This window comes from Psychrosphaera aquimarina (assembly GCF_032461525.1).
Taxonomy (GTDB): Bacteria; Pseudomonadota; Gammaproteobacteria; order Enterobacterales; family Alteromonadaceae; genus Psychrosphaera; species Psychrosphaera aquimarina.
In genome coordinates, this window is sequence record NZ_JAWCUA010000010.1 from 807,401 (window position 1) to 865,071 (window position 57,671).

Sequence of the window (57,671 nt, forward strand, 5' to 3'; positions counted from 1 at the left end):
AATTGCTGGTGGGGCCGATACACTTAGCCTTTGGAACAAAAATGGCCGTTATTACCACTCCCATTGTTACTTTGAAGGGCACACTGATTTTGTTTGTCCTCGCGGTACAGCGTTAATAGAAAATTCCAAATTTTATAATCAAAAACGTTCAGCCACTATTTGGCATGACGGCGAGTTAAACTCGGATTATAAGCTTGTGGTCAGCGAAAGTGAGTTTGACGGTATCAAAGGATTCTGGCTTGCACGACATCATTATGATGCACAGTTTTATTTATTAAACTCCAGCTTTTCTAACAACATGGCAGATAAACCAATATTTAGAAAACGCTACAATAATAAAGCGGTAGAGCGTCCTAATTTGTATGGTCAGCGATATTTTTTTGAAGGTAACCGTTCTGAAAATCAATTTTCTTGGCTTGAAGATAACTTTAAAACCTCGGATGTTATTCCAAAACAATATCCAGATTTAGCCGCTTGGGTATTTGATAATACTTGGCAACCAAATCAAGACTTAAGTCGTTTATCTCAGTTTTTAATAGATAGCTTAAATGGACAGAAATTTGAACCATTTAATATAAATGCGGCTAAAACCAAGATGTAAAATCAGATTAGAAATAACTCACTACTGAGCTAAGTATTTGAATTTAGCTCAGCCTACATATAACACAATAGATCACAGGTACAGATATATGAAATCATTCCGTTCGTTAATGGGTGAACAGGTTTTATTGCCGATTATTCAAGCAGACACTGCAGAACAAGGCGTTCAAATTGCAAAAGCAATGCGTGATGGTGGTATTCATTTAGTAGAAGTTGTTTTAAGAACTCAGGCGTCATTAGAAGCGCTTGTTGCGATTAAAAGTGAATTCCCAGACATGATAGTTGGTGCGGGTACTATTATTGACGTTCAGTCGTTAGATGACGCGATTAATGCTGGTGCCGACTTTATCGTGACGCCAGCACTAACACCTACCTTAGGGCAAAAATTGAGTACTTGTGGCGTGCCGGTATTACCTGGTGTCGCAAACACAGGGGATATATTATTGGCCCGTGAATTCGGCTTTAAAGAATTGAAACTGTTTCCTGCTTCCTTATCAGGTGGCGCTAAGTTTATTTCGGCTATGTCAGGATTATTTTCAGATGCTATTTTTTGTCCGACTGGTGGTGTGAATCAAGAAAATAAAGATGAGTATTTATCATTAAATAACTGTTTTGCGGTAGGTGGTACTTGGGTCGCATCGCCACAATGGATTGCCGACAATCAATGGTCAAAAGTGACTCAAGCTTGTTTGCAAGTAACAGCTTAAGCTTTGATTTTATTGGTAAAGTAATAATATAAATAAAACCAGTCGATTGACTGGTTTTATTATTTTACTGATTATTACCCTTTCTGTCTTGCCGCTTTAGAGTTAAGACAAAATGGAATCAAATAACTCGATACTAACGGTTTCGCCAGCTTGATGTCCTTGATTGTCTTGGGCAAGGATTATGTAACAATTTGCCCTGCTAATTGAAGACAGTATGCCTGAACCTTGTGCCGAAAGTGGAGTCACTTGAAGGTCGCCTTTTGGGTTAACTGCCATGATCCCACGTTGAAAATCCATGCGTCCTGCTTTTTTCTTTATGCTGTGAGTGGTGACGGCATTAAGCTTAATGCTTGGGATTTGATTTCCACCAGACATATATCTTAAAGCGGGAACGGCTAATTGATGAAAGGTGACGACAGCAGAAACTGGGTTACCTGGTAATCCAAAAAATACGCTGTTAGGTAGAGTGCCAAAAGCAAAAGGTTTGCCCGGCTTTATTGCTACTTTCCAAAATCCAATATCGCCAATATCATTTAAAATATCTTTAGTGTAGTCCGCATCACCCACAGACACACCACCACTGGTGATCACCACATCGGCTAACTCATCGGCTTTAAAAAAGGCATCCGCAATCTCTTTACGGTCATCTTCAATAATACCAAGCGATATTACATCCACATTCAATCGTTGTAACATGGCCACTAATACTTGGCTGTTACTTTCGTAAATGTCACCTTGTTGTAATGTTTCACCGGGCATTTTAAGTTCATCTCCGGTAGAAAAAACAGCTACTTTTAACTTTCTATATACATTAACGGTTGTTAAGCCTAATGAGGATAATAAACCAATATCAATGGCATTAAGTTTGTGACCTGCATTAAATAACGTATGCCCTTGTAAAATATCTTCACCAGCAATACGAATATTAGAATGCAGTTTTGCGGGATGCAATAAGGTGATTAGTACATCAGAATTGGCATCAACATTTTCCTGCATCACCACAGAATTGGCACTTTGCGGAACTACTGCACCTGTCATAATACGAATGCATTCTCCGTTATTTAATTCACCTTTAAATGGTGTGCCTGCCAATGAGGTGCCCACTAACTTAAATTGGGTGAATGGGGGAGAAGTTACGTTTTTATCACTTAATGCATCATCGCGGATGGCGTAACCGTCCATGGCCGAATTATTAAATGCTGGCACATTCAAGGGAGAGGTTATCACTTTAGCTAATATACGATTATCCGCATTTTGGATAAGTATACTTTCGGTTTCCGTGATTTTTTTTATGTTACTTAACAATGTACTTTTGGCTAATTCAAAAGGCATCAAGTTAGGCACATTGTAACAAGTTGTCATAATTTTCCTTATTTAACGACATAGTCGTTTGCACTAATTAGTTCTTTTCAATCATATCTTAATATGTCTTAGGGTTTTACCTTAAGACTCACTTTTATTTACTAACTATATTTTGACGCAGACCTTTAACAACTTCACTTTTACATCGAAAACCTTGTGGCAGAAGGGATTGAGGAATTGGCGCGAAAATTGCGATTACTAGGGCGTTTAATGGTTATTCTTGAGTATCTTAAAGGATTCTGGTGTGAAATTTTCTTTTTTAAAATATTGACGTTTGTCTTATGCAGTGTGTTCTCCTTCAAAGGGGTAGGACAGGTATCATCGTCACATTTAGAGGTTCGTACATATTCTGAAGTTGAGTTAGAAACTGGTTTTTACTTGCTGCCAGACATCATACTATCGGATGAATATTTTGATTTCAGTTCGGTTAACCTTTTCATTTCGACCGGAGTTAAAGTAGATCAAATAACTTTATACAACTCAGAGCTTATTTCTATTGATGCTGCTACTAACAGTATTTTATTTGAAAATAAAATAATTGGCGTTTTCTCAGGTGAATTAACTGTAGAGTCGGACGATTTTAAAATTCAGTTTAATGCTTCAGCCAATAAATTGTCTATTCAAGCAACGTTAAGATCTATTTTCATTTTTAATCAAAATCCACAACCAGGCACTCGTAATTTACTCATCAAATTACAAAACGCCGAAAATGACGTGACAAAAATTGTAAATAACTATTTTTACCAAAGCCCACAAGAACTAGTGGTTTTTGATGATGAAAATATGAAAGAAGAAACAACAGTTGCTCTTGTTGATATAGATGATGATACAGATTTTGATTTGATTGTAGGCGATAAAAACGGAGTACTTACATTTTATCGCAACACTGGCGATAGTAATAATCCTTTATTTGTGCTGGATACCGAGAATAGTCCACTCACATCGGTAAGTACGCTAAATTTAACCTATTCATTTCCAGCCTTTACTGATATCGATGGAGATGGTGATTTTGATTTTTTCCTAGGTGAAAATAAAGGGATTGTTACTTTTTATGAAAATATAGGGTCAAAATCGGCTCCTGAGTTTGTATTAAATGATGAGGCTAACCCGTTTAAAGAACGAATTAATTATACAGTTAAACCTAACTTTCTAGATATTAATTCTGATGGTTTAATCGATGCATTATTTGGCCGACTCAATGGCGGGCTCAGTTATTATGAGAATATAGGGACCAAATTTGAACCTAGTTTTGTTCTAAAAGGATATGGCGACAATATTTTTCAAGATGTAAGAGAGCATTCCCGAGCAGCTCCTTTTCTTTATGATTTTAATTATGATGGTTTTGTCGATTTGCTTTTAGGCGAAACGGATGGTTCGTTAAATTTGTATTTGAACCTACCTGTAAATGACTTGCGCAGTTACATAAAACAAAGTGATGAAGAAAATCAATTTAGTATAATTAACGTGGGTGAACATGTAACCCCAATATTTGTTGATATTAATAACGACGGGTTTCCTGATTTAATAAGTGGAAATAAAGCTGGTGAAGTTAAGGTTTTATATGATGACTCTAAATTTTCGTTTGAAATTTCCCCAGTAAACGATGCTCCAATTATCGATGTTATTTCAACTCAAGACGTTGATGAGAATACAAGATTTGTAACTTCGTTATCCATCACGGATGAAGAAGGAGATGATTGGCAGGTAGAATTATTCGGTGATGATGCGCTCCAGTTTGAGGTTCTAGAAAATAATGACTTGAACTTTATTGCAAATCCAAATTTTGAATTATCAACAGATCAAAACGCAGACAACATTTATTCATTATCCATTCAAGTAACGGATGTTGCTGGCGCCAGTAATATATTAGATTTAACGATTACCGTTTTAGACATAAATGAAGCTCCAACCATTAAGGGAGATGAGCAGATAACGGTGACTGAAAACCGATCTGAATTAGCTTTATTTGAAATCGAGAACCCAGAGACCGAATCGTTAATTATAGAGCTGTTGGGTGACGATGGTGCACAGTTTAATTTGAATGATAAGGGGGTGTTATCTTTTATTAGCCCAGCTGATTTTGAATTACCGTTAGACAAAAATAAGGATAACAACTACCAATTAACTATCGTAGTGACTGACGAAGTTGATCAATCTGCTCAAATTGACCTTGAAGTCACGGTAGACAATGAAATTGAAAATATATCAGCTAAATACACAAGTGTTGATCCATTTGAAGAAGATGACATTTCGGATGGTTTATCCGCTAAATTATTTTCCAATATAATGTTAAATGATTTTGGGGAAGATTTTGCCGATCAAAAGTTAACGATCTCCGGCTTACTGGATGGGGATAACATACAATTAGTCGCCAGTGATAGTAGTGAATTTATTGTTTATGAAAATGAAGTTATATATCAAGGCAATTTAATTGCAACCATCGACAATGAAAATAATGGTGTTAACGGTTCTAGTTTTAGCATGACGTTTACTGAGTTTGCAACAGCAGACATAATCCACTCAATATTCCAGAGTTTAATGTTTAGTAGTGATTTAGCAAACCCTCAATCTCAACGTGTGATTACATTCAACTTTACCCACCCACGTGTCGGTAATATATCGATAGTGAACTATAACGGGTTTGAATTAATGCCTAACTTAAATCCGTTTAATGGAATGAGTTTTGGAAAATCAGTTAAACCTAGTTTTGCAGACGTAGACAATGATGGCGATTTAGACAGTTTTGTTACACAGTTCGCCAAACAACTTCAATCTTATAACAATGTTACCAATGACATCGATATAGCATTTGTAGAAGATAACCAGGCAGTCGATGCATTTAGTGAAGTAATGACACGATATGAACGTGCTTTAACATTTTCTAAGTTAAATTATGACAATAAAGTTGATGTATTAGCTGGAGAAAACGACGGAACGTTAGATTTCTTTCTAAACGTAGGAACCACGGAACAACCACAGTTTGCAGAATTAATGAATGCAAATAATCCATTCTACTTATTAGATGTGGGTGATAATTCGACTCCTGTATTTGTTGATATAGATGGTGATTCAGACTCAGATGTGTTTGTTGGTAGCTTGAGTGGAAATGTTTATTATTTTGAAAATAGTGGTGATGGATACACTTTTAAGTTTGAAGTAAACATTGATGATGTTTCTTCACATATACTCGAGGATATAAAATCGAGTAAGTCTAGTGTTCCTAGTTTTGTCGACTTTGATCAAGATGGCGACTTTGATTTAGTGCTAGGCAATGCATCTGGAACGCTGCAATATTACCAAAATATAGGTAATTATTTATCGCCGATGTTTGTCGAATTAATTGGCGAAGATAATCCGTTTAACAATGTATCAGTATCAAGTTATTCAGCCCCTACGTTTATTGATTTAGATATGGATGGCGACTCAGATATTTTGATTGGAAGTGATGATGGAAGTATTAGCTACTTCAAAAACAATTCAGGTATTTTATTAGAAGTACTAGGTGAAAATGATACCCCACAAATAAATGCGCAACCCTTATATACGGTGATAGAAAATCACTTTGAAATCGGACAAGTATCTTTTTTAGACGCCGATGGAGATACGGTAAACCTCAAGGTTGAAGGCGTTGATGCCCATTGGATCAATATTGACGATAATGGCGTAATGTCGTTCAGCCACTTAATGATCCATGATAATCCAATGGATTTTGATGGGGACAATATATACCAATTTGACGTTATAGTGGAAGACCCTCAAGGTGCACAAAGCTCTGTAACTACCAGCGTTCAAATAATAGAATCGGCCCCTGTAGACTTTAGCCAAACCAATACGTTTTTAGTGTCAGAAAATAGTACATATGTTGCAATAGTAAAACTACGTGATGAAAATGATAATGCGTATAGATTTACATTAACGGGCGAAGATAAGGATGTTTTTGAAATTAATGCATTAGGACAATTAGTGTTTAACGCCAATCCTAATTATGAAAACCCAATGGATAAAAATCTTGATAATCAATATGAATTAGACGTAATAACCACAGATACTGATGGAAATTCGACCATTAATCCTATCAATATTAAGGTTGTAGAAGTCAACGAAGCACCAGAGTTAACTTTGTTTTCCAATGTAAGTGTTTCTGAAAATAGCGTTGAAGTGATACAAGCTCAAGTTCAAGACCCAGAAAATGAAAATGTGACATATAGCTTGTCGGGTCAAGATTCAGCATTATTTACAATTGATACTCAAGGTTATATTAAGTTTGTTGTTGCACCAAACTTTGAAAAACCGTCGGATAAAGATGTTAATAATCAATATGACATCGCGGTTATCGCTACGGATGAAAGGGGGGCGAATAGCACGAGTAATACTGCAATAGTGGTTAACAATGTGGTGGAGATGAATTACCTAGGGCCAACGTCAATATCCATAGTTGAAAATACGACTTTTGTGCAAGTTATTGACGTGGATTATTTAGATAAAACTGAATTGAGTTATCAATTATTAGGTGATGATCATGTTCATTTTAACATTGATGATTATGGCCAATTATCATTTAAACATGACATAAACTTTGAGTCGCCAATAGACGACGATTTAAATAATAACTATCAAGTAATGGTAAAAGTATCCGACATTAAAGGCGAATCAATAGAGGTTGAATTAAGCGTATCGGTTATCGATGTAAATGAAGCTCCAGCCATTTTATCGGCGAATAGAGTTGAAGTAGATGAAAACACACAATTATCTTATTTATTAGAAATTTTTGATCCTGAGAATGATGAGCTGACGGTCATCTTAAGTGGTGATGATAAACCGCATTTTCAATTAATTGATGGTTATCTAGAATTAAACCAAATTCCAAATTTTGAATCGCCAAATGATTATAACCTTGACGGTGAGTATTCACTTACTGTTAGCATTAATGATGGTGAGTATCAGACAAATATTGATTTAATTGTTGTGGTTGTAAATCAGCAAGAACAAGCGGAAGTAACGGGATTAACAAACATTTCGCTTGGAAAACAAAGTGTCACTAATGGCAATATGTCAGCCATTTTACCGAATGTATCGTTGATCGATCCTGATAATAATTACCAAGATCATCAAATTATTATCAGCGGATTATTATCTGAAGACTCAATTACATTAATTGATAACGAAGAACTTGAATTAAGCTTTAATGAAGATACTGGAGATGTGTACTTCAAAGGGATGGTTATCGCTCAAATTGATCCAAATAATTCTGGTATTGCGGGCTCTAACTTTTTGATTAGCTTTAATGAACTGGCTAACAATGATGCCGTCGAAGCAGTGTTAACCTCACTCAGTTATGGCAATAACAGTGAGCAGCCAACAGAATCTCGAACTTTATCTATCATTATTAAAGATGAAACTGGTAATCAGTTGAATTTATATAATGCGGTTGATTTTTTAACCCTAGAAAATAATGCAGCACCATTATTTAATATTGATGTTGGTGAAAATGCATACCCAAGTTTTGCGGATATCGACAATGATAATGACTTAGATTTATTGATTGGAACGGCTAGTGGAGAGCTAAAGTTATTCATTAATGACGGTAATTCGTTAACGCCTGATTTCATTCAATTGGCAAGCAGCAATACCTTGCTTATTGAGTTTGCTAGCAGCTTCCATTCTTCTCCAAGTTTTGTCGATATTGACAATGATGGTGATCAAGATTTATTTATTGGTGACAGTGATGGATTTATTCGATTAATAAGAAATACCAGTACGGGCTCTTCACTTAGCTACCAACAATCGGCTGCCAGTGAAAATCCATTTAGCGGTATTGATGCGGGGAGTTTAGCTAAAATATCATTTGTTGATATTGATGGAGACCGTGATCTCGACGCATTTATAAGCAACAGTCTTGGAAATATACGATTTTTCTTAAACAGTGGCACGGCTTCTAATCCTTCATTTTCAGAAAAATTAATGAATGAAAATCCTCTTTATACAATTAAAGGTTATTTTTCGGTTGTCACTACATTTATCGATATTGATAAAGACGATGATTACGACTTAGTCCTAGGCAATACTGCGGGTAGTCTTGTTTTGTATGAAAATACAGGAAGTGCAAACGCTGCGTTATTTGAAATCAGTACAGCTGAAAACAATCCATTTTTAGACTTTGCGGTAAAAGGTGCATCTGTGCCTGTATTTGTCGACATCGATGGTGATTCAGATTTAGATCTATTTGTTGGTGATATAAATGGTCAAATCGCATTTTCAAAAAATGTCGCAGGCATAACCTTGACCATAGACAACAGTGATTATGTGAATTTAGCACCTGTTATAACATTAGATTCAATTAAAACAGTTAATGCTGGTGATTTTGTCATTCTAGAAGCTAACGTTGAAGATGACGATGCGGCAAACCTGTCTTATAAATGGTATCAAAATAGCGGTGACCCTATTGATATGTTAAATAATGATAGTTATAAATTTACGTTTACCGCACCTATGGTTGAAGCAGAAAAGCAACTTGAATTCGAATTAATTGTCCATGACGGTGAGTTGTCCAGTAGCAGTATAATTTTAGTCACGGTAAAAGCACAAGTTGATGGTGAAGTAATCGTAAACCGAGCGCCTATCATTGAAATGATAAGTGACATGTCAGTAACAAGCGGCAGTGAAGTAACGTTACAAGCGATAATATCTGATGCTGATGGTGATGATTTAATTTATAGCTGGACACAAACGACAGGAATAACAGTAGAAATGTTTAATACAAATACTTTAACACCAACAATAAAGATTCCAGAAGTAGATGAACAAACTGGAATAACGGTGATGTTTGAAGTGTCTGACGGTGAAGCGATCAGCGAAAAATCAATTACTATTTTGATTGAAAAACAAGATGTTATTGAAAAAAATGACGCCGGTGGGGTCATACATTGGTATATATTTTCAGTTATGATCCTGCTGATACTTTCACGACGTAAGTATCAGCGTAAATCGAGTTGTTAAACCAATTAAATCAAAGGTAATATTTTTAATTCAAAGTCGTCTATCTTGATTACGGACGGCCCTTTTTCTTCACTAATTACGGCATTGTCAGTCATGAAAAAGGAGACTTTTGGGTAAAGTTTTGTATTTACCTTCACAAAAACGTTATCCATATACTCACGCCGTTTCTTAATTAATTCAGCTCGGTAACCAGTATATCTTTCTATTTTGGACTGTAACATTGTGAGTTGAGGTTCTAATTCGAGTTTTTTATTAGGATCCATTGTACTGTTATAACTGACTTCTAAATTCTCACGTCGAGTTACCATTTCTTGTATCCAATCAGCCAACTCAATTTCTTTATTAATGAAAATATCGTAAGTTCGATTCATACTTATATCAGTGGCAACGTTAGATTCAGTTCCAATCGTGCCAGCCTCTAATGTTTTACAAAGTAAAAAACGTCCACCAGTGATTTGTCCTTTTGGTTTTTTACCTTGGCCAACCTTAAGGCTGTTGGCTGTTATTATGCAGTGACTGACCTGGCGTTTAACATTTACCAGTGTTTTAGCGGTAATTTCGCATTGGTTCGCGAAGTCTAGGTTAATTTGTCCGCCCGATTGCAGAATACAGGTGTAATGCTGACCATTTGTTTTATCTTCTTCTATACGGCCAGATGCACCAGATAAAATTGTTAATTCGCCACCACACTTTATAACCGCTGATTCTACAAACCCTCCAATAACAACATCACCGGTGGCGGTCAGTTTCATATCTGGAGAAACATCTCCTTGAATAACCACGCTTCCTTTAAATTTAACATGTCCTTTTTGTGGATCTAACTCAGGCAACATAAAAACATCATCAATAACCAGTTCTTTACCGTCAAAACGGACAAGACCCTCTTTATTAGCAAGCAGGAGGTTTGGATTGTCAGGGCTAACCTTTACACTAGGGTTTAGTGGTAGCTTTATATCTTTACCTGGAATAGCTGGTATTGACTCGCCAAATACATTCATTCCTTCAGTGCCACTTGTATATGGGATCTTTTCTAATACAGGTTGATCTTTAGTAACTGTGTCAATATTCCCTAAGTCTTTTAAGTCTACACTCCCGTCGGCTTGTTCTTTAGGGTTGCGGAAAGACTCTGAGAATAGTTCAACTAGGGGTGTTAAGTATGCATTATTTCCATTAACTTCATGAAGGCCTTTGGCGATCTCATGAGTAACTAAGGTACCAGGCTCTGCCTCTTTACAGAGTGTTAATAGTTCTTTTATTAAAGAAGATTTTAAACCGTAACGAACTCCAGAATTGATACAGGTTTTTTTATCACAGCCAAATCTATATGGATCCCACCAATAGGCGTGGTGACTTGTGCTTCAACTGACATTTTTTCTTTATCAATTGAAATGCTGATCATCGCATCGGCCGCTTTTGCTGCAATTGTTTCTATTGGCTTAGGAGGTAACTTGTTTTTCTTAATATCAGCCAATTTGATATTGGCTGATTTGACAAACTTGGCGATGTTATCAATCTGCACTTCTAAATTTGAGTATTCAGAATGTTGAAGTTGTTTAGTTATAACTGATGCATCTAACGGTTCCGATTCTTGATTTAGAATCGTAGAAAGGGTTAGTTGTTTTTTACTAAATTTATATTCAAAGTTTTGCACTTAACACCTTAATATAAAGACCTAGTTTATTTACCACTATGTAAACATAAATCTTCTGAGCTTAGAATGCAAAGTGCTTATTAACTTCAAAGGTACTTATTTTATAATTAGTTTGGGGGATTTGACTCAACTTGTTGTTTTAGGTGCTCTACCCACATAGCGGTTGCTCCACATATTGCGACCGGCATGACTAATAAATTTAAAATAGGCACCATAGTAAAAATTGAGATCATTGAACCAAAGCCAAAACAAGCGGATTTGTTTTGTCTAAGAACATGACGCATGTAGTCAAAACTATATTTATTATTATCAAATGCATAGTCGCAATATTGCACCGCTAGCACCCAAGCGATGAATAAAAACCAAATAATTTGACCCAGTCCAGGTAAGATTAAACCAACCAAAAAGTAGCCGATAAAACGAGGAATAAAATAAACTAATTTTTTCCACTCTCGTAATAACGTGTGTGGAATGGCCTTAATTATTGCAACAAAGTTATCTTTATCAGGCGTTTGCCCACTCAAGTGTTGTTCGACACGTTCCGCTAGTACCCCATTAAAAGGCGCTGCTAACCAATTGGCAGCGGTCGTAAAAAATAAACTGAAAAGAAACAGCAATATCAGAAGTGCAATGGGATAAATTAGAGTGCCTAACCAAGTTAACCAACTGGGTAAATAACTTATTAACCAGTCAATGTGCAAACCAAGTTCAGTTAAAAGGTAGCCAATCGCAAAACTAAAAAGGATAAAATTTACAATAAGAGGAACTAAAACAAATCGTTTTAACCCTTTGGTCTGAATAAGAGAAAATCCAGATAAGAAAAATTTAACGCCGTCTGTAAATGTCATATTATAAAACCTAAGAGAATTTGCCGTAGTATAAGGCAGCTGTATGCCTATGCAATAATTAGAATGTTACAAATTACAACATTTTCTGTTACAGTCGAGACAAATAAATTGGATTTTTTGCATCTTAGTTTAGAATGTAAAAAATGATAATAACCTATTAATTTTTCTATATTTTTCTCATGCGCCTAAAACTAATAAAACTTGCTGGATTTAAATCATTTGTGGATGTCACTACCGTGCCATTTCCTGATCAAATGACGGCTATTGTTGGGCCAAATGGTTGCGGAAAATCAAATGTTATCGATGCGGTAAGGTGGGTACTGGGCGAAAGTTCAGCGAAAAACCTACGTGGTGACGCCATGACGGATGTCATCTTCAATGGGTCGACAAATAGAAAGCCAGTATCAATGGCCAGTGTAGAACTAGTTTTTGATAATTCACAAGGGAAGTTACAAGGCAGTTTTGCTAGCCGTAATGAAATATCGGTAAAACGACAAGTGACTAAAGATGCGGTATCTAGTTACTTTTTGAATGGCAGTAAATGTCGTCGACGCGATATTACCGATATATTTTTGGGTACAGGCTTAGGACCTAGAAGTTATGCCATTATCGAACAAGGCATGATCTCACGATTAATCGAGTCTAAACCACAAGAGTTACGTGTTTTTATTGAAGAAGCCGCGGGTATTTCAAAATATAAAGAAAGACGTAGAGAAACAGAAACTCGCATAAAACACACAAGAGAGAACTTATTACGTTTGGAAGATGTAAGACAAGAACTCTCTGTACAAATTGAAAAACTGCAACGACAAGCCGCTACAGCGAAACGATTTAAACAATTAAAAGCGAAAGAAAGGCAGTATAAAGCCGAATTGTATGCACTTAAATGGCACAAGTATAACGAGCAGCTAAATTTATATGAAAGAGAGCGCCTTGCAAAAGAGACGGAGCTCGAGTCCTTTATAGCCCAGCAAAGAGGTGGTGAATTAGGGATGTTGCAGTTTAAGCAGCAACATCAAGACCTGTCGGATGAGGTACAAAAAAATCAACAAGCTATGTATCAAGTGGGCAATCAAATTACCCGCGTAGAACAGCAGATTGTATTTACTCAAGAAAAGTTGATAGCTCAAAAAGACGAATTAAAACAACTTCAAGAAAACATTGAACAATCAGAATCCCATTTAGCTTTCGAGCAAGAACGTTCAGAAGAGTTGACTGAGCAATTGGCTGAATTTGAGCCTGAAATGGAATTAGTTAATGAACAAATTGAACAAGCAACCGACGCTTTGTTACAAACTGAAGAGGAATATGAAAAGTGGCAAGCCGGTTGGCAACAACAACAGCGTTTGTCGGCAAACTCTAGTCAGTCAAGTCAAGTCATTCAAACTAAAATTCAAGCTATACAACAGCATATTTCAGGTATTAAACAACGTTTGTTAACGATTAACTCAGACATCAAACAGTCTAATTTAACAGATTTAGAGAATGAGATTGAGCGAGTATCTCAGCAAATAGAATTAAAAGAGATTCAAGTTACGGAGCTAGTTGATAAAGAATTAACGCTGGTCGCTACGTTTGAAAGCGCAGATAGTAACTATCAACAATTGGTTAGCGAACATCAAGATGCTACTCAATTGTGTAATAATTTATCAATACAGCTGCAAAGTTTACGTCAATGGCAAAAAGAATATGAGCAAGGTTTAGATAATCTTGATAATACCGATCTTACCGCTCAAGGGATTGAACTGGTTGGCGACTTATTAACTCAGCTAACGGTTGAACCACAATGGCAAACCGCCATTGAAACCTTATTGAGTCATCATGGGCAAAGTGCGGTTACTACTAAATTACCACAGTTAACGACAGGACATTTTGTTTGTAAATCACATAAACCCGTCATTAAAGGATCTGCCGCAGAATTGATAATGTCTGGGACTTATCCTGATTGGTTAAATACTGTTGCGGTAGCCAATACGGAATCAGATGTTCAAGCGTTGTTAAATAACACTGGATGGAATAGTGTTATTACTAAATCGGGTATTTGGGTTGGTGCAAACTGGCAAAGTGCAGGCTCCATAGAAAAATCTGCTGACAGTAATGTATTACAACGGTTATCAGAAATTGATACGTTACAAATTCAATTAACGAATGCTGAACGAACACAGGCGCAAAAGTCTGAAAGTCTAGCGCTCGCTTTATCGACAAAACAGCAATCATTGGCTGAATTAAATGAAGTCAAACAGCAAGTAATAAACGCAAAAGATAATGTGGTTAGTTTAACGACCGAGTCTAAGTTGGTTGAACAACGATTTGAACAAACACTATCAACATTAGAGAAGTTAAAAGCGGATGCTGAACAACATGAGATCTCGATTGAATTAGAGCAAGAGAAGTTATTAGAGTTAGAGTTACAGTTAGAAGTAAATCAAGATCAAGAAACCGAGCTAAAAGCCCAGTTAGACAGTTTAGAGCAAGAAAAACAGCATAAAGTTAATCAGTTAAATAATGCTAAACAAACGCTTGAAGTGTTAAAGAATCAATCTCACCAATATGCCCTAAAATCCCAAACACTAAGTTCACAATATGAAGCCGTGAATCAAAATATTCTTAGGGCAACTCAACATCTACAGCAAATGCAAACTAAGTTACAGCAATTAATGGACGTGTTGGGTGAGGATAATAACCCAGTGGACGACTTAAAAGCTGAGCTTGAAGAATATTTACAATTGAAAATTGAAAGTGAAGAAAGACTAACTGATAAGCAAAATGAACTGGCATTAGTGGCTGAGAAAATTGCAGATTTAGAACAAGGACAGTCTGGCGTTTTAAAGAAACTAGATTTAATGCGAAGTGATATTGAAACGATTAAATTAGACAGCGAAGGTGCTCGAATAAGAGCACAAAATATGCTGGAAACGCTTAATGGACTTGAACAACCTCTCAAACCAATTTTGGAATCAATGCCTGCAGAGGCCAATGAGACTGAATGGGAAACTGAACTTGAAAAAACAACCCAAGCTATTTCTCGTTTAGGGGCTATTAACCTTGCTGCAATTGAAGAGTTTGATGTGCAATCAGAAAGAAAAGGTTATTTAGATGAGCAGCATAATGATTTAATAAGTGCTTTAGAAACTTTGGAAAGTGCGATTCGTAAAATAGATCGAGAGTCCAGAGCTAGGTTTAAAGAGACCTACGATAAGGTTAATGATGGGTTACAATACTTATTTCCAAAGGTCTTTGGGGGCGGCTCTGCCTATTTAGATTTAACCGCAGATGATATGCTTGAAGCCGGTGTTAGCATTATGGCTCGACCTCCTGGTAAGAAAAACTCTACAATTCATTTGTTAAGTGGTGGAGAAAAAGCGCTAACCGCTTTATCATTAGTCTTTTCAATATTCAGACTAAATCCAGCACCATTTTGTATGTTAGATGAAGTGGATGCGCCATTGGATGATGCCAATGTTGGGCGTTTTTGTAAGTTAGTTAAAGAAATGTCTGATACGGTTCAGTTTATTTTTATTAGTCACAATAAAGTAGCGATGGAAATGGCTACTCATTTAACAGGTGTGACAATGCAGGAACCTGGTGTTTCTCGTTTAGTCGCTGTAGATATTCAAGAAGCCGTTAAAATGGCTGATGCGTTATAAGAAAGGTAAGTAGTAACAATGGCTGAAGAACTAAGATTAGCGCTAATTTTATTGGGTACGCTAGCAATAGGAAGTGTTATTTTACATGGGATCTGGACGGTTCGTAGAACCGTTAGCGAAGAACGTAAAAATGCAAAGATTGAAGCTCAGGAAGCGGAACCTGAAATCGCACCTGAAGAACAAGAAATGCAAAAGTTAAAACTAAAACAAATGGAAATGAATTTTAGTGATCTACAACTAACTGAAAACAATCCTACATCGGCTGATAGCATCCCAGTTAAAAAAATGAATTTGGATTCTATATATCATAAAGACGATCAACCGAATATTTCTGCTGACGTGACAGAAAGTTCTGACCAAAGTACGCTGCAGCAAGGATTTAATGTTGATGTTGTAAATACAGAAGATAAATTTAGCAATCAATTTGAAATTGACGATGATGAAGATTATGAACAGTCCATCATGTTAACGGATGTTTTGGATGACGACGATGTTCAAAAAGAGCCGAGTTTTCAAGCAGAAAAAAATGCTACTGATAAGGTCGAGCCTCAAAGTCAATCTGAGCCGGAAGAAAATGAAAAACAAGAAGTCTTTATACTCTATATCGATAAGTCGGATGGTACGCCAATAGACGGAGCTAAGTTGTTACCTCTGCTACTTACCTTAGGTTTTAAATATGGAGAAATGGACTTATTTCACCGCCATCAAGATAATACCGGACGTGGTGATATTTTGTTTAGTTTAGCCAATATGTTTAATCCTGGTACTTTTGATATTGACAATATGGAACAGTTTACCACTAGAGGGTTAACGATTTTCATGACTTTACCAAATAACGCCGCACCATTACCTACCTTTAATATGATGCATAATGCCGCTAAAAAAATAGCTGACGAGTTCTCTGCAATGGTATTGGATGATCAAAGAAGACCTCTGGATGTGGCTATCGTTAGAAGTTATGTTGAGCGTATACGTCGCTTTTAATCTCACTTCTTAGATTTAGCTCTAGGCCATCAATCAGATCAGCTACATAATATTAGTTGACGGAGTAAGTGGCTAAAACTTTAATTTGAGTATTTGAGACGTTTAAGCTTTTAAGCCGCGACCGATAGAGGAGTTAGTATTTTTCTGACCGTGAGCGTTGTAGGTTGTATTTTTAGAGCCACCAATTAATAACTGTTTTACTTGCTCAATGGCTATTTGGTTTTGTGTGGCGGTTAGGTAAATCACTTCATTTAAATGCTGACATTGTAATAAGAGGTCTTTAATTTCAGACTTTAAAGTAGAAAGTAACGGTGTAGTTTTAATAACTTCTACATATTTCTCTTTGTTTAACTGGCTATCAGCACTTGTGATTGCTTCTAACTGAAGCTCTTTCTTTTTCGATATATCTAAAATGAGATTACCGTCTCGATTTTTTACCGCTTCTAACTCTTCATCTAAAATTGACAGCATTTGCTGTAAACGCAACTTTTGAGTTGTGAATTGTTTAGTAACTTGAGGCAATAAATCGTTAACGTCAGACATTTTTACAGCTCGAATTCAAACGCCGCTAGTTTTGATGCTAGTCGATCATAATTGATAGAGTATTGACCATCTGAAAGTGCTTTTTTTATGTCATCAACCTTTTTGCGATCAAATGCTTCAGTGTCGCCAATGCGCTTTTGTAATTCTTTCAGTTGATTAGCTTGTGGTGTTAATGCCACAGAATCTTTATTAACCGATTTTACAGTATCAGGTTGGCTGTTTTGTTTCGTCGCATCTAGTTTTGTTTGTTCGAGTTGCTGACTTTTTTGTTGGTAAATTGCATTGTTACTGCTATTCACCCCACTGTTTTTTATATTGTTTACCATAACTACACCCATAGTTTATTTTATCTCACCAACTATATCGACCTTGGCTCCATAAACTTTAACACTTTTTTATAAATTTACGTAGATTTCTCTTAAGTCTCCAACAATTCCTTTGACGATTCGACTCGATGAATTATTTTTGACTTTTATAGACTCACCTTTAGCGCCATTTTCAATAGCAGTACCTGAGGTTTTAATCATCATTCCGCCGTTTTTAGCTATGATGGAAACGTCATCGCCTTTACAAACTAAACAGACATCGTTTTGGCCAATCTGATACCCACGTTGTATGTTTTTTAAGGCTCGACCGCCTACAATAGAACTTATATCATTAGAGCTTCTATCTTTAACTCTACGCGCTTCAACTAGTTCCACTTCTACCATATCTATATCGACCGTATTACCTTTAGCAATAGTCTGATTTGTTACTAATGTTTCAATCATTTCAGCCACAGAAACTTGAACGTATACTTTCCAAGAATTTTTTTCAGTCGCACATTTTACTTTTACCGGAAACTGACGTGTAAATGTCCGGGATTTTGCTACATAAAATGATAAATCTTGATCACATTCCCTTATTGTTATTCGACTATCAAGAGGGTGAGCCACTACTCGTAAATTTTTACTTTCATCTGGGTTAAACTCTTGTTCTACGTACGAAATAACGTCTTTAAGTAATTCATCATGTGTTAAAGTATTATTTAAACTCGCCGATACATTCATGGACATTAATAGTGTGATGAAGAGTAGATAGTAATTTTTCGTTATAATTTTCAACATATTTGTCACCTTTTTACTATGCTTTATCATAAACTTAAGTTCGCGTTTTGTTTTGATCTTTAGTAATGTCAAAATGCTGGCGAAAAGTCAGATTTTATTAGATAGTTATCATCAATTTATTAGGTGGTAGCAAGTATCATTCCTAGTTTTAACGGAGAACTTCTATGGCGGGTATTCTAGACTCGGTAAATCAAAGAACCCAGCTGGTTGGTCAAAATAGACTCGAATTGCTGTTGTTTAAATTAAACGGTCGTCAACGATATGGAATTAACGTATTTAAAGTTCGTGAAGTTTTACAATGCCCTCCGTTAACCGCTATGCCTAGATTAAATCAATATGTTAAAGGGATTGCACATATTCGTGGTCAGACTATATCGGTGATTGATATGGGATTAGCTACTGGCGGACGACCGATAAAAAAAGTGGATGATTGTTTCATAATAATTACCGAATATAATCGTACGATTCAGGGATTTTTAGTTGATTCAGTAGAAAGAATCGTGAATCTGAACTGGGAATCTGTAATGCCACCTCCTAGCGGCTCTGGCAGAACGAATTATTTAACAGCGGTAACGGAAATCGATAACGAACTTGTTGAAATTCTTGATGTTGAAAAAATATTAGAAGAAATAGCGCCTTCAAATACACGAGTAAGTGAAGGTGTTGTATCAGATCAAGAAATTATTAAAGATCTTGGTGACCGAATCATATTAATTGCAGACGACTCTTCAGTTGCTCGAAACCAAGTTAAAAGAGCACTGGAAGGCGTTGGTGTACCAATCGTCGCTAAGAAGAATGGCAAAGAAGCATTAGATTATTTAATTGAATTATCGGAGCAATGTGAACATTCAATTACTGAAAAAATTGGTTTAATGGTCTCCGATGTAGAAATGCCAGAAATGGATGGATACACACTTACGGCAGAAGTTAAATCAAGACCTAAATTAGCTGGGTTACATGTGATCCTTCATACTTCTTTAAGTGGTGTCTTTAATCATGCTATGGTTGAAAAAGTGGGTGCTGATGATTTTATAGCTAAATTTAACCCTGATGAATTAGCTGGCGCTGTGCAAAAATGGCTTCATAAAGATTAACTTAACTAGACTGGTAAAGAGTATCTATAGTGAGTAATAAAACCTTAGGTGATAGCGATTACGGCATTTTTTGTAATTTTTTAGAAAAACAATGTGGGATCGTATTAGGGGATAGTAAACAGTATTTAGTTAAAAGCCGCTTATCTCCCTTAATGGCTAGATTTAAAATAGAATCCATTACAGATCTAGTTAATAAAACTATGCAACAATCAGAACGTCAATTACGCGCAGCAGTAATTGACGCAATGACAACCAATGAGACCTTGTGGTTCCGTGATACATATCCATATGAGTTACTTAAAAATAGGTTGTTACCAGAAATCGATAAAGGCAAACCACTAAAAATATGGTCCGCTGCGAGTTCATCTGGACAAGAGCCATATTCGATTGCGATGACAATACAAGAGTATAAAAACCAGCCTAGTGTAAATAGTCGTAGCATGTTCTCTATTGTTGGAACGGATATTTCTAATACCATGTTAGATATTTGTAAAAATGGAGAGTATGACGCCTTAGCTTTATCAAGAGGTTTGTCTACAGAGCGTAAAGCTCAATTTTTTAAAGACTCAGGCAATGGCATGATGCAAATTAACCCGGATATCAAAAGAATGGTTAATTTTAGACATTTAAATTTATTAGACAATTATCACTTGTTAGGTAAGTTTGATGTAATTTTTTGTCGCAATGTATTGATATACTTTTCAGCAGAAATTAAGTCACAAATTATCAACAAGTTTGCGGAGCAATTAAATCCAAATGGATATCTTATATTAGGTGCCTCTGAATCTATGTCTGGATTGAGCGATGCTTTTAATATGATAAGGTGCAGTCCAGGTATTATTTATCAAAAAAAATAACCATGACATAATAGGTACCATTATTGCCGTCAAACAAGTGGCAATTCCTTTATAAATTCTAATCCCTATAGATAAATGTGTACTGAATAATTCTCAGTACACATGAAAAAACTGAGTTATCCCCCCTAAAAATAACGAAAAACTTAAAAAATAAAACATTCCGATATTTCTGGCCTTCATTTTGCATTTTGATTTTACAACAATCGAGTGTGGAGGTTATATGGCAATTAGTTTAGATAAAGCGTTTGGTATTCATCAACATGCATTATTAGTTCGTTCTGAACGAGCAGAAGTTTTATCAAGTAATATTGCTAATGCCGATACGCCTGGATATAAGGCTAAAGACATCGACTTTGCCAGTGCATTAGCTAATGCAAAAAACAGTCAAAGCTATCGTATGTCTAAAACCCACAGCAAACATTTTGATTTGTCCGTTGAGATTGATACTAGTCAGAAATATAGAAACCCAAACCAGCCGGATACCGGTGATGGTAATACGGTTGATGTTCAAGTGGAGCGTAATATGTTTATGCAAAACTCAATGGAGTATCAGACTAGCTTACAGTTTTTAAACGGAAAAATTAAAGGCTTGAATAAAGCACTTACCGGAGGAAGTTAATAATGAGTTTGTATAATGTCTTTGATGTATCAGCATCAGGTATGAGTGCCCAGTCAATACGACTAAATACCACTGCAAGTAACATCGCTAATGCTAATTCAGTATCTAGCAGCATTGATCAAACTTATCGTGCTCGCCATCCTGTATTTGCAGCTGAAATGAATAAAGCAATGTCTTCACAGTCTCAAGGTGTCAATGTATTAGGCATAGTAGAGAGTGATGCTCCTTTAAATATTGAACATAACCCTAATCATCCTATGGCGGACAAAGACGGATATGTTTATAAACCTAACGTTAATGTTGTTGAGGAAATGGCAAATATGATCTCGGCAACACGTTCATATCAAACCAATGTTCAAATTGCAGATGCTGCAAAGCAAATGTTAAGTAAAACGCTTACATTAGGCCAAAGATAAGGTAACCCTCCATGATTACAAATGATGTATCTAATCCAGCACTGGATCAACTTAAGTGGCAAGAAGAACAGATTGGTACGAATGAAGTTAATGGCCAAATGGGACAAGCAGATTTCTTTGCACTGTTGACATCACAATTAGCAATGCAAGACCCTCTAAATCCAACGACTAATGAAGATATGATCTCACAAATGACCCAGTTTACTATGTCTGAAGGGATCAGTGATTTAGGTGATAAATTTGATCAATTCTCAGCATCTATGACGTCTAATCAAGCGTTAGAAGCCTCCTCTTTAGTCGGACGTAATGTTCTGGTCAATAGTTCACTGTCGTACTCTGATGGAACTGGGATTAGTGGACAGGTTCCAATTCCGTCAGCAGCTCAAACCGTTAACATGCGAGTCTTTGATGAGTCAGGTAATTTGGTTAAATCAGAATACTTAGGCGATAGAAGTGCAGGCATGATGGACTTTGAATGGGACGGCAGTGATGAGGATGGCAATCCTTTGCCTCCTGGCCAGTATAAAGTTGAATTTAATGGTTTTGTAGCCGGTGAATCTGAAGGGTTAACGGTTTTAACATACGGAAACGTAAGCTCAGTAACACTTGGTCAAAATGGCACGGGACTTGAATTGAACCTACAAGGTTTAGGTGCAATCACATTATCAGATGTATTGGCCGTTGGTGATTAAACAGTCTCGCTGTTTCATTGTTAGATAATTTAGTTTTAATGTGATGATAAGTCACAACATTGGATAGGAGATTCCTATGTCTTTTAATATAGCGTTAAGTGGTTTGAAAGCTGCTCAGAAAGATCTGGACGTAACGGCTAATAATATATCAAACGTCAATACGTTTGGTTTTAAAGAGTCACGTGCGGAGTTTGCCGATGTATTTTCATCTTCAATTTTTTCAAATTCAAAAACGGCAAACGGTGAAGGTGTTTTAATCAACGACGTCGCTCAACAATTTACTCAGGGTAGTTTATTGTTCACATCAAATGCATTAGACATGGCGATTTCAGGCGGTGGTTTTTTTGGTATGACCAACGACTTACTTAGTCGAGATATGACCTATACTCGTTCAGGTGCGTTTAAGTTAGACTCTGAAAACTATATTGTTAACTCCAACGGCAATTATCTACAGGGATTCCCTGTAAATGATGACGGATCAGTTCGTTCTGTCAGTTTAAGTACGACAACACCTGTACAAATTCCAGATACGGCTGGTGCGCCATCGCAAACGGCTAATATCGATATGGAATTTAATTTAAACAGTAGTGATTTGCCGTTGAACCCTTTGCAATTTGATCCCGCAGATACAGATACCTATAACTTTTCTACTTCTACCGTTATTTATGATTCATTAGGTAATAGTCGTATAGCCTCTATCTATTTTGTAAAAACGACAGATCCTACTACCGTTCAAGGTATTGCTGATGCGTCAGCGGTAAACTCAGGCACAGACGGGTTTGTTGGTGGGTTAGCTGCAATCCCTTTAGCTGAGCAAAATAATGCAAACAGTTGGGTTATGTTTTCTAGTGTTACCGATGAGCTAGGTAATACTTTGCCTGTTGATTTAGAAGACAATACAATTCTAAGCGGCGGTACGGGTGTCGCTTTTGAAAGTACATCAGGCCAGCGTGGTATGTTAATGCAGTTTGATGCGGCTGGTTCTGCCGTAAGCAGTACATTCCCAGTGCCTGTTACAGAACGTTTAGGAGCATCAACTTCACCGACATCAATAGCGCCAGCGCCAGTTGCCCCGTATTTAGGTGCTGGAGCCATTACTAATGGTGCAGATCCAGATCAATTATTTAGCATAAATATGTCTAACTTAAGCCAGTTTTCTTCAGGTTATGAAGTAACAGCGTTAAGTCAAGACGGTAAAACGGTTGGTCGTCTAACGGGTGTAACTATTGGTACAGATGGATTGATAGAAGCAAAATACTCAAATGGCGATTCAACTCCAATTACCAAAATCATGTTAGCTCGTTTTGCTAATGAACAAGGCATGACTCAGGTTGGTAATACATCTTGGACAGAAAGCCAAGCTTCAGGGCAAGCATTAGCTGGTGAAGCTGACTCAGGAACATTTGGTCAAATTCGTTCTGGTACTTTAGAGCAATCAAATACTAACTTAACAACTGAGTTAGTTGACTTGATCACCGCTCAGCGTAACTACCAAGCAAACTCACGTGCATTAGAGGTGAATTCGACAATCACCCAAACTATCTTACAAATACGATAGTTTTTTATTCACTATCTTTATTTAAGCCAGTCATAGACTGGCTTTTTTATTGGGCTTTAAAAATGACTCTAAATGGTCTCATGGCATAGGTAGGATGAGACGTAACTTAGTGAAATAGTTTTGTTAATTTGTTAGAATCCGCCGCCTTTCTAACCGGAATACTGTATTTCGGTTTCCACATTATAAATATCGTGCTAAATAAATTGGAGTTGTCATGTTTAATCTGATCACTAAAAGTGATTCAAATGTAAAAAATGACGTGTTATCGGGGATCACTGTTGCATTAGCATTAGTCCCTGAAGCCGTAGCCTTTGCTTTTGTAGCTGGTGTAGACCCTATGATTGGTCTTTACGCTGCTTTCATGATGGGGCTTATTACGTCTGCAATTGGCGGACGACCAGGAATGATCTCTGGTGCGACAGGTGCAACTGCCGTTGTTATGGTGGCATTAGTAGCTCAATACGGCATTCAATATCTATTTGCCGCTGTGATTTTGGCGGGCTTAATTCAAATTATGTTTGGAGTATTTAAGCTAGGCAAGTTCATTAGGCTCGTGCCTTACCCTGTAATGTTGGGGTTTGTTAATGGTCTTGCTATCGTTATATTCCTCGCACAAATGGGACAATTTAAAGTCTTTGATACATCTGGAATACAACATTGGATGGTGGGAAGCCAAATGTATGTCATGTTAGGCTTAGTTGCATTAACTATGGCAATCATTCATTTCTTACCTAAATTAACGACAGCCATTCCATCGTCTTTAGTGGCGATATTAGCGGTAACGTTTGCTGTACATGGGTTAGATTTAGAAGCACGTACCGTTATTGATTTTGTAAGGGATATGTTACCAGAAGCTGATAAAGCCGCAGCAACGTTGGCTGGAGAGCTGCCATCGTTTAATATTCCAATGGTTCCTTTCACTCTTGAGACTTTATATATCGTATTACCAACTGCAGTGATTATTGCGTTAATTGGTTTGATTGAGTCGTTATTAACATTAACGCTAATTGATGAGTTAACTAATACTCGTGGTCGCAGTAATAAAGAATGTGTTGGTCAAGGTGTCGCTAATACAGTAAATGGCTTCTTTGGCGGCATGGGTGGTTGTGCCATGATCGGTCAGTCAATGATTAATATTAACTCAGGTGGTCGAGGTCGTTTATCAGGAATTACAGCAGCAGTAGTTTTATTAGCCTTTATTTTATTCTTAGCTCCTTGGATTGAAATGATCCCATTAGCGGCACTTGTTGGCGTTATGTTTATGGTTGTTTTAGGCACCTTTGAATGGGCTTCTTTTAAAATATTACGAGGTGCAAATAAAGAAGACGCATTTGTTCTGTTATTAGTAACTGGTGTCACAGTGGCTGCTGATTTAGCGATTGCTGTTGTGGTAGGTGTGATAGTTTCTGCGTTAGTGTTTGCTTGGAAACATGCATCTCATATATTCGCTCGTACCCATTTAGATGACGAAAATTGGAAAGTTTATGAACTTGAAGGTCCGTTATTCTTTGGCTCAGTTGGAAGTTTTAAAGAACTATTCGACGTAGAGAATGATCCACAAGATGTGGTTATTGAATTTAAGAACTCTCGTATTTGGGATAGTTCTGGTATTGATGCTATTGATGGTTTAGCGGATAAATATGAAGCCGCAGGTAAGAAGCTACATATTCGTCACATAAGTCCTGAATGTAGAGAATTATTAGTAAAAGCACAAAAATACGTTGAAATGAATATAAACGAAGACCCTCGTTATCATATAGCTACGGATAAACTTGCTTAAATAGCTCGTTAAATAGGATATGAAATGCCGCTTAATACAGCGGCATTTTTGTATCTCTTTGAATCTTTTTTTGTGGGGATGTCTCTCAATGCTCTCAATGTAAAGTCGCTGGAATTGACGTTAAGAAAGCTTGTTTAGACTATTTGAATCGTTATGCATTGGCATGTTTAAGGTAGCTATTTTCAAGATATAAAAAAACCCACAATAACGTGGGTTTTTTTGAAACAGATAGTGATTAGTTATCTAAGAAGGTTTTCAGTGGCTCTGAACGAGAAGGGTGACGTAATTTACGTAACGCTTTCGCTTCAATCTGACGAATACGTTCACGCGTTACATCAAACTGTTTACCTACTTCTTCTAATGTGTGGTCGGTATTCATATCGATACCAAAACGCATACGTAGAACTTTCGCTTCACGGGCTGTTAACCCTGATAACACGTCTCGAGTCGCATCTTGTAAACCTTCAGCTGTCGTTGTGTCGACAGGAGATGAGATAGTCGTATCTTCAATAAAGTCACCTAAATGTGAATCTTCATCATCACCAATTGGCGTTTCCATTGAGATAGGCTCTTTCGCAATCTTAAGTACTTTGCGGATCTTATCTTCTGGCATTACCATACGCTCAGCTAACTCTTCTGGAGTAGGCTCACGTCCCATTTCTTGTAACATCTGACGAGAAATACGGTTTAGTTTATTAATCGTTTCAATCATGTGTACCGGAATACGAATAGTACGTGCTTGGTCAGCAATTGAACGAGTAATAGCCTGACGTATCCACCATGTTGCATAAGTTGAGAATTTATAACCACGACGGTATTCAAACTTATCAACGGCCTTCATCAAACCAATGTTACCTTCTTGAATTAGATCCAAGAATTGTAAGCCACGGTTTGTGTATTTTTTAGCAATTGAAATTACCAAACGTAAGTTGGCTTCCACCATTTCTTTTTTAGCACGACGAGCTTTTGCTTCACCGATAGACATGCGACGATTTATGTCTTTAATCGCTTCAATGTTTAAGCGAGTTTCTTGCTCAATTTCTTTTAACTTTTGAATGCTACGACGAACTTCAGTGTTTACGTCTTGTAATCTTCTTGCTGTTACATCACCGCCAGCTTGCAATAAGTCAAACCATGATGTTTTAGTTTCGTTACCTGGGAAAATTTTAATGAAATCTTTTTTAGGTAATTTTGCATAACCACAACAATGTTTCATGATCAGGCGCTCTTGAACACGAACACGATCCATCATTTCACGCATATTACGTACTAAACGGTCAAACTGTTTAGGGATTAATTTAAATAATCTAAAGTGTTCACCTAATGCTAAGATTTTTTCTTGTGTATCAGGATGAGCACGACCTAAATGTTCAATAGAGTACGTAGATTCTTCATACAGGCGACGCAGCTCAACAAAGTGCTCACGGGCTTCTTCTGGATCTGGACCTGTGTCAATTTCTTCTTCGTCTTCATCTGAATCTTCATTGTCACCGTCTTCATCGGCTAATTGATCTTCAGTAAGTTCAGAACCAACGTGAGTTGCTGCTGGTGCAACGTCTTCTTCATTAGGATCTAAGAAACCAACAATGATGTCACTTAAGCGAATTTCTTCAGCTTCAAATTGATCCCATTGGTCCAATAAATAACTGATAGCTTGAGGGTATTCTGCAACAGAAGATTGAACGGTATAAATACCAGCTTCAATTCTTTTAGCGATTACAATTTCGCCTTCGCGAGTTAGTAATTCAACTGTGCCCATTTCACGCATATACATACGAACAGGGTCAGTTGTACGACCTATCTCTTTTTCAACAGTAGCAAGAGCAGCAGCAGCAGCTTCAACAACTTCGTCGTCACTGGTTTGCTCTTGCATTAATAATTCATCAGCATCTGGTGGTGTTTCACACACTTTAATGCCCATGTCGTTGATCATTTGAATAATGTCTTCGACTTGATCTGCATCGATCATATCCTGTGGAAGGTGATCGTTTACTTCGGCAAAGGTTAAGTAACCTTGCTCGCGACCTCTAAGAATAAGAAGTTTTAATTGAGACTGAGGAGTTTGCTCCATACAGATTATCTTCCACCTAGTTATTGAATATCAAAATTGGATTGCTTGTCTTAACCAAAAATCAATATGCTTTTGGCTAAAAAAGCGAACTTGTAATTATAACATTAGAATTAATTTCTGGCTATTATTTACTGGTTATTATTTATCAGAAGTAAATTAAATGAACGCCAAAAAAGTATATAAATTATAGTGCTATTTATTTTTTTAATGCCATCAAAAGGGCACTATATTCTTTCCACTCATCTTTATCTAATTGGTTTGTTTTACCCTTTATTTCTAGTTGCTCTAAACGTTTTTTCAAGTAGCTATCTTGTAAAAATTTAAATGTAGTAATAAATTCCGGCGCCAAATTTTCTTCAGTTATATGATGTTCCCAGGCAAATAAACGAGATAAAAACGAATACTCCTTACTTTCTCTAAACCGCTCTAGCAAAACATGTGATTTAATTTCAGGTTGTTCTAAAATCGTTTTTTGAATATTAATCAGTACATTAAATCCAGGTAAATCAGCTTCACTTAATGCCGGAATAAAAGGGACTGATTTTGCAAGTACCGGGTGTTGCAGTAACATCGCAATCGCACGACGCATGGGGGTAATTTGTAACTCCGTTTGTTTTTGCCTAACTTGCGCGATTGGAGAGCGATTAAATCCAACTAATTTTTCTACTTGTTTTCCAATTAATTCTGCTAGTTTAGCCATTAATGCTTCTTTGTAATAATCGCTAGGTACGACCTCAATTAACGGTTTAGCAGCGGACAATAGCGCGGATTTACCTGCGTCAGTAGTAATATCTAGGTCAATTAAGAAATGTTCATAGAAGTAACTCAGTAAAGGAGTTGATTGACTAATTCGTTGTTCAAATGATTCTTTACCTTCTTTTTGCACCATAGTATCTGGATCTTCACCGTCAGGTAAAAATGAAAATCTAAGGTCAATACCATCTTTCAAGTGAGGTAAGGCATTTTCTAATGCTCGCCATGCTGCATCACGCCCCGCACGATCGCCGTCATAACAGCAAATTACTTGACGGGTAGCTCTAAATAACATTTGCATATGGTCAGCTGTTGTTGCGGTTCCAAGAGATGCAACTGCATAATTAATCCCCTGCTGAGCCAAGGAAACCACATCCATGTAACCTTCAACAATTAATACCTTTTCAAGCTTTGGGTTTGCTATTTTGGCTTGATAAAACCCATATAATTCACGACCTTTATGGAACACTCGCGTTTCTGGCGAGTTAAGATATTTTGGCATAGAGTCGTCGATGACTCGGCCTCCAAAACCAACAACTCTGCCGCGTTTATCTCTAATCGGAAACATGACTCGATTACGAAAAAAGTCGTAGGTTCTGCCGCTGTCATTTTGCGTAAGTACTTTTAAATCAACTAACTGTTGCTGTTGTTCTGGCGTTTTTGATAGTGACTTTAACGCTTTATCCCAGGCGTCGGGGGCGTAACCAATGCCATATAATTGTGCAATTTCACCACTCAAGGAGCGCGATTTTAAGTACTCAATTACTTTATGGGAGTTTTCATCATGTTTTAATTGGTGTTGAAAAAACTTAGTGGCGGTTTCCAATAAATCGTAATCAGACAGTTTTTGCTCTCGACTGACAGACTCGTATTTTTGTGATTTGCCTTTAACATCTTCTCTTGGAATTTCAAGCGCATGCAAACGGGCTAATTCTTCAATGGCTTCTACAAACTCAAGTTGCTCATATTCCATTAAAAAACCGATAACATTGCCATGAGCTCCACAACCAAAACAATGATAAAACTGTTTGTCTGGACTTACGCTAAATGATGGTGATTTTTCATTATGGAAAGGGCAACAAGCTTGATAATTTTTGCCTGCTTTTTTTAGAGGTACTTTTGCATCAATTAGATCGACAACGTCAGTGCGTTCAATTAAATCATCGATAAATTGTTTTGGGATACGACCAGACACAAAACCTCTTATTTATTAAATGTACATTTGAATAGGGGATTATTGCAGAATCAGGTCCTGCTGAAAACAATAGAAAAACACTTACTGCAAAAACAACAAAACCGCACATTAAAAATGTACGGTTTCGATATAAATTCTAACTTGAGTTGTCGACTAAAACTTAACTGTTAAGTTGAGCTCTTACTAATCCACTTACTTTACCCATGTCAGCACGGCCTGTAATAGTTGGTTTTAACTCAGCCATCACTTTTCCCATATCCTGCATGCTAGTAGCACCGGAATTGGTTATCGCATTCGCTATAAGTGATGTTACTTCTTCCTCACTAAGAGGTTGAGGTAAAAATTCATCAATGACCAATATTTCAGCCGCTTCCTTTTCAGCTAACTCTGCTCGACCAGCACTTTCAAATTGTGCTTGAGAATCACGACGCTGTTTAACCATTTTGGTTAAAATTGCAATCACGTCTTCATCGACCAGTTCAATTCTTTCGTCAACCTCTCTTTGCTTAATAGCCGCCATCACCATGCGAATTGTACTTAAGCGTTCTTTTGCTTTAGCACGCATTGCATCTTTTTGAGCGTCTTTAAGTTGATCTTTCAAGTTCATTGAAAAGCCTTTAGAGAGATTGAACCAATATTAGTAAAGCTTGATGCGACGAGCGTTTTCGCGTGAAACCTTTTTCAGGTGACGCTTAACTGCTGCTGCTTTCTTACGCTTACGTGCCCAAGTTGGCTTTTCGAAATGTTCGCGACGACGCACTTCTGAAAGGATACCTGCTTTTTCACATGAACGCTTGAAACGACGTAGAGCAACATCAAACGGTTCGTTCTCTTTAACTTTAATAACTGGCATTTAAAAATTCACCTCAGTATTTGGATATATGGTTAAATATTAACCAAGACTAATAAAAATAGTGCGGTATTTTAATGGCATCTAATACTAAATGTAAAGTCCTAATTTAAATACTGGAGGAATAATTAAAGAATGGGTAGAATGCCGCCAACTTAAAAGGCTTTGACGTAATTTACTCGGCTAAAAATTGGCCAGAAATGGTTTCAATTATGATTACTAATAATGAAAGGTTTAGACTAAATGTTAATTTTAGGTATCGAATCCTCGTGTGATGAAACAGGTATCGCCTTGTTTGATACTAACAGAGGGCTGTTAGCACATGAAATATATAGTCAAATAGATGTACATGCTGATTATGGTGGTGTCGTTCCAGAACTGGCATCTAGAGATCATGTAAGAAAGACCATTCCTCTTATTAAGCAAGTGATGGTAGATGCAAATGTATCAAAAGACGAAATTAATGGTATTGCCTATACATCAGGTCCGGGTTTAGTTGGTGCGTTAATGGTCGGGGCTTGTATCGGTCGTTCATTGGCTTTTGCATGGGGGATTCCTGCTGTGCCTGTGCATCATATGGAAGGGCACTTATTAGCACCTATGTTAGAAGATGATACGCCAGAGTTTCCTTTTATTGCTTTGTTAGTCTCAGGTGGGCATACCCAATTAGTGGAAGTTAAAGCCATTGGTGATTATCAAATACTTGGAGAGTCAATTGATGATGCTGCAGGTGAAGCGTTTGATAAAACTGCTAAGTTATTAGGTTTAGATTACCCAGGCGGTCCTATGTTGGCTAAATTAGCTGAATCAGGTACTCCAGGTGTGTATAAATTCCCAAGACCGATGACTGATAGACCAGGCTTAGATTTTTCATTCAGTGGATTAAAGACAGCGGCGGCAAATGTGATTCGCTCAGAAGGCATTGTTTTAGCGGGTAGTAAATCTACTCAAAATGAGAATGCGCCAGAGAATGTTGACCAAATAAAAGCAGACATAGCCTATGCGTTTCAGGAAGCCGTTGTGGATACCATAGCTATTAAGTGTAGGAGAGCCGTTGAACAAACGGGAATTAAAACCTTAGTGATCGCTGGAGGCGTCAGTGCCAATACTGAACTTCGTGGTAAATTAGCTAAACTAATGAAAAAGCACAAAGGACAAGTTTATTACCCTCGTCATGAGTTTTGCACTGATAATGGCGCTATGATTGCTTATGCGGGTGCACAAAGGCTTAAAAAATACGGTAATAATGAATTATTAATTAAAGCTCGACCAAGATGGTCTATTGAAGAGTTACCTGCCATTTAAACTTTACGGCATTTACTAATTACGCTTAGTTTTAGGTTCAGTTCCATCTAATAACCTAAGTACATTTGGCATATGCCGTAAAACAATCAGACAAGCAATCATACTAACAGGTAAAACATATTTATCAGCTATATATAGTGTTACTAGCGGCGATATGCCTACAGAAATAATGGCGGCAATGGATGAATAGCCGGTTTTTCTAAACACTAAATACCAAATGCATAAAAGACTTATCCCTAGTGTGATCCCTACAGGTAGTAAACAGCCAAACCCAGTTGCCACGGCTTTTCCACCTTGAAACTTAAAAAACACCGGGAACATATGGCCAAGACAGCAGGCTAAACCTGCAAACCCAATTTCTGTCGGGGTTAAGCCAATATAGTAACTTCCCCAAGTTGCAATAATCCCCTTTAATACATCAAAAAACAAAACGGCAATCGCCACCGTTTTCCCAGCCATGCGATAGACATTAGTCGCCCCAGGATTATTAGAGCCTACGGTCCTAGGGTCTGGCAAATTTTGCAATTTGCTAAAAATAATTGCGGAATTAATCGAGCCTAATAAATAGGAAATAATTAATACCAACAAAAAGTCTAACTGCATCAGTTTCTCATTTTAGTTTTTTGGGATAGAATTCGCGCTCTTTGTGATAACGCCAATATAAATAGTAAATTATATAGGTATTTGCGCCTAACGAGGCATCACTATAACGAGTTAGTGGCCAATATGGTATCCGACCACAATCGTTAACTCAATCAGATCTAATTCAGGAATATTAAATGGTTCACGATATAGTTTTTATAGAAGCGCTTAAAGTAGATACGGTCATTGGCGTTTATGATTGGGAAAAGACCATCCAACAAACGTTACAATTTGATATCGAAATGCGAACCGATATTAAAGCTGCTGCGCAAATTGATGATTTATCAAAAACCGTTGATTATTCAGAAGTCGCGGCCGACGTTGTAGAGTTAGCAAAACAAAATCAAGCGGAATTAATTGAAACCGTAGCTGAAAAAGTAGCACAGCTTATTCTGGCTGATTACCATGTTAGTAGTGTTAAAGTGTCACTTCGTAAATTAGGTGCTGTGGCCAATACTGCGAGTGTTGGTGTCATAATTGAACGTGCCAATACGTTAAATTAATAATCCTAAAATATTAAAATAAGGAAGGTATATTGTGGGATTAATCGAAATCATTGTTTTGTCAATATTGCAGGGGCTGACTGAGTTTTTACCAATATCAAGTTCTGCACATTTAATTTTACCATCACAAATACTAGGTTGGGACGATCAAGGTTTAGCGTTTGATGTTGCCGTTCATGCGGGAAGTTTGTTTGCCGTTGTACTGTATTTTCGTCAAGAAGTAGGACGTATGGCCGTAAGTTGGTTTGCTTCTTTGTTTGGCAAACACGACTCTGAAAGTAAATTGGCGTGGTTGATTATTTTAGGGACGATACCAGCTGGATTAGCGGGTTTTATATTTAAAGACTTCATTGAAGGGAATTTAAGAACCGCAACCGTCATAGCGGTTACAACTATTTTATTTGGTTTATTATTATGGTGGGCTGATAAAAATGGCAAACAAACTAAAGGTGAATATCAAGTCTCAATTAAGGAAGTACTAGTAATAGGTTTTGCCCAAATGTTAGCACTGATTCCAGGTACCTCTCGAAGTGGTATTACTATTACTGCAGGTTTGATGATGGGGTTAACGGCTAAAGCGGCAGCACGATTTTCATTCTTATTATCCATCCCATTAATATTTGCAGCCGGTGGATATCAAACTATTAAATTAAGCCAACAAGTTATGCCTGTGGATTGGACGGCTATTGGGTTAGGTACGGTACTCTCTTTTATTAGTGCATATGCATGTATACATTATTTTTTAATCTTAGTTGAAAAAGTAGGCATGTTACCTTTTGTGATTTATCGCTTATTATTGGGTGGTATATTAATCGCTTTTTTTATCTAATTTAAGAAATGAAACAGTACAGAATTAACCTTCTGTACTGTCCTTTGCTTTTACCAATGTCAATATGCGTTGGATTTTATCTATTCTTCGCTTTGATAATTCAGTTCTGATCTCTGCACCACTAAACCCAGATTTAATAATGTCTTGCACCGCTACTTCGTTTGCCGTTTCTAGTAAATCTAAAACGAATTGGCTTTGAGGGTATGCTTTGTTTTCAAATCCAGCTCGTCCTTGTAAATCGGCTTTGCAGGCGAGTAAAAATTGATTAAATCGTTCTGGTTTGCGCCATGCATCTGTTTTATCAAAAAGACTTAAAACGGTATTAGCGTTTAAATCGAATATTCGATGAACATGAGTATGGAATTCACAAGTAATAGCCGCTAACTCTTTAAAACTATTAGGTACTTTTAGTCTAAGGCACACTTGGTTTACTAATGTCACGCCTGTTTTTTCGTGGCCATGATGGTGCGGTAGATTGTCTTTGGGGCTTAACCCTTTACCTAAATCATGACATAACGCAGCAAACCGAATTTCATCGGATGCTGTCAACAAACACGCTTGTTTTAATACCATCATAGTATGAACACCCGTATCTATTTCTGGATGCCATTTGGCTGGGTTTGGTACGCCCCACAAAGCGTCTAACTCAGGTATGAGTACCGCTAATGCTCCAACCTCATGTAAGACTTCAAAAAACACATGGGCAGACTGTTCGCCAAGGGATAATTGCATTTCTTGCCATATTCGTTCAGGCGTTAATGCTAATAATTCTCCTGAATCCGCAATTTTAGCCATTAACGCCAAAGTTTCTTCGGCAATCGTAAAACCTAAATGACGGTAACGTGCCGCAAAACGGGCGACTCGTAATACCCTGAGTGGGTCTTCACTAAATGCATCAGAGACATGACGTAAAATTTTATTGTTAAGATCTGATTGGCCATTATAAGGGTCAATGATGTTATGGTCAGAGTCCATAGCCATGGCATTAATAGTAAGATCTCGGCGCAACAAGTCTTGTTCAACGGTTATATCTGACGAAAATTCACAAACGAAGCCGGTATATCCGCTACCTGCTTTTTTTCAGTACGTGCTAACGCATATTCTTGGTGAGTATCAGGATGCAAAAATACGGGGAAAGATTTACCGACCTGTTGATAACCTAATTCAAGCATATTTTCGATGGTTGCACCGGTAACTAACCAATCTTTATCTTTAATGGGGTAGTCTAAAAGTGTGTCTCTTACCGCACCGCCGACGAGATATATTTGCACTGAAAAAACCTTAACCTAACTTTTACTTATTCCGCTAGTATATTCTGTTATTATCCGAAAGTCGCTAATGTAGCGAGTTGTCATTAACTTATAATAGATAAACCGGTAATTTGAAGCAGCCATATGTACCTAGAGTATTTTCAATTAAAACAAGAGCCGTTTAATATAGCCCCTAATCCAAATTTGATGTATCCAAGTAGCCGGCATAAAGAGGCCATAGGTTATTTACGTTATGGCCTGCGTGGTAACGGTGGTTTTGTGATGTTAACGGGGGAAGTTGGTACCGGTAAAACCATGGTTAGCCGAGCTGTATTAGGCGATTTACCTGATAGCTTTAATGTGGCATATATTCTTAACCCTACTTTGAATAACATCCAGTTATTACAAACCGTATGTGACTCATTTGAGATCTTAATTACAGATAAAAATGACCACAAAGCATTATCGGATGCATTGCAAAATTTTCTTATAGAACAAGACAAATTAGGTCAGTCGAGCTTATTGGTTATTGACGAAGCGCAACATTTATCAGCAGAGGCATTAGAACAATTACGTTTGTTTACTAACTTAGAAACGAATGACAAAAAGTTACTGCAGATCATTTTGATTGGCCAACCTGAATTACAAGAAAAACTGAATACTCGAGAACTTCGCCAACTTGCTCAACGTATTACAGCGAGATATCACTTATTACCGTTAACGAAAGATGAAACCTTTGAATATATCAATCATCGAGTGATTGCGGTTGGCGGTAATCGACCTTTATTTGATAAAAAAGCCATGACCACCATTTTTCAACAAGCTAAAGGCACACCAAGATTAATCAATTTATTGGCAGACCGAGCCTTGATGGGCGCTTATGCTCAAGGTCGTTTTTTTGTGGATAATAAAATGGCTAAACAAGCGGTATATGAAGTTTTGGGTAGTAATTTAGGTTCTGACGTCAGTCATAAAACGCTCAAAGTGGCGGTGTTATCTATTATTGCAGTGACCGCGCTAATCACCGTAATAACCCGTAATTTTTTCACGCAATGATAATGGATTACTTGAAATGAGTTTGTTATATCAAGCCTTATTGAAAAACAGTCAGAACCAATCTTCAACAAATAATACGTCGGATATGAGTGAAGATAATTCAATTCCAAAATCAGTCGCGACTAAACAAAATTATTCTGCGCTGTTAACAAGTCAAAGTAACGTGGATAATGACCAAACCAATGCTTTTACTACCAATCGTTTTACTAACATAGCCCAAGGTTATCCAAATAATGCTTCATCAGTGCCTTGGTTGGTATGGATTTTTATTGCTAGCTTATTGCTCATAGTCGGATTGTTAGCGGGTTATATTTATGGGAATGCGAGTTTGCTAGGGCAGAGTGAGGCTAATTACAAACTGGCCGCAATCGAAACGCAAGTTAACAACTCGCAAATGACTCCTCTTTTGTCAATGTCTTCAATGCAGAAGGCTGAGCAAGTAAAACCTAATGAAGTTTTACCTTCTAAAAAAAATGATGAGCCATCAACAACTAATAAGTCATTAGCCTTGTCAGGGGATGGAGCCGAAGCATTACCAGAACAAATAACACAAACTCAAAATAAGAGTGATGAGATCAACGTTACCGATGATAAAACAATTGAAATAGCATTGGATGCACAAGGTCAGTTGGTGTCTAAAGTAAGTACAAGCAAAGAAGATAAGGTACCTAGTGCTCAAACGACAGAAGACATACAAACGCGAACCGATTCAAACGTTAATATGGTCATCGATAGCGACAACGACAACAGTGAAACGGACAATCAAATGGCGTTAAACGAGGTATCGGACAAAATTAAAGCGTCTTTTGCTGAGGCGATAAAAGCGACCGAAAAAAGCCCAACTCAAGACGATAATTTTCAAGTTAACTTATATTCGAATGATGACTTATTAATGCTTGAAGATCTCACCGTTTATCAATCTAAAACATTACCTGATTTGATATATCAAATGCATATTTTTGCGTCGGATGCGAGCGAACGTTGGGTGAGGATTAATGGTACAACATTATACGAAGGGCAAACACTACAAGCCGGATTAACCTTGTTAGAGATTAAACAAGACTTGATCGTATGGCGTCATAATAATATGAAAATAGGCCAAGTTGCATTAGTTGATTTTGTAAAAAATTAATTAGGGTGAATTGGTCTATTTATAGATAACGTTCTACCAGATCTGAGAATGTATCTTTCGCGTAAAAATCAATAATCTCATCTGTTTCTTTGTTTTTACTCAGTGATAATGTAGCCACATTAATGTGTTGGTGTAATCGATTGTCATAGATGAGTTTTATGTCTGGTTTAACGGTTGAGCCATGATGGCCCAAAACAATACCAACCCGGCCACTTTTTAGTAACACTAATGATCCAGGAGGGTAAATACCAATACACTTAATGATCTGTTGCAAGATTTCAAAATCAAACTGTTTTTCCATTTTTAACAAAGTTTGATAGGCCTGTATCGCAGTCGGATATTTACCTTTAATTGGCGTATGCATTAAACGGTCAAACTCATCAATAATGGTAAAAATACGAATGGCGTCATTAATATCGGTTAACTTTTGTCCTGTGGGGTAACCCGACCCATCTAATCTTTCATGATGCATCCGAATGACTTCTATCGTTTCTTTAGCCAATCCTCCAATCTGACGAGCGATGTTAATACCATTCTCAACATGAGCTGGACTAATAAAGATATCTTGTTCTCTGGTTGTTTGATTGATTGTGAGTCGGTTGGGTTGTTGAATACTTTGTTTCATATGCAATTTACCAATATCGTGCAGCAATGCACCCACAATCCAATCCTGGATTAAATCAGATGGCCATTTCATTACTCTAAACGTATTACAGTAATAAGCAGCCGTTCGAATAGCGTGGCCTAATTGATAATCTTCAAATGTCATTGCTCTTACAATGCATAAAAGCGCTGAAGGATTTCGGTAGCCCGATGCAATAAATGTCATCGTTGCTAAATAAAAAGGACTGGCATCAAAGATGTCTTTTTCTCGTATTTGGCTAAATGCCTTTTGTAGGTGCGAAATTAACTTCTCTATCGCTAATTTAGCTCTGGGAAGTTCATCCTCAAAAGGAACATCATTAAATTCTGATTTAACCGCGAGTTCATGGTTGGATAATCCTTTGGTTAATTGTTTTTCTGTATCAACAATGACTTCAACGACACCTTTAGCGACCAGTTCATGGATGATAGTGTTATCGGAAATCCAGCCAGGGGATGACACCTTTATTTGGCCCATTTGTTGCGAAATTTCAGCAACATATTGACCTATTTTTAATCGTGTTATTGGGCACTTCACAAGTGTTGGCATTCAGTAACTTCAGTGTTTGATGATATTAAAATGAATTGATGATCTATGTTTACTTAACAATGACTAGAGTAAACTCGTTTAGTTCAACAAAACTTGTTTGAAAAAACGTAACATATCTATCTTAAAATCTTCTGGTTTAACGCTACGTTCTATTTCATCGGTCACCTTTGCACTAGCAAGATCAATGATTCTAGGTTCAATGTGACTTTTATTGTTAACGCTATAAAAAATATTAACCACCGGTGATAATGGGTTTTGTTTATTAGATTTAATAACAATGCCTAACTTGTTGCTTTTCATTTGTACCAACGTGCCAACAGGGTGAAGCCCCATGCATTTTATAAACTCAGCAACAAGAGATGTATCGAGTTTAGTGCCAGCTTGTTTTTGTAATTCTTTATATGCGTTAATGGGGGTTTTTGCTTTTTGATAACTACGTTGAGCCGTAATTGCGTCATAACTATCAACAATTGCAATCATTCTTGAATATTGATTTAGTTGCTCATTTGAGAGTTGATTTGGGTAACCTGAACCGTCTAATCTTTCATGGTGTGTCGCAACTAGATCTAAGCTTATTTGATTCAAACGTTTGGATTTACTTAGCACATTTACACCAAGCGGAACGTGCATTTGGATTTTCTCTATTTCAGCATCAGTTAGCGCAGAGGACTTGGTTAATATTTTATCATTGAGCGATATCATCCCTAAGTCTAACAACATAGCGCCAGTGGTTAAATTATGAATGATATCCTTATCTATACCTAAATGTTTGGCAAAGATGGTCATTAAAATTGCAACGTTAATGGAATGTTCCATTAAATATTGATCTTTATCTCGCATTCGAGTCACGCAGGCTAGGGCATCTTGATTTCTAAATACAGAGTCAATTAAATTGTCGGCAAGAGCATGATGTTGTTCAACATCAAGGGTGTAACCTGACTTAAAGTGACTAAATGCGGTATTTTGAATACTTTTTGCTTGTTGATATAAGTTCGATGCCGTATTGATCTCCTGCTCAAAACTAACGGATTTCACTGTCGCTTCTTGGTTGATCTTTTCGGTTTTTTTACTTGGGGTTGAAGGCTGTTTGATTTTACTTTTGGATAAATCAACTAATACAGCCGTTACCCCTTGTTTTGCCAAAGCTGAAATGGCGGTTTGTGATCTCACTAATCCTTGAGTCTTGATCTTTAATTTACCAATTTGATTTACCACTTCGGCAACGTACATACCCGGTAAAAGCTGCTCAATAAGATATTCTTGTTTCATAGATTCAAGGCGATTCTCGATTGTATTTGATGTAGCTAAACTAGCAGAACACCCTATGTTGGTACAAATTAATCTGCTAATAAATATTTTTGTCGAGCATTTTAGCGTTATCAATTTACCTTAGGCTAGATTAGCCCTATAATACGCGGCTAATTTTTAACTCAACTAGAGAATTATTAATCAGTGTCTAAACCAATCCAAGCAATTCGTGGAATGAACGACTGTTTACCAGTGGAAACTGCTCAGTGGCAGCAAGTTGAATCTGTGATCCGTCAAACCGTAGCCAGTTATGGATATTCAGAAATTCGTTTTCCAATCGTAGAATTTACCGAATTATTCAAACGTTCAGTTGGTGAAGTAACAGATATCGTTGAGAAAGAAATGTACACTTTTGACGACCGTAATGGCGATTCTTTATCTTTACGTCCAGAAGGTACGGCTGTGTGTGTTAGAGCTGCAAATCAAGGTGCCTTGTTATATAACCAACAGCAGCGACTGTGGTATACCGGACCTATGTTCCGCCATGAACGCCCTCAAAAAGGCCGTTACCGTCAATTCCACCAGTTTGGCGTTGAGTCATATGGTTTCGCTGGTGCCGATATGGACGCAGAGGTGATTTTATTATCAGCTCGTCTGTGGAAAACGTTTAACATTACAGAACATTTAACACTTGAAATTAACTCTTTGGGTTCAAATGAGTCGCGTGCAGATTACAGCGCTGCATTAGTTGAATATCTGTCAGCGCACGAAGATAAGTTAGATGATGATTCAAAACGTAGATTGACGACTAATCCGTTACGTATTTTGGATAGTAAAAATCAAGATGTTCAGAACTTATTAGAGGCGGCGCCAACATTATCTGATTACTTAGATGAAGAGTCCGTCGAACATTTTAAACAATTACGATTACGATTAGACGCGGCTGGTATTGAATATGTAGTAAACGAACGTTTAGTTCGTGGTTTAGATTATTACAACAGAACCGTATTTGAGTGGGTAACTACAAGCTTAGGTTCTCAAGGGACCGTATTAGCTGGTGGACGTTATGATGGATTAGTTGAACAATTAGGTGGCAAACCTACTCCAGCGGTTGGTTTTGCTATGGGGATTGAACGATTAGTCCTGTTGTTACAAACCTTAGAAATTTTAAAGGAACCAACCTCAACGGCTGATGTCTATATGGTCGCTGCAGGGACGGATGCAGAAATAAAAGCGGTTGAAATAGCAGAACATTTAAGACAAGCTGCACCGCATGTAAGAGTCGTTAACCACTGTGGTGGCGGTAACTTTAAGAAACAAATGAAACGTGCTGACAAGGTAGGTGCATCAATTGCACTTATCTTGGGAGACGAAGAAATTACAAACCAACAAATTACCATAAAAAACTTACGTGAAAATGTAGAACAAGAAGTAGTTAGTTGGACTGAATTGGAAGGCCGTATTAATACGATCTTTGCTTAAATTGATATTTGCAGGAATTTTCCCCTGCTGATGTAGTACAGATATAGAGGTTATAATGGAAGTTTATTCTACTGAAGAACAACAAGTTGAAGCGATTAAAAGTTTTTGGAAAGAAAACGGCACTCAAATCGTTTTAGGTGCTGCGTTAGGTTTAGGTGGTTTCTCTGCTTGGAACTGGTATGTAGATAACCAAATTGCAGAGCAAGAAGCAGCTTCGGCTCAATACGAAGAATTTATTAAAGTAAGCCAAGCTGAAAACGCTAACTCTGATTCAGTCGAGTCAGAATTAAAAGCATTTACGGCCGCTTATGGTGAATCTGGTTATGGTGTGTTTGTTCAACTTTTAGCCGCTAAACAAGCCGTGAATGATGGAAAGTTTGAACTTGCTGCCACCAACTTAACGACCGCATTATCGCTAACGGATTCAGTTAGCTTAAAAGATTTGGTGTCATTACGTTTAGCTCGAATTCAATCAGAATTACAACAGTACGATGCAGCTTTGAAAACCTTAACAAGTGTTAAAAGTAAAGGTTATGAAGTACGTGTTGCTGAGTTAACGGGCGATGTTTATTTAGCTCAAGGTAATAAAGATAAAGCGCGTATGTCATATCAATCTGCTGCCGATAACGGTGGTTTAGAAGGTAATAACTTATTAAAAATGAAGTTAGACGATTTAGCGTTATCTTCAAAAACAACTAGCTAATTAAGGCCCTGTTTAATGTTAAAACAAGCCAAAATAACGGCACTTTCATTTGCTTTATTGTTCGGGTTATCCGGCTGTGAAACAAAAGAAATCAAAGAAGAGTTTCGTATTGCAGAAATAAAACCGATTAATTCGACGTTAGATGTTGAGTTAGTATGGAGAGAATCTGCAGGCGACGGTGTTGATAATTACTTTTCAAACTTATCACCAGCCGCAGTTGGTGATCTTGTATTTGCGGCAAGTCGTGATGGCGAAGTTATCGCGTTTAATAAAGACAGCGGTGATGAAGTTTGGTCAACAGACGTTCGTGATAACCCACCAACAATATGGGATACGTTAACGTTTACAACAGTAGCGCCTGAAAAATTAAGTGGTGGTATTACTGCAGCCTATAAAAATTTATATATTGGTACTGAAAACGGCGATGTTATTGCGTTATCGCAAGCAACCGGTGAAATATTATGGCGTACCGAAGTAAAAGGTGAAGTGATTGCTCCACCTGCAGCAGGTGAAGGTTGGATAGCCGTAACTACAGCAGCAGGTTTTGTAGCTGCATTACATCCTGATACCGGTGAGCTACGTTGGCAAATTGCCACCGATGTTCCTGCATTATCGTTACGTGGTACCTCTTCGCCAACCATTGCTGGTGGTGGTGTTTTAGTTGGCACAGCCACGGGAAAATTGTCGGTAATTATCCTTGAAAAAGGCATTCCTGCTTGGGAACAAGCAATAGGGGTAGTACAAGGTTCAACCGAACTTGAGCAGTTAATTGATGCTGACAGTAAGCCTTTAATCAACGGTTCTACGGTATATACAATTGCTTACAATGGTAACTTAGCCGCATTGGACATGATGTCTGGTCGTGTATTATGGAAACGTGAATATTCGTCATACCGTAATTTAGCGATTGATACTGGTGTTATTTATTTAACGGATGCTAAAGGTAATGTGATTGCTGTTGATGCTAATAGTGGTATCGAAAAGTGGACGTCATCTGAGCTATATAATCGCCGATTAACACAACCTGTTGTTTATAAAGGTAATATCGTAGTAGGTGATTATGAAGGTTATTTTCACTTTATAAATAAAGAATCTGGTAAAATAGCAGCTCGTTATAAATTTGCTGACTATGACCGTTCTGTATTCTGGTGGTTCGTTGATTGGTTTTCTTTTGAAGAAGACGGCGCTTATACTAAACCTGTCGTATCAGGTGATAAGCTCTTTGTACAAACCCGAGATGGCAAAGTCAACGCTTTACGTCTACCGTAATATATAGTTTATTTATATTGGGCTTTGTGTTTTGTATGAACAAACACAGAGCCTTTTTTGTGTCATGGTTTAAAACTTAAATTGTGGCTAGAACCTAGATATTTAATACAAATGTTTAGGCCTTTTTTGTAATATTTAAATACATCACTCACCAACGTTGAGTGTATGTTTGAGGTGAATTCAATGCTTCCTGTGGTTGCTTTAGTTGGTCGTCCTAATGTCGGTAAATCGACTTTATTTAATCGATTAACTCGTACAAGAGACGCGCTAGTAGCGGACTTTCCCGGACTAACTAGAGATAGAAAGTACGGTCAAGCAACACACGCCGAACACAATTTTATTGTGGTCGATACCGGAGGTATTGATGGTACTGAAGAAGGTATTGAAGTTGAAATGGCCGAGCAATCTTTGTTGGCCATAGATGAAGCTGATGTTGTGTTGTTTTTAGTGGATGCCCGAGCGGGTATGACAGCGGCCGACCAAGCTATCGCTGAACATTTAAGAAAACAAAATAAAACAACCTTTATCGTAGCCAATAAAGTTGATGGTATCGATGGTGACTCATCAAGCGCTGAATTTTATAATTTAGCTATGGGTGATGTACATCAAATTGCGGCCGCTCATGGTCGTGGTGTTACTCAACTTTTAGACCATGCATTAATGCCTGTTATTGAACAATTGTCTGAGCAGTTTGAAGATGAGTTAGCGGCTCAAATTCAAGAACGTGGTGAAATTGATTTAGAACAAGAGTTTGCAGAGCCTGAGTTTGACGAAAATGGCGATGTTATTGAAGTTGAAGAACCAGAGGCGGTACCATTTGAAGATGTGCCGATTAAGTTTGCATTAATTGGTCGCCCAAATGTTGGTAAATCAACATTAACTAACAGAATGTTAGGCGAAGAGCGTGTCGTTGTTTATGACATGCCAGGTACGACTCGTGACTCAATTTATATTCCTATGAGTCGCAATGATCAAGATTACGTGATTATTGATACCGCAGGTGTTCGTCGCCGTGGACGTATTCGTCAAACGGTAGAAAAATTCTCAGTAGTTAAAACCTTACAAGCCATTGAAGATGCTAACGTCGTATTGTTAATGTTGGATGCAAGAGAAGGCATTTCAGATCAAGACTTAAGTTTGTTAGGTTTTGCTTTAAATGCGGGTCGTTCAATCGTGATTGCGGTGAACAAGTGGGATGGATTAGATCAAGATATTAAAAATGAAGTAAAACGTGAATTAGATAGACGTTTGGGCTTTATTGATTTTGCCCGTTTACATTTTATTTCAGCTTTACATGGCACTGGCGTTGGTCATTTATTTGATTCAATTGATGAAGCGTATCGTTCAGCGACAAAACGTATCTCAACGTCAATGGTGACTCGTATCATGAAAATGGCACAAGACGATCACCAACCGCCAATGATCAGAGGCCGTAGAGTTAAATTAAAATACGCCCATGCCGGTGGTTATAATCCTCCACGAATCGTTATTCATGGTAATCAGGTAAAAGACTTACCGGATTCTTACAAGCGTTATCTAATGAATTATTACCGTAAAGCGTTAGACGTGATGGGGACGCCAATTAAGATAGAATTCAGAGAGGGTGTGAACCCATTTGAAGATAATAAACAAAAAACCATGACCTTGTCACAGCAAAGACAAGCCGGTGGATTCATAAGAAGACATCGTCGACCAGGTTAGTATTTTCAAAAATGCTTCTTTAATTAGAAGCATTTTTGCATTACAGGCTTGAATTATATGGCTTTGCTGCTTTTATTTAGAAAGTCATGGTGGTAATCTCATGAAAACTGTTTAAGTACAGCTAACCCATTAAGCAATTAGAGAAGTCATTGCAAGAAGTAGGTAATGAAGAATTTAGTAAACACTTTTCCTAAACAACATAGAGTAACGGTCTTGATTGTATCAATGATCTTAACTTTATTGATCCTGATCCCAAGTGAATCTGCCAAAGCATCAAAAGTAATCAACGCGCCTGTGGTTTCAAATTACGCAGCATTATCGGTTGGTGAATCCTACCCATTACCTTTGGATTTGGGTCAAGATGAAGCCAATTTAGAATTTACCGATGTTATTAATGTTGAGATCCGCAACGGTGATTCTTTAGCAACGATTTTTAAACGGGTAAAACAACCGCAAAAAACCATGTTGTCTATCGCCGGTTCGGGCGAAGCTGGAAAAATATTTACCCATTTAATCCCAGGACGTTTTTTAGAGTTCGAAGTGAATAAAGACAACGAGTTGGTATCGTTAAGTTATGAACAAGATCAATTAACCACGGTTATAGCCAAACTGGCTGATGATAAATCCTACTATACGACGTATGAAGAAAAATCGAGAACGACTAAGTCGGTTTATTTTGAAGGTCAAATAGACAGTAATTTTTGGAACGCTGGGGTAGCTTCAGGTTTAAATGATACATTGATCATGAACTTGGCAAACATATTTGCATGGGATGTGGATTTTGCGTTAGACCTAAGATCAGGCGACAGTTTTTATGCTTTAGTTGAGCAGATTTATATTGATGGTGAATTTGTTGGACACGGTGATATTTTAGCCGCTGAATTTATTAATCAAGATGAAGTTTTTACCGCTGTGCGCAATGACGATGGTCGTTATTACACACCAGAGGGGGATAGCATGCGTAAAACTTTTTTACGCTCTCCAGTGAATTTTAAATACATTAGTTCAAACTTCTCAAATCGACGTTTTCACCCTGTACAGAAAAAAATGAAAGCCCATCGTGGTGTTGATTATGCAGCGAACACTGGCACACCAGTATTTGCCGCAGGTGATGGTAAAGTAATAAAAGCCGGCTACGACCGTTTTAATGGCCATCATGTCTTCATTGAACATGGCGGCGGTATTACCACTAAATACATTCATTTTTCAAAACGTAAAGTACGTCGTGGACAAAAAGTGAAACAGGGACAAGTTATAGGATTAGTTGGTTCAACAGGATTAGCTGCAGGTCCTCATTTGCATTATGAATTTTTAGTTAATGGAGTTCATAGAAATCCTCGTACGGTTTCATTGCCAAAGGCCAATCCATTAACGGGGGAGCAAAAACAACAATTTGTTCAATATGCCGAAGAACGTTTAAGTTTATTAAAACACAATAGACAACTACTTTTGGCGATGCGTTAGTCCTAATAAAAATTAATCATAAATAAGATGGACTTTGATGAATAACAAAACCTATTTTATTGGTTTAATGTCTGGCACAAGTTTGGACGGAATTGATGTTGCAATCGTTGATATTCAATCCGTTCAAAACTCTAAACACCACTCTATCGCACTAATAGCTTCCCAATCTGTTGTGTTACCTGACAACATTAAGTCTCAGTTAATTCATCTATCATTTGAACAAAATGTGAATATGCAAACTCTTGGTGAAACGGGAGTCCAGCTCGCACAGCTATTTGCTCAAAGCATAAATGCCTTATTGGCTGCTCAAGGTATAGACAAGTCTCAGATAATGGCTATTGGTAGTCATGGATTAACAATCAGACATCAGCCCTATGGGGCATTTCCATTCAGTTTACAGATCACCGATCCAAGTTTATTGGCACAATTAACTGGTATCGATGTGGTCAGTGACTTTAGGAACATGGATATCGCAGTTGGCGGACAAGGAGCGCCTTTAGTTCCAGCATTTCACCAAGCTCTATTAGGCGAAACTTCACAGGGGTGTATTGTTTTAAATCTAGGAGGCATTGCTAATATCACAGTGCTAAATCCTGGTGCGGATGTTATTGGTTATGATACTGGCCCGGCTAATACATTACTGGATGTTTGGTGTGAGAAACATACACACAAGGCGTACGACAAAAATGGCATTTGGGCTTCGACAGGACGTGTCATTCCAGAATTATTAACTCTAATGTTAGCTGAACCGTATTTTGCAGAGGTATATCCGAAAAGCACAGGGAAGGAGTTATTTAACTTAGACTGGTTGTTCAATAAGATTGATGAGTATCAGACTATTAGCAGTACAAAGCTTAATAAAAAGTTAATACCTCCAGAGGATATTCAACGTACCTTGTTAGAGCTAACTGTAGTGAGTGCTGCGTTACAAATTAAACAATTTACACATACACACACTTTATTTGTTTGCGGCGGTGGGGTCCACAATCAATGTTTAGTTGAGCAATTACAACAACAATTACCCGCACATCAAATTAAAGCAACAGATGAGGTTGGGATAAATAGCGATGCTTTAGAGGCAATGGCATTTGCTTGGTTAGCCTATTGTCGAGTCCATTTAATTAGCGCGAATTCCCCCTCTGTTACCGGGGCAAAAAGTAAAGTCGTCATGGGAAGTTGGTATAGTGCCAAATCAGAGAAGGTTTCTTAATTGAATTATTTAGTTTCAAATTTTATTAAAGCAGTCAGCGTACCTGTCATCTTAATTTTTGCGCTGTTTTTAATTGTACAAAATGGCATGTTGGATTTAACCGTTTGGCAAGAGTTATTAACACAAACCCCAATGTTGTTATTTATTGGCGCTATTGTTGTCGCACTAAGATTTAAACAAAGTAGAGTGATTTATATACTGCTGTTTTTATTACTGAGTTGGGCTCTGTTTGTTGAAATTGACCATTTTAAATATCTGAACTTTAGTCCCTCCTTGTGGTTTTTAAGTCAGTTATTTATTTTAGTCTTGTTTACTTTTGACCAGAACAAGACTATTTGGGGACGCCACGGTTTGATCAGAGCATTGATCATTCTAGCCGTGATCTTAGTTAACTACCGTTTTAATCAATCAATCACCTTACACCAATTTTTGAACACTGAGTTTATCGCCGATCTACATTTAGGCGGCATGACTCAAATCGAACTTGTATTGTCCGTGTTAGCGTTATTAATGCTAGCTGTAAAACATATACTGTCACCAAGTAAAACCGTTTTGAATACTTGGGTGATCGCATTTTTCTTAGTGTATTTTAAATTAATAGATGCTGAGGTTTTGACTCACCTGATTGCATTTTCAGTGTTTGGTTTGCTGTTAATTCAAGGTGTATTAACTGATTCATATCAGATGGCCTTTTCCGATGAATTAACTGGATTATCGGCCAGAAGAGCATTATTACAATCGTCTATTTCACTTGGTAAAAAATATACCATTGCCATGTTAGATGTGGATCACTTCAAAAAGTTTAATGACACCTACGGGCATGATGTTGGTGACCAAGTTTTAAAATTGGTGGCGAGCAAGATCAATGAAATTAAAGGCGGGGGTAAAGCTTACCGATATGGTGGCGAAGAGTTCACTATTGTATTTCCAAATAAGTCAGTCAATTATGCCATTCCTTATCTGGAACAAGTCAGGGAGTCTATTGCCATTTACGCAATGACTATTAGGGACAACAATGAACGACCGGACGACAGCAAAACCGGTAAGTCACAACGTTCAAAAAACGATACGTCTAGCAAGGTTGTGAATGTCACTATAAGTATCGGAGTAGCGGAACGTGAAGGTGACCTGAAAGACTTCGATCAAGTAATGAAACAAGCAGATGAAGCGTTATATCGTGCAAAACAAGCGGGTAGAAACTGTTTAGCTGAGTAATTTAACAATAATAGTGAATGCTTTTTTGCGTCTAATGTAATTGACTAGGGGATTGTAAATGATTTCAAAATTACCTCGTTGGGTAGAGTACGGATCATTTTTATTAGCATTAGTTGCCGGATTAGTTAATGCCATTGGATTGTTAGGTTTTAAACATCAATCAATATCACATCTTTCTGGAACAGCCACGTTGTTAGGTGTTGGAGTTGTTGATTCAACCTTTGCTGAAGTGTTTCATTTGTTCACCATTCTTGTTAGTTTTTTAATTGGTGCAGCTATTTCTGGCTACTTTTTACGAACGGGCGCATTAAAACTAGGCCTTAATTACAGTAAGTTGCTCTGCCTTGAAGCTCTATTTTTACTTGCCGCTGTCTATTTTCTCTCCAACGATTCCTTATTGGGCCATTATTTAGCATCTACCGCATGTGGTTTACAAAATGCGTTGGCCACAACTTTCAGTGGCGCCATTATTCGCACAACTCACGTAACAGGCATATTTACTGATTTAGGCATTATGTTAGGTGCTAAATTCAGAGGTGAATCATTTGATAAGAGAAAAGCATTGTTATTTATGCTGATCATTTTGGGCTTTATTTTAGGTGGCAGTTTAGGCGCTTTTTTCTTTGTTATTTTAAAATTCCAAGCGTTATACATCCCAGCATTAATATGTTTATTATTGGCGTTGTCTTACTCAATTTACAATACAAAATATGGCCGTGTATCTTCTGAAAAACTAAATGGCTAACATTGAGCAAGCCTAGTCAAGCTCAATATGTCTTATGTCATTAACGTATAAAGCCTAAGAAGATCAAAACAGAGAACATGATAAATGGCCAATTATGAAGATAGGTTTATTTCCGTTATTTCCTACATCGAAGCTAACTTAGATAGTCAGCTCGATATAGACAAACTTTGTTCTAAAGCCCATTTATCCAAGTTTCATTTCCATCGACAGTGCTCAATATTTTTTGGAATGTCAGTGATGTCTTTAGTTAAACTATTAAGACTGAAACGAGCTGCGCACCAATTGGCATATCGTGATAATGATAAAATCATCAATATTGCATTAGACAATGGTTATGAAAGTCACGAAGCGTTTTCCAGAGTATTTAAAAAGTACTTTGCCAAAAGCCCCTCTGATTTTAAACAGTCCCCTGATTGGTCTACTTGGCATAAACAATATGAACCTATACGTAAGCTGAGGACAAAGATCATGAACACTAAAGATAAATTTCAAACTCAAGTTGTTGAGTTCCCTGAGACCTTAATTGCCGCCATGGAGCACAGAGGTTCACCAAATTTACTGGGGAAAACCATTCAAGCTTTCATTAGTTGGCGAAAAGAAAATAAGCTGCCACCAAGTAAGTGTAAAACCTTTAATTTAGTTTATGACGATCCTAGCGTAACTGCTGCAGAGAAATATCGGTTTGATGTCTGTTGTTCCGTTGATAGTGCTATTGGCGCAAATCGCTATGGGGTAGTGAATAAAACAATTCCAGCAGGAAAATGTGCGGTGGTAAGGCATATTGGCAGTGATGACGCTATCGGCTCAGTAGTGGCTTATCTTTATTCGCAGTGGCTAACTGATTCAGCTTTTGAGTTAAGAGACTTTCCCATATTTTTTGAACGGGTAAGTTTTTATCCGGAAGTGGCGGAACATGAAATGATCACTGACGTATATTTGCCTATTCAATAAAAGCTTCAACTTAAGATATAACCCCAATAAATGCTGCGTTATTGGGGGTAGCTTAAGTGTAAATATACTTTACCTTACTTAACGCTTTGGACGATAAGGGCAATGTTTAGCTAAATACATTTCATGACTTGTCGCATTCATGGTTATTTGTTGAAACTGTTTTTGCATAACATCAAAGGTTTTTTCAATATCCAGGTTATTTTTGTGCGTTACGATCGGGGCAATTTTTGCTGGCATTATTCCTTGACCCGTTAATACGGCCAACCAGTTATCTTGTTTGAATAAATCCTTTTCATGTACATCCAAATGACCAAACTGTTTAAATAACTCAATTTGTTGTTTTAACGAATCAGGGATCTCTAAGCCTTTACAGTGTTGCCAATATTCGCTGTCATCACGCTCAGTAGCCTTGTAGTGAAGAATAATAAAGTCTTTGATGTGTTGGTACTCTAGCTCAGTTTCTTTGTTATAAAGCGATTGAGAGAGTTGGTCGCAGTCTTTATTTGGCATTAATCTAATCAACCTCATAATAGCTGATTGGATTAAGTGTAATCCGGTAGATTCTAAAGGTTCTAAAAAACCTGCTGATAGGCCAATTGCGACACAATTTTTATCCCAAAAAGAGTTTAACCTTCCGGTTTCGAATTTAATTTTATTGGGTTCAGTTAATACTTTGCCATCCACACTATTGAGTAAACAATCTAGTCCTTGTTCATCGGTCATAAACTGACTGCTAAATACATTGCCATTTCCCATACGAGTCTGTAATGGAATACGCCATTGCCAACCTGAATCATGCGCGATGGAACGAGTATAAGGTTGTAACATCTTAGTATGCGTTGATTGCACTGCGATGGCGCTGTCGTTAAACAAAAGATGAGACCAAGAATGAAAGGGCACGTTTAAGTTTTGGCGCATTAATACCGAACGTTGGCCGCTGCAATCGATAAACAAGTCGCCTTTAATTTCTTGATTGTCCTCAAGCTGCAATCCACTAATAAATCCATTATCTGGATGGTTAAATACATTAGCAACTTTACCTTCAATTCTTACCACCCCGAGTTTCTCTGCATAAGTTCTTAAGAAATCAGCGTAGAGGCCTGCGTCAAAGTGATAGGCATAATCAAAGTTAGAGGCTAAAGATGTAGGATCAGAACTTGGCGTAATAAATTTATTAGACTGGCTTAAATGCCAAGCTAATGAAAACTCTTGTAGGGGCTGTTGAGCACCAGTTAATTGTTGTTTCATCCAAAAGTAGGGAAAAGACATGTAATCAAAGTCGGCACCAAATCGTCCAAATGGGTGCATGTATGTATGTTGTTTTTGTTTCCAATTTTCAAACTGAATGCCGAGTTTGATGGTGCCGTTACAGGCGGATAAAAACTCGGTTTCGGTTATACCTAATATACGATTGAAGTTTTGTATGGGAGGGATGGTAGCTTCACCGACACCAACAGTTTTTATTTGGTTTGATTCAACTAAGGTAATGGTACAACTTTGTTCAAGCTGCTTGGCTAACATGGCAGCGGTCATCCATCCGGCCGACCCTCCGCCTAAAATAACAATTTTTTTGATTTGATCATTTGGGTTATTCATTTTTCTACCATACTGCTTAGTGAATTAAATGATATAAAATTACAGCGTTAGATACAAAAACTGCCGCAAAGGCGGCAGTTTTTAATATTGTAAGTAAACAACTAATATTAGAACTTAGCGTTAAGACCTACGTAAAATTGACGACCAAAGTACTGTAATGTACCAGTCATCGCCTGAGTACCAAAGTATGAACGATTAGGTTCATCAGTCAGGTTGTTTACTGAGAAGATACCTTGTAACTCTTCACTGAACTGCCAAGACGCTTGATAATCAACAATCAATTCTTCTGCGAAGAAGGCTTTTTGTTCATCACCTAACGCGATTTGATTACCAACGTATTCTTCACGGTAGCGGGCATTAATTCGAGTAGATAAAGTATCATCCCAATCGAAGAATAATGCTGCAGTCCAAACACGTGGAGAAAGGAAAGGGTATGATGATTTAGAGTTTTCGCCACCTGCAACGGCAGTAAACTCAGATTCAACTTCACTTTCAGTGTAAGAGTAACTTGCGCTCACACCAAGACCTTGCCAAATACCAGGTAAGAAACTAAAGGTTTGAGTGTAAGTAACCTCAGCCCCTTTAAAGAAACCACCTTGACCATTGTTTAGCAATACCGTGTAGTCACCAGATACAACTGGAACACCATTGTTATCCACTGCCGGTACTTCTACGCCAGCGGCTTCAAAATTGTAATCAGGAATGGTTACACTTTCAGGGAAACTTTCGATGTCTTTGTAATAAAGAGCAAAGATAAGTGCTCCTTCAGTTTCAGAGAAGTAGTGCTCTAACGATAAGTCAAACTGGTTGGCATAAAACGGACGAACTTCAGGAGACGTTGCACGATTTAAGTTAGCTTTACGTAAATTATCTTCTTGGTCGATACCGTATGACCATTGTCCACTCACTGCCATGTCACCCATTTCTGGACGAGCCATAACTTTTGCCGCGGCAAAACGTAATTGGTCATTTTCACTTAGCTGTAGACTTAAGTTCATAGACGGTAAAATATCAGTGTAATCAACTTCTAATGTTGAATGTTTGTAGATAGTTCTGGCTACACCAAAATCATCATAAATTGGGTCGCCAGCGCCTTCAACGGCCGGGCTTTCAACACCAATTGCTTGTTGTGTTGAGTTGATAACACGAACACCAAGGTTACCTGATAAACCTAATCCAAACACTTCAGTATCTAAGTTAGCTTGGATATAAAAAGCAAGCGTCTCTTCTTTTATTTCGCTTTCTTGCCAAATAGTCCAGTCATAACGCCAGTCTTGACGAGCTTGAGTATCTTCGTTCGCTAACCAGGTGCTTTCAATGTAATCATTATCAACTGAAATAAATGCAGGGAAGTCAGCAAAATCACCTTCTAATTGAACTACTTCATACTCGCCCGCTTTTAATTGATATGGGCGGCAAGTTTCGGACTCAATTGGGTTGCCGTCTTGGTCGTAACCTAAAACATAATTACCATTACGTAAGTTATTACCGTAATTGCCGATATCACAATAGTTATAAGCTTGACGTTTGATGTGGTAAGCACGATCGGACCAACGAATACCCGTTTCAAGTGATGAAACTACAGCACTATCAATCGCTAATTTAAAGTCTAAACGAGCTGAGTTCGCAGAGTTTTCTTCAATGTGTGGATACTTTTCTAAACTGCCCACCATCATACGACTTGGATCAGATAAAGCGTTTTGTATATCGTCATTAAATGAGATGCTTGGTAAATTTAAGCCATTTAACTCGTAGTTAAGCACGATGTCATCGGTAACAACTGGGTTAGTTGCTGATGCATCGTTAAAGGTAGCTAAACGCATAACTTCATCACGGTAGTTTGATTCACCCTCTGAGTGGGCAACGTCAATTGTCATGGTTAAGTCATCGTTAAGTATCCATTCAGCATTTAAGCCAAACGATAACACTTCACTGTTGGTGGTATTGTCATCCGCTTGAACTTGCAATGTCATGGTATTAGCAAAACGTGGGTAAGGAGGATTGTCTCTTACATCACCTTGATCACGGTAGTAAGTACCGCCAACAATAATTTCGCTATTGTCACCTGATAATACTGGGTTTTCGAAATCGATGCTTGAACCGTCAAGAATAGAACCGATGCCGCTTACACGGAAGCCACGGTCGATACCTTGCGAATCAAATTTTGAGTAAAAGCCATCAGCTTTTAATGTGAATGTATCATTTGGTTGATAAGTTATTGAACCCATTAAACCTTCACGTAACTCTTCACCGCCTCGGGCCATTAATTCGAAACCCGTTGGCGCGATATATTTAGCATATGCACCGGTTGCGTCTGGGTCTAAACCATCACAGTCTGTTGTAGACGTTGTTGGTGCGCCATTAAATGGCAAAATACCACATTGAGGCTGGTAACTAACAAACTGTGTAGAGATCTTAGGTTGTTGCAAACGCGCATAACCAATTGAAACCCCAAGTGTTTCATCTAAGAATTTACCTTGGTAAGCAAAACTAAGACGATTACCCATAGGGTCAGCGTCTGGATGAGAGTCGGCAGCGTCGTTATAACTTAACTTGGTTTGAATAGTAAAAGTATGGTCTTGATCATTCTCTAATGCATTGGCTGTTTTTAGTTCAATTGAACCGGCAACACCACCTTCTACTAGAGAGGCTTTTTGAGACTTGTATACTTGTACTTGATTGATTAGTTCTGATGGATATTGATCAAACTGAACCGAACGTCCACCTTGGTCAGTCACAATTTCGCGACCGTTTAATGTTGAAAATACAAAGCCACCTGACATACCACGAATATTTAATTCGCTAGATTGACCACCTGAACGTACGGCGGTAACACCTGGAAGACGAGAGATAGCATCTGCAATCGAAACATCAGGTAACGCACCCATGTCATCGGCAGACACCGCTTCTACTACTGTGTCAGAATAACGTTTTGTATTTAGTGATTCGATTAAACTACGGCGAAAACCGCGTATTTCAATAACTTCTACTGCTGCTTCTGGCTCTACTTCTTTTTTCTTATCTTTATCATCATCTGCTGCAAAAGAAGGCATAGAAGCAAGTGTCACGCCGCTAAGCATTAGAGCAAGCGTAAGCGCACTAGGCTTAAAATTTTTCATGTGTGTTCCTCAAACAAGTTGTTGTTATTTTGTTTTGAAGAGTGTGATCACGTTTATTTTCGGACTAAACAATTTCACTTTAATTCGCGTTTATAATTTTAATTTTATTATTTTTGTAGGCAACGATGCTAAACATAGAGAAGTATGGATCAGATAACAAGTTGGAATTAACCGCATACGTATTCATACTCTGCAGAGCATAGAGCTTATATACAAACCGCGATTGCTTGGTTAAATTGCAACCGTTGAGTGAACATTTATCAACGTTATTCGGACAGGTAATATTGTATATAACTAGGCAACGATAGGTATATACAGTGTATTAGTATCAGCAGGGTTACTATTTACCAAAACTGTTACCGTTTTATTAAATGGCTAGCGGTACAATCATTTTAATAGCACATAACAACTATGTAACATTAGTTAAGTGGAGTTATTCATATGAATTTCAAGTTTACATCTTTGTCGGTTGTAGCTTTAGCTACTACTGCAGCTCTTAGTGGTTGTAGCACCGAAGAAGAAAAAATCGAAAAAGTATATCCGTTTGAGCAAGCGTCATCGACAGCTCACGGATCAAATGCAACAGGTCAAGGTCTTTGGTGTAAAGCACCAGATATAGTTCAAACTGTTGATTCAGATTTCCATCCGTTATCAACTCAAGAGATCACCGATCTTAAAGCTGTGGCGTTAGCAGCAGCAAATTCTGACAATGATTGGACGGATGCTGAAATTGCCGCATGGGAATCTTCATTTAATCCTTATACGTATGACTATGGCACAATAGACCTATACGATACGTTAGGTTTAACAAATGAAGAGATGGCTCGTCAGGCCGTAGCTAAAGAAGAGGCGCGTGCATTTAAGATAGAACAAGGTCAACAAGAAATCTTTGATGCAGAAGGTGCATTTGAAGGTGGGTTTGACGCTTGGTTTGATACTTGGTTTGCTACTGTACCTTACACAGATTATTTGGGTAAATCACAACGTTTAGATAAAGCGGCCCGTGGTAATGAACTAGCCTTGTCGACTGCAAATAACGGCGAAGAAGCGTGTTATACCCCTCCTACAGAATGTCCAAATTATAAAGTATTAGACGAGTCTGGAGCTTACGATTGTATCGTACCTGAAACAAACCCTATTGCGGACGCGCCAGCGCCAATTTACGAAGCAGCCGCTAATGAAACCGTTGTTTACTTCCGTAAAAAGGACGCCACTTCAGCAGATGATTACTCAGATATAACGATCCACGCTTGGGATAACGGGAACTGTACATCATACGGTGAAAGCACTGCTTGGGGAACCGGTAAAGGCAGTGCTGGTTGGGATGCTAACTATGGTATTTATTGGGTATTACCTCTTATAGATGGTCATTCTAGCTGCGGTAATATGATTATTTATAACAAAACATCAGGTGATAAATATATTACTCAGAATGATGGCATGATCCCACTAGGTAATTCTGGGGATGTGTTATTACATAATTTAGATAAGATCACTTATTACCAAGAAGGTTTTCCAGCTAACTTAATGGATGGCTTATATTTAGGCAATCAACATCCATATTTTGGTGCAGCTGCAGGTAAAAAATCTTGTGGTTGGGGAACAGAATTAGATGAGTCTGGTGAGTCTTGTGTTGGTCAAACCTTATCTTGTCCTACAGGTACAACGGATGTTGGTGTAGCGCAAGTTGATATCGCTTCTAAATGTATCGAAGTATTTAATCCGGATGAAACAACATTATTGTTACGTGGTGGCTTTAATGGCTGGGGTAACCCAACAGAAGGACAAGAGTTTGAATATTTAGGTGAAGGTACTAATAAATATCGTAAAAATTATGTTTATGGTGCTCACCCTGAAGATGCAACCGTTGAAGAAGACGGAACGATCAATTACAACTTCAAAATTGCAGACGCTGATTGGTCAGAAGCAACGTCGTTTGGTGGTGTAAAAGGTGGTGATTTACCAACCGTTGGTGGTTCAATGCAATTAACTGCTGGTAATGGTGTTGGTCAAGATATGGCACTTAAATTTGCAGAGAATAAAATCTACCAATTTAATGTTGATGCAACTGATCCAACAGCAGTACAACTGAATATTGAAGACGTTCCTGTCGCTGCATTTCCAAAAATCACATTTGGTTCGGAAGACCCTGTAGAGTTTGAATATGCACGTTCTGGTCGTTATCTTCATACTGCAACATTAGCAGCAGAAACGGTTTCTATAGTTATATCTGATGAGGCTAATGACTTTGCGTTAGGCGCTGTGACTGGCAGTGACGTTGCTTCATTAGATGTTGCATTAGCGCTAGTTAATGATGGAAGTGCGATTAGTTTTACAGCGCCAGAGGCAGCTGCATACAACATTACACTTGATTTATCTGACTTAGCTGCACCTACATTTAAAATTGAAAAAGCAAAACCACTTGGTTTAGATGCCGTGTATATTCGCGGAACAATGACTGGATGGGGTGACCCAGCGCCAGATGAAGACGAAATTGTTTACGATAAAGATTCTCGTACTTATTCTGTTGTGTATGGTTTAGAAGCGGTTACTGGCGAAGATAAACATCAGTTTAAATTTGCAAGTAAAGCTTGGGATGGCAGCACTGTTGATGTTGGTGCAGGAAACGTAACTTTCTCTGATGATGCAGAAGCTTTGCCATTAACCGGTACAGGTAACGTTGAAGTTAAGCCAACTAAGTCGACTTCTTATGAGTTCTCTTTAGACTTC

At 37.7% G+C, this 57,671-nt stretch carries 43 protein-coding genes and 1 pseudogene (2 of these 44 running past the window's edge); 27 read left to right on the forward strand and 17 right to left on the reverse strand.

All coding sequences use genetic code 11. The features are described 5' to 3' along the window. A protein-coding gene (locus tag RT723_RS15680; protein ID WP_315948023.1) for a pectinesterase family protein crosses the window boundary here: on the forward strand, nt 1-601 show its 3' portion. Its footprint begins 461 nt before the window's first position; 601 of the gene's 1,062 nt are visible here — the last part of the coding sequence; the start codon falls outside the window, past its left edge; the stop codon is at nt 599-601. An 88-nt stretch (nt 602-689) separates the two neighbouring features. Continuing rightward, nucleotides 690-1,307, forward strand: a complete 618-nt coding sequence (gene eda / locus RT723_RS15685; protein ID WP_315948024.1) for a bifunctional 4-hydroxy-2-oxoglutarate aldolase/2-dehydro-3-deoxy-phosphogluconate aldolase — start codon at nt 690-692, stop codon at nt 1,305-1,307. 102 nt (nt 1,308-1,409) lie between these two features. Here the strand turns inward: eda and moeA are convergent, their stop codons facing one another. Next, nucleotides 1,410-2,669 carry a molybdopterin molybdotransferase MoeA gene (gene moeA / locus RT723_RS15690; RefSeq protein ID WP_315948025.1) on the reverse strand — a complete coding sequence of 420 codons (1,260 nt, stop codon included), beginning with the start codon at nt 2,667-2,669 and terminating at the stop codon, nt 1,410-1,412. A gap of 210 nt (nt 2,670-2,879) precedes the next feature. Here moeA and RT723_RS15695 point away from each other — a divergent pair, with 210 nt between their 5' ends. Continuing rightward, nucleotides 2,880-9,665 carry an FG-GAP-like repeat-containing protein gene (locus RT723_RS15695; protein ID WP_315948026.1) on the forward strand — a complete coding sequence of 2,262 codons (6,786 nt, stop codon included), beginning with the start codon at nt 2,880-2,882 and terminating at the stop codon, nt 9,663-9,665. 5 nt (nt 9,666-9,670) lie between these two features. Here the strand turns inward: RT723_RS15695 and RT723_RS15700 are convergent, their stop codons facing one another. The 3 genes from RT723_RS15700 to cysZ all read right to left on the reverse strand — a co-directional run bounded on the left by RT723_RS15700 (nt 9,671) and on the right by cysZ (nt 12,164). Further along, nucleotides 9,671-10,960, reverse strand: coding sequence for a flagellar assembly protein A (locus tag RT723_RS15700; protein WP_315948551.1), 1,290 nt, complete (start codon nt 10,958-10,960; stop codon nt 9,671-9,673). Continuing rightward, the gene (locus tag RT723_RS15705) at nt 10,933-11,316 is read right to left on the reverse strand and encodes a hypothetical protein (RefSeq protein WP_315948027.1); all 384 of its coding nucleotides are present in this window, start codon (nt 11,314-11,316) and stop codon (nt 10,933-10,935) included. Before RT723_RS15705 ends, RT723_RS15700 begins: the two co-directional genes overlap by 28 nt. Nucleotides 11,317-11,423: 107 nt before the next feature. Continuing rightward, a complete protein-coding gene (cysZ, locus tag RT723_RS15710) occupies nt 11,424-12,164 on the reverse strand; it encodes a sulfate transporter CysZ (protein ID WP_315948028.1) in 741 nt (246 codons plus the stop codon). Nucleotides 12,165-12,343: 179 nt separating this feature from the next. Here cysZ and smc point away from each other — a divergent pair, with 179 nt between their 5' ends. Then, entirely contained in the window at nt 12,344-15,811 is a 3,468-nt protein-coding gene (gene smc / locus RT723_RS15715) for a chromosome segregation protein SMC (protein ID WP_315948029.1), read from the forward strand. Between the two features lie 18 nt (nt 15,812-15,829). After that, a complete protein-coding gene (zipA, locus tag RT723_RS15720) occupies nt 15,830-16,795 on the forward strand; it encodes a cell division protein ZipA (protein WP_315948030.1) in 966 nt (321 codons plus the stop codon). 102 nt (nt 16,796-16,897) lie between these two features. Here the strand turns inward: zipA and RT723_RS15725 are convergent, their stop codons facing one another. The 3 genes from RT723_RS15725 to flgA all read right to left on the reverse strand — a co-directional run bounded on the left by RT723_RS15725 (nt 16,898) and on the right by flgA (nt 18,387). Continuing rightward, on the reverse strand, nt 16,898-17,338 hold the full coding sequence (locus RT723_RS15725) for a flagellar export chaperone FlgN (RefSeq protein ID WP_216054907.1): 441 nt from the start codon (nt 17,336-17,338) through the stop codon (nt 16,898-16,900). 2 nt (nt 17,339-17,340) lie between these two features. After that, on the reverse strand, nt 17,341-17,664 hold the full coding sequence (gene flgM, locus RT723_RS15730; protein WP_315948031.1) for a flagellar biosynthesis anti-sigma factor FlgM: 324 nt from the start codon (nt 17,662-17,664) through the stop codon (nt 17,341-17,343). Between the two features lie 69 nt (nt 17,665-17,733). After that, entirely contained in the window at nt 17,734-18,387 is a 654-nt protein-coding gene (gene flgA / locus RT723_RS15735; protein WP_315948032.1) for a flagellar basal body P-ring formation chaperone FlgA, read from the reverse strand. 221 nt (nt 18,388-18,608) lie between these two features. On the opposite strand from flgA, the gene RT723_RS15740 reads away from it, so the two are divergent. From RT723_RS15740 to RT723_RS15770, 7 genes are all read left to right on the forward strand, one after another. Further along, nucleotides 18,609-19,538 carry a chemotaxis protein CheV gene (locus tag RT723_RS15740; RefSeq protein WP_216054904.1) on the forward strand — a complete coding sequence of 310 codons (930 nt, stop codon included), beginning with the start codon at nt 18,609-18,611 and terminating at the stop codon, nt 19,536-19,538. Nucleotides 19,539-19,567: 29 nt separating this feature from the next. After that, nucleotides 19,568-20,395 carry a CheR family methyltransferase gene (locus RT723_RS15745; RefSeq protein ID WP_315948033.1) on the forward strand — a complete coding sequence of 276 codons (828 nt, stop codon included), beginning with the start codon at nt 19,568-19,570 and terminating at the stop codon, nt 20,393-20,395. Nucleotides 20,396-20,615: 220 nt separating this feature from the next. Further along, the gene (gene flgB, locus RT723_RS15750; protein WP_216054902.1) at nt 20,616-21,014 is read left to right on the forward strand and encodes a flagellar basal body rod protein FlgB; all 399 of its coding nucleotides are present in this window, start codon (nt 20,616-20,618) and stop codon (nt 21,012-21,014) included. 2 nt (nt 21,015-21,016) lie between these two features. Next, complete coding sequence (gene flgC / locus RT723_RS15755; protein WP_216054901.1) at nt 21,017-21,430, forward strand: flagellar basal body rod protein FlgC; 414 nt, start codon at nt 21,017-21,019, stop codon at nt 21,428-21,430. An 11-nt stretch (nt 21,431-21,441) separates the two neighbouring features. Next, nucleotides 21,442-22,122 carry a flagellar hook assembly protein FlgD gene (locus tag RT723_RS15760; RefSeq protein ID WP_216054900.1) on the forward strand — a complete coding sequence of 227 codons (681 nt, stop codon included), beginning with the start codon at nt 21,442-21,444 and terminating at the stop codon, nt 22,120-22,122. Between the two features lie 76 nt (nt 22,123-22,198). Next, a complete protein-coding gene (gene flgE / locus RT723_RS15765; protein ID WP_315948034.1) occupies nt 22,199-23,680 on the forward strand; it encodes a flagellar hook protein FlgE in 1,482 nt (493 codons plus the stop codon). Between the two features lie 214 nt (nt 23,681-23,894). Continuing rightward, nucleotides 23,895-25,460, forward strand: a complete 1,566-nt coding sequence (locus RT723_RS15770; RefSeq protein ID WP_315948035.1) for a SulP family inorganic anion transporter — start codon at nt 23,895-23,897, stop codon at nt 25,458-25,460. A gap of 235 nt (nt 25,461-25,695) precedes the next feature. On the opposite strand, the gene rpoD is transcribed toward RT723_RS15770, so the two are convergent. The 4 genes from rpoD to rpsU all read right to left on the reverse strand — a co-directional run bounded on the left by rpoD (nt 25,696) and on the right by rpsU (nt 30,332). Next, nucleotides 25,696-27,531 (reverse strand): RNA polymerase sigma factor RpoD, encoded by a 1,836-nt coding sequence (gene rpoD / locus RT723_RS15775; protein ID WP_216054897.1) that lies wholly within the window; start codon nt 27,529-27,531, stop codon nt 25,696-25,698. 196 nt (nt 27,532-27,727) lie between these two features. Continuing rightward, nucleotides 27,728-29,479, reverse strand: coding sequence for a DNA primase (gene dnaG, locus RT723_RS15780; RefSeq protein ID WP_315948036.1), 1,752 nt, complete (start codon nt 29,477-29,479; stop codon nt 27,728-27,730). A gap of 160 nt (nt 29,480-29,639) precedes the next feature. Then, entirely contained in the window at nt 29,640-30,086 is a 447-nt protein-coding gene (locus RT723_RS15785; protein ID WP_315948037.1) for a GatB/YqeY domain-containing protein, read from the reverse strand. A 30-nt stretch (nt 30,087-30,116) separates the two neighbouring features. Continuing rightward, nucleotides 30,117-30,332, reverse strand: coding sequence for a 30S ribosomal protein S21 (gene rpsU / locus RT723_RS15790; protein WP_105053374.1), 216 nt, complete (start codon nt 30,330-30,332; stop codon nt 30,117-30,119). 240 nt (nt 30,333-30,572) lie between these two features. Here rpsU and tsaD point away from each other — a divergent pair, with 240 nt between their 5' ends. After that, on the forward strand, nt 30,573-31,634 hold the full coding sequence (tsaD, locus tag RT723_RS15795) for a tRNA (adenosine(37)-N6)-threonylcarbamoyltransferase complex transferase subunit TsaD (protein ID WP_315948038.1): 1,062 nt from the start codon (nt 30,573-30,575) through the stop codon (nt 31,632-31,634). Nucleotides 31,635-31,649: 15 nt separating this feature from the next. Here tsaD and plsY read toward each other — a convergent pair whose 3' ends face one another. Continuing rightward, nucleotides 31,650-32,237 carry a glycerol-3-phosphate 1-O-acyltransferase PlsY gene (gene plsY / locus RT723_RS15800; RefSeq protein WP_216054893.1) on the reverse strand — a complete coding sequence of 196 codons (588 nt, stop codon included), beginning with the start codon at nt 32,235-32,237 and terminating at the stop codon, nt 31,650-31,652. A gap of 176 nt (nt 32,238-32,413) precedes the next feature. On the opposite strand from plsY, the gene folB reads away from it, so the two are divergent. Then, a complete protein-coding gene (gene folB / locus RT723_RS15805) occupies nt 32,414-32,779 on the forward strand; it encodes a dihydroneopterin aldolase (protein ID WP_216054892.1) in 366 nt (121 codons plus the stop codon). Nucleotides 32,780-32,813: 34 nt separating this feature from the next. Continuing rightward, complete coding sequence (locus RT723_RS15810) at nt 32,814-33,608, forward strand: undecaprenyl-diphosphate phosphatase (RefSeq protein WP_315948039.1); 795 nt, start codon at nt 32,814-32,816, stop codon at nt 33,606-33,608. Nucleotides 33,609-33,632: 24 nt separating this feature from the next. On the opposite strand, the pseudogene RT723_RS15815 reads toward RT723_RS15810, so the two are convergent. Further along, a pseudogene (locus tag RT723_RS15815) lies at nt 33,633-34,879 on the reverse strand (multifunctional CCA addition/repair protein). A 123-nt stretch (nt 34,880-35,002) separates the two neighbouring features. On the opposite strand from RT723_RS15815, the gene RT723_RS15820 reads away from it, so the two are divergent. Beyond that, a complete protein-coding gene (locus RT723_RS15820) occupies nt 35,003-35,914 on the forward strand; it encodes an ExeA family protein (protein WP_315948040.1) in 912 nt (303 codons plus the stop codon). Between the two features lie 16 nt (nt 35,915-35,930). After that, a complete protein-coding gene (locus RT723_RS15825; protein ID WP_315948041.1) occupies nt 35,931-37,046 on the forward strand; it encodes a general secretion pathway protein GspB in 1,116 nt (371 codons plus the stop codon). Between the two features lie 19 nt (nt 37,047-37,065). Here RT723_RS15825 and RT723_RS15830 read toward each other — a convergent pair whose 3' ends face one another. Further along, nucleotides 37,066-38,238 carry an HD-GYP domain-containing protein gene (locus tag RT723_RS15830; RefSeq protein ID WP_315948042.1) on the reverse strand — a complete coding sequence of 391 codons (1,173 nt, stop codon included), beginning with the start codon at nt 38,236-38,238 and terminating at the stop codon, nt 37,066-37,068. A 78-nt stretch (nt 38,239-38,316) separates the two neighbouring features. Then, nucleotides 38,317-39,507 (reverse strand): cyclic di-GMP phosphodiesterase, encoded by a 1,191-nt coding sequence (locus RT723_RS15835; protein WP_315948044.1) that lies wholly within the window; start codon nt 39,505-39,507, stop codon nt 38,317-38,319. 183 nt (nt 39,508-39,690) lie between these two features. On the opposite strand from RT723_RS15835, the gene hisS reads away from it, so the two are divergent. The 9 genes from hisS to RT723_RS15880 all read left to right on the forward strand — a co-directional run bounded on the left by hisS (nt 39,691) and on the right by RT723_RS15880 (nt 50,226). Then, on the forward strand, nt 39,691-40,968 hold the full coding sequence (hisS, locus tag RT723_RS15840) for a histidine--tRNA ligase (RefSeq protein ID WP_315948045.1): 1,278 nt from the start codon (nt 39,691-39,693) through the stop codon (nt 40,966-40,968). A gap of 55 nt (nt 40,969-41,023) precedes the next feature. Then, nucleotides 41,024-41,671 (forward strand): YfgM family protein, encoded by a 648-nt coding sequence (locus tag RT723_RS15845; protein ID WP_315948046.1) that lies wholly within the window; start codon nt 41,024-41,026, stop codon nt 41,669-41,671. A 15-nt stretch (nt 41,672-41,686) separates the two neighbouring features. Continuing rightward, on the forward strand, nt 41,687-42,940 hold the full coding sequence (bamB, locus tag RT723_RS15850; protein ID WP_315948047.1) for an outer membrane protein assembly factor BamB: 1,254 nt from the start codon (nt 41,687-41,689) through the stop codon (nt 42,938-42,940). Between the two features lie 183 nt (nt 42,941-43,123). Further along, a complete protein-coding gene (der, locus tag RT723_RS15855; RefSeq protein WP_216054882.1) occupies nt 43,124-44,641 on the forward strand; it encodes a ribosome biogenesis GTPase Der in 1,518 nt (505 codons plus the stop codon). A gap of 165 nt (nt 44,642-44,806) precedes the next feature. Further along, nucleotides 44,807-46,105, forward strand: a complete 1,299-nt coding sequence (locus RT723_RS15860; protein WP_252731699.1) for a peptidoglycan DD-metalloendopeptidase family protein — start codon at nt 44,807-44,809, stop codon at nt 46,103-46,105. A gap of 37 nt (nt 46,106-46,142) precedes the next feature. Beyond that, nucleotides 46,143-47,315 (forward strand): anhydro-N-acetylmuramic acid kinase, encoded by a 1,173-nt coding sequence (locus RT723_RS15865; RefSeq protein ID WP_315948048.1) that lies wholly within the window; start codon nt 46,143-46,145, stop codon nt 47,313-47,315. After that, nucleotides 47,316-48,530, forward strand: coding sequence for a GGDEF domain-containing protein (locus RT723_RS15870; protein ID WP_315948049.1), 1,215 nt, complete (start codon nt 47,316-47,318; stop codon nt 48,528-48,530). 58 nt (nt 48,531-48,588) lie between these two features. Further along, entirely contained in the window at nt 48,589-49,275 is a 687-nt protein-coding gene (locus RT723_RS15875) for a YoaK family protein (protein ID WP_315948050.1), read from the forward strand. Nucleotides 49,276-49,359: 84 nt separating this feature from the next. Further along, nucleotides 49,360-50,226 carry an AraC family transcriptional regulator gene (locus RT723_RS15880; protein WP_315948051.1) on the forward strand — a complete coding sequence of 289 codons (867 nt, stop codon included), beginning with the start codon at nt 49,360-49,362 and terminating at the stop codon, nt 50,224-50,226. Between the two features lie 78 nt (nt 50,227-50,304). On the opposite strand, the gene RT723_RS15885 is transcribed toward RT723_RS15880, so the two are convergent. Both RT723_RS15885 and RT723_RS15890 read right to left on the reverse strand, forming a co-directional pair. Continuing rightward, nucleotides 50,305-51,822: a tryptophan halogenase family protein gene (locus RT723_RS15885; protein ID WP_315948052.1), complete on the reverse strand. Its 1,518-nt coding sequence runs from the start codon at nt 51,820-51,822 to the stop codon at nt 50,305-50,307. A gap of 107 nt (nt 51,823-51,929) precedes the next feature. Further along, complete coding sequence (locus RT723_RS15890; protein WP_315948053.1) at nt 51,930-54,941, reverse strand: TonB-dependent receptor; 3,012 nt, start codon at nt 54,939-54,941, stop codon at nt 51,930-51,932. A 441-nt stretch (nt 54,942-55,382) separates the two neighbouring features. On the opposite strand from RT723_RS15890, the gene RT723_RS15895 reads away from it, so the two are divergent. Beyond that, on the forward strand, nt 55,383-57,671 hold the 5' portion of the coding sequence (locus RT723_RS15895) for a pullulanase-associated domain-containing protein (protein WP_315948054.1). The gene runs 411 nt beyond the window's last position; 2,289 of the gene's 2,700 nt are visible here — the first part of the coding sequence; the start codon lies at nt 55,383-55,385; its stop codon lies off the right edge, out of view.

Excerpts from the sequence above, each read along its gene's own strand:
- eda (WP_315948024.1), top strand. The coding sequence starts at position 690 with ATGAAATCATTCCGTTCGTTAATGGGTGAACAGGTTTTATTGCCGATT.
- moeA (WP_315948025.1), bottom strand. The coding sequence starts at position 2,669 with ATGACAACTTGTTACAATGTGCCTAACTTGATGCCTTTTGAATTAGCC.
- RT723_RS15695 (WP_315948026.1), top strand. The coding sequence starts at position 2,880 with ATGGTTATTCTTGAGTATCTTAAAGGATTCTGGTGTGAAATTTTCTTT.
- cysZ (WP_315948028.1), bottom strand. The coding sequence starts at position 12,164 with ATGACATTTACAGACGGCGTTAAATTTTTCTTATCTGGATTTTCTCTT.
- smc (WP_315948029.1), top strand. The coding sequence starts at position 12,344 with ATGCGCCTAAAACTAATAAAACTTGCTGGATTTAAATCATTTGTGGAT.
- zipA (WP_315948030.1), top strand. The coding sequence starts at position 15,830 with ATGGCTGAAGAACTAAGATTAGCGCTAATTTTATTGGGTACGCTAGCA.
- RT723_RS15725 (WP_216054907.1), bottom strand. The coding sequence starts at position 17,338 with ATGTCTGACGTTAACGATTTATTGCCTCAAGTTACTAAACAATTCACA.
- flgM (WP_315948031.1), bottom strand. The coding sequence starts at position 17,664 with ATGGTAAACAATATAAAAAACAGTGGGGTGAATAGCAGTAACAATGCA.
- flgA (WP_315948032.1), bottom strand. The coding sequence starts at position 18,387 with ATGAATGTATCGGCGAGTTTAAATAATACTTTAACACATGATGAATTA.
- RT723_RS15740 (WP_216054904.1), top strand. The coding sequence starts at position 18,609 with ATGGCGGGTATTCTAGACTCGGTAAATCAAAGAACCCAGCTGGTTGGT.
- flgB (WP_216054902.1), top strand. The coding sequence starts at position 20,616 with ATGGCAATTAGTTTAGATAAAGCGTTTGGTATTCATCAACATGCATTA.
- flgC (WP_216054901.1), top strand. The coding sequence starts at position 21,017 with ATGAGTTTGTATAATGTCTTTGATGTATCAGCATCAGGTATGAGTGCC.
- RT723_RS15760 (WP_216054900.1), top strand. The coding sequence starts at position 21,442 with ATGATTACAAATGATGTATCTAATCCAGCACTGGATCAACTTAAGTGG.
- flgE (WP_315948034.1), top strand. The coding sequence starts at position 22,199 with ATGTCTTTTAATATAGCGTTAAGTGGTTTGAAAGCTGCTCAGAAAGAT.
- RT723_RS15770 (WP_315948035.1), top strand. The coding sequence starts at position 23,895 with ATGTTTAATCTGATCACTAAAAGTGATTCAAATGTAAAAAATGACGTG.
- rpoD (WP_216054897.1), bottom strand. The coding sequence starts at position 27,531 with ATGGAGCAAACTCCTCAGTCTCAATTAAAACTTCTTATTCTTAGAGGT.
- RT723_RS15785 (WP_315948037.1), bottom strand. The coding sequence starts at position 30,086 with ATGAACTTGAAAGATCAACTTAAAGACGCTCAAAAAGATGCAATGCGT.
- rpsU (WP_105053374.1), bottom strand. The coding sequence starts at position 30,332 with ATGCCAGTTATTAAAGTTAAAGAGAACGAACCGTTTGATGTTGCTCTA.
- tsaD (WP_315948038.1), top strand. The coding sequence starts at position 30,573 with ATGTTAATTTTAGGTATCGAATCCTCGTGTGATGAAACAGGTATCGCC.
- plsY (WP_216054893.1), bottom strand. The coding sequence starts at position 32,237 with ATGCAGTTAGACTTTTTGTTGGTATTAATTATTTCCTATTTATTAGGC.
- folB (WP_216054892.1), top strand. The coding sequence starts at position 32,414 with ATGGTTCACGATATAGTTTTTATAGAAGCGCTTAAAGTAGATACGGTC.
- RT723_RS15820 (WP_315948040.1), top strand. The coding sequence starts at position 35,003 with ATGTACCTAGAGTATTTTCAATTAAAACAAGAGCCGTTTAATATAGCC.
- RT723_RS15825 (WP_315948041.1), top strand. The coding sequence starts at position 35,931 with ATGAGTTTGTTATATCAAGCCTTATTGAAAAACAGTCAGAACCAATCT.
- RT723_RS15830 (WP_315948042.1), bottom strand. The coding sequence starts at position 38,238 with ATGCCAACACTTGTGAAGTGCCCAATAACACGATTAAAAATAGGTCAA.
- RT723_RS15835 (WP_315948044.1), bottom strand. The coding sequence starts at position 39,507 with ATGAAACAAGAATATCTTATTGAGCAGCTTTTACCGGGTATGTACGTT.
- RT723_RS15845 (WP_315948046.1), top strand. The coding sequence starts at position 41,024 with ATGGAAGTTTATTCTACTGAAGAACAACAAGTTGAAGCGATTAAAAGT.
- bamB (WP_315948047.1), top strand. The coding sequence starts at position 41,687 with ATGTTAAAACAAGCCAAAATAACGGCACTTTCATTTGCTTTATTGTTC.
- der (WP_216054882.1), top strand. The coding sequence starts at position 43,124 with ATGCTTCCTGTGGTTGCTTTAGTTGGTCGTCCTAATGTCGGTAAATCG.
- RT723_RS15860 (WP_252731699.1), top strand. The coding sequence starts at position 44,807 with ATGAAGAATTTAGTAAACACTTTTCCTAAACAACATAGAGTAACGGTC.
- RT723_RS15865 (WP_315948048.1), top strand. The coding sequence starts at position 46,143 with ATGAATAACAAAACCTATTTTATTGGTTTAATGTCTGGCACAAGTTTG.
- RT723_RS15875 (WP_315948050.1), top strand. The coding sequence starts at position 48,589 with ATGATTTCAAAATTACCTCGTTGGGTAGAGTACGGATCATTTTTATTA.
- RT723_RS15880 (WP_315948051.1), top strand. The coding sequence starts at position 49,360 with ATGGCCAATTATGAAGATAGGTTTATTTCCGTTATTTCCTACATCGAA.
- RT723_RS15885 (WP_315948052.1), bottom strand. The coding sequence starts at position 51,822 with ATGAATAACCCAAATGATCAAATCAAAAAAATTGTTATTTTAGGCGGA.
- RT723_RS15890 (WP_315948053.1), bottom strand. The coding sequence starts at position 54,941 with ATGAAAAATTTTAAGCCTAGTGCGCTTACGCTTGCTCTAATGCTTAGC.